We start from the raw sequence: 43,384 nt of genomic DNA, 5'->3' as shown, positions 1-43,384 counted from the left end.
ACCCTGTTTGAGGAAAATGATAACTATAATTTCCAGCCTGAATTCCTGCAGTCGTCTTCCGGCATAAAGTTCTATTTAGGAGGTTGGCATTCCGAAAAATATTTCAGGGATATAAAAGACAGGGTCCAGCAAGCATTTCAGTTTGATTCCTCTAAGATCGGAAATGCCAATCTGGAGGTCTTAAATAAAATAAAGGCCTGCACTAGCGTATCCATACATGTCAGACGAGGTGACTTTCTCGATGCTAATAACTATCAGAAATTCGGTTCAGTATGTACGCTTAATTATTTTTTATGTGCGATCCAAAAAATGAAATCATTAGTTGATCACCCCTATTTCTTTTTCTTTACAAATGACTATTCCTGGGTAAAAGATAATTTCATCGATGAGGACTTCACTATTATAAATATCAACTCTGGTGCTGATAGCTGGAAGGATATGTTACTGATCTCCAATTGCAAACACAATATAAGCTCAAATGGCTCTTTTAGCTGGTGGTCTTCCTATTTGAATAAGAATGAAAACAAGATTGTCATTGTCCCTAAATATTTTACGGCAAATCAATATTTTGAAGATATTTACCCCGAAAACTGGATACAGTTGTCGGATTATTAGATGAACCATTTGGTTATCTTAATGATTTTAAACCCGGACGCCTCACCTACAAATAATAAATTTTTGGAAGAGTTTATATATCAACCCGAGTTCCGGGGAATTGTAATCGAATTTCCTGCGGGAAGTGCAGGTATTCCAGGAATTTATCCAGCCCCTTTCGTTTGGCTTCATTCAGATCATAATCCAGGTAACGGGTAAAATAAGCTTGCAGATCGAAGGCATCGTAAGGATTTTCAGCCACTACTTCATTGATATGTAATAAACCCTGGCGGTTGGCTTCGTCAAAGTCCTTAATAAAGGCAGGGTCCATAGGTTTATTACTGATCCAGGCAGCAAATACAAAAGACAGGCCTGTAAAATCCTTCCAGGCTCCGGCAAGATCATATATGAAGGAAGATTGTTTACGTTGTTCGAGCGCCCGGTCGCCAATAACGACACCTGCTGTAGTTCCATTAATATGATCCCGAAAATCCTGTCCGCCATCGATAAGCTCAGGGTCTATTTTCCAGTATTGACTTAGTAGGACCCTGGCTAGTTGCACGGATGTCCGGCTTTGGTAGTCCAATAAAACTTTTTTGATCTTTTCAACCGGAACTTCGCTGAAAAGGCATACAGAGGCCACATCACCTTTACTGCCAATACAATAGTCCCCGTTGATGTAATATTCCGGCATCTGGGGAATAATGGCCACCGGAACCAGTCCCATATCGATTTCATCTCTTAGGAGCATGGCTGCAATCCGGGAAGGATAATCGATGACCAGGTCGATTTCCCTTATTATGGCAGCTCTTTCGATGCCATAAAGCAAGGGTTTGGTGTTCAGATAACTTACAGCTCCTACTCGTATTTTTCTGTCCAATTCCTTTACGTTAATTTTGGCTGCAAAAGTACGGCGCCAAAAATTAACTGCGCAAATTATCCTGGGCCGCCTGTGACGCATACAAAAATTACTCTTTATGGAATTAAATTCTCTGACAGCCATTTCCCCTCTTGATGGACGTTATCGTCATCAAGTCCAGAACCTGAGCGACTATTTTTCAGAATATGCGCTGATTCGGTACAGGGTGCTGGTGGAAGTGGAATATTTTCTTTTTTTAGCCAAAAAGAAATTATTCCCTATGCCGGCCTCTGTTCGCAAACATCTGCAATCTGTTATTGAGAATTTCAGCCAGGAAGATGCCCAGTTGATAAAAAAGACGGAAAAAATCACCAATCACGACGTAAAGGCCGTGGAATACTTCCTAAAGACAAAATTGAGCGAAATTGAGGACGGTGCCGGTGAAATACAGGAATGGGTCCATTTTGGCCTTACTTCACAGGATATTAATAATACCGCGATCCCCTTATCCTGGAAACATGCTATGGAATTCGAATATCTTCCGGGACTGCTCAATCTGAAAAGACAATTAGAGGTTCTGGCCCGCGACTGGAATGAAACACCCATGCTGGCTAGGACACATGGCCAGCCTGCCAGTCCTACCCGGCTGGGCAAAGAGATCATGGTATTTATAGAGCGCATAGAGAACCAGGTAGAATTATTGATTCAGGTTCCCTTCTCTGCCAAGTTCGGTGGAGCTACGGGTAACTTCAACGCTCATTTTGTTGCCTTTCCTAAGAAAGACTGGGTAAAAATGGGGAATGAATTCGTAGAAAGAGTGCTGGGCCTGCAACGCCAGCAATTTACCACCCAGATCGAACATTATGACAATCTAGCTGCCCATTTTGACGGGATCAAACGTCTTAATACGATCCTGATGGATTTTTGCCGGGATATCTGGACCTATGTTTCGATGGATTACTTCAAACAAAAGACTAAAAAAGGTGAAATAGGCTCTTCGGCCATGCCACATAAGGTAAATCCCATTGATTTTGAAAATGCAGAGGGTAACCTGGGAGTTGCAAATGCCTTATTCGAACACTTTTCGGCCAAATTGCCCATATCCCGTTTACAAAGGGATTTAACGGATTCTACCGTGTTACGTAATATCGGCGTACCTTTTTCCCATACGATGATAGCCCTGAAGTCCATTGAAAAAGGGCTGGAAAAACTAGTGCTCAACCGCCCCAAATTACACCAGGACCTGGAAAACAATTGGGCTGTCGTAGCCGAAGCCATCCAAACCGTCCTGCGAAGAGAAAAATACCCAAAACCCTACGAGGCCTTGAAGGACTTGACCAGGGGGAAGGAAGGAATCACGAAGGAATCCATGCACAATTTTATCGACGGCCTGAAAATTACAGCCACATTAAAGAAAGAATTAAAAAAGATAACCCCGCATAATTATACCGGAGTTTCAGCATGATAAGAATTTCGCCCTGATAAATGAGCCGGAGGAAAGTCCAGTTGGCTTAATGGATCATTTATGGATCTCCGATGTAAAATGAAACTCGATCTCCGGATTATTCGTTCTTTCTGTATTCAGGAACCATTCGCTCTGGGCCAGATAAACCAGGTATCCATCTTTATCTTCGGCTATATTCGCATGTTTGAAGCGGGTGAAATCTTCCAGTTTTCCTGGGTCTTTACTGGTTATCCAGCAGGCTTTATAAAAAGGCATGGCATTGAATTGCACTGAAGCACCGTATTCATGCAAGAGCCGGTATTGAATGACCTCAAATTGTAATTCTCCCACACAACCGATGATCTTTTTGTTTCCACCATATTGTGTGAACAATTGCGCCACGCCCTCGTCGGTCAATTGTAAAAGCCCTTTTTCTAACTGCTTAGTTTTCATAGGATCTCTATTCACAACCTCTTTAAAGATCTCAGGAGAAAATGAAGGTATACCCGTAAAATAGAAATCTTCACCTTCGGTAAGGGTGTCGCCAATCTTAAAATTCCCCGTATCGAATAACCCAACGACGTCACCGGGAAAAGCCGTTTCGATAACGTCTTTATCCCTGGCCAGAAAGGTATATGGATTACTGAAACGGACTTCCTTATCCAGCCTCACGTGATGGAAATACTTATTACGTTCAAATTTGCCGCTGCAGACTCTAAGAAAGGCGATCCGGTCCCTGTGTTTAGGGTCGAGATTGGCATGTATTTTAAAGATAAAACCACTGAATTTGTCCTCATTTACATCCAGGTGACGGGTAGAAGTCTCCCTGCTCCGGGGCCCGGGAGCTATCCGGATAAAGTTATCCAGCATTTCCCGTACGCCGAAATTATTGATTGCACTGCCAAAAAAAACAGGCGCCACCTTCCCTTCCAGGTAATCAGCTACATTCAGGGCACCATGTACTCCATCGACCAGTTCTACGTCTTCCCGCAAGGTAGAAGCGTCTTTTTCGCCCAGTTTGTCATCCAGTAAGGAAGTATCCAGCTTTTCTATCTTGACCATATCCTCATCCGTTGCCTTGGTATTGGCCGTGAAAAGAACCAGGTTCTTGTCATACAAATTGTAAACGCCTTTGAAGTCTTTACCGCTGTTGATTGGCCAGGACATGGGGTGTAATTGGATATTCAACTCTTTTTCTATCTCTTCCAAAAGATCGAAACGATTTTTCCCATCCCGGTCCATTTTATTGATGAATACGATGACCGGCGTGTTCCGCATGCGGCACACTTCCATCAATCTTCGCGTTTGTGCCTCAACCCCGTTCACGCTATCAATTACTAGTATTACGCTATCCACAGCGGTAAGGGTTCTATAGGTGTCCTCGGCAAAGTCTTTGTGTCCGGGAGTATCCAGCAGGTTCACCAGCATGCCTTTATATTCGAAGCTCATAACGGAGGTCGCCACGGAGATACCACGTTGTCTTTCGATCTCCATGAAATCGCTGGTTGCGTGTTTTTTGATTTTGTTGCTTTTTACCGCGCCGGCCGTTTGTATGGCACCGCCGAAAAGAAGGAATTTTTCCGTCAGGGTCGTTTTACCGGCATCCGGATGGGATATAATGGCAAATGTCTTACGCTTGTTGATCTCGTTAATATATTTCATAAATCATACATATTGCCCGGATAGCTTATTAGCCGAAGCCCCTGAAAGGGCCGCAAAGGTACGATAACCAATATAAAAAAAATACCCTTACCGTTTTTAGTCGGTACGGGCAGCATAAGTTGACAAAGGAGGACCAATTGCAAACGGCCAACTAATTGCTAACGACCATTTTCTTTGTATCTACGACTTTTCCGTTAACGATCAAGGAATAAATATACATTCCGGATGTAAGTTTTCCAGTGCTCAGCTGAACCTGGCCTTTCCCGGCAGCGGGACTCAGGCTAACCGTATTTATCAATTTACCGTCCAAGCTATAAACCTGGCAGGTGGCGGCATTCACATCGCCAGGCAATGAATATTCGATCGTAGTGGAATTTGTTGAGGGGTTGGGCCTATTGTTCCCCAGCCAGGTCGCATTCGCCGATTTCAAGGCATTTGTTTGTAAATTGGAAAGCGGTTGCCTGTTCAGGATCATAGTACGCAGTTCCTGGACCTGATTTTTCAAGGTTTCCACCTGGTTCTGCAACTCGACGGTCAATGGATCCTGTTTGATAATACTACTGCCGGCCCCAGAGGTGGTCCTGTATACGTAGCCGTTACTATCGATCACCAGGTATGCACCGGCTCCTTTTTGAAGGTTCTCGAACCGTATGTTGGAAGGATTGGTTTTTCCTGATACGGCAACACAATTAACATGGAGTTTGGCAGTGGGTGAAGGTGCAGCCACCCCGACATAACCAAAGGGATTGATACGCATTCTTTCAATACCATTACCGTTGAAACGGTTTGTGCCGAAAATCAGGCTGCTTGCCATGTCCATGTTTTCCAGGACAAAATCGTTTGGCTACACTGCCCTGAACATAATAATTCGAACCGGTAGCAAGCCCTATTATCCCGCAATTTAATATACCCGTAGTGATGGACCCATTCACCCATTGCATACTCGGACCATTACCAGCCACACGAAAATGGTTGTTGGGTGAGTTGCTGTAAATTCCCAGGAGAGTTCCGGGGTTGATAGTCCCGATTCCTACATTCCCATTCTGCAAAATGGTCATTTTTTCCGTATTATTGGTCCGGAAAACTAATCTTTGCGTATCCGTAGTCCGGTAATGATTAGAAAGATTTAAATTTAATCTGATCAATCAGGTTAGAAATAGTGATTCTTACCCTATAGGGTAAAACAGGCAGGTTGTATATAGGTAACCATTTAGTGGTTCCCTTATCTATCGGTTAAGAATAGGTTATTATACTTTCTACGTATGATCATATTGTTATGTTAAGGAAAAAAACGGCATGAAAAGGATACTTGTTTTATTATCAGTAACGGTCCTCGTCCTTCATCTTCAGGCGCAACCGAAAAAGAAAAAAGTAGTATTTATCATAGCCGACGGCATTCCGGCGGATGTATTGGAAAAAACCCGTAAGCCGTCCCTGGATCAGATTTCCAAAACCTTTGGATACAAACGGGCCTTTGTAGGAGGAGAAAAAGGAGGTTATTCGCAAACGCCAACTATTTCCGCTGTAGGCTATAATAGTCTTCTTACCGGCACCTGGGTTAATAAACACAATGTCTGGGGAAACGATATTAAGGAGCCTAATTACCACTACCCTACTATTTTCAGGATTTTGAAACAAGCTGATTCCACCAAAAAAACGGCGATCTTCTCTACCTGGCAGGATAACCGGACCAAACTGGCGGGGGAATCATTGCCACAAACGAAAAACCTGAAGGTGGATTATTACCTGGACGGTCTCGAACTCGATACCGTCAATTATCCTCATGACAATCAGAGCCGGTATATTCATAACATCGATGAGAAGGTTACCGAGGCTGCAGAAAATTGTATAAAAGAAAAAGGGCCGGATCTGACCTGGCTCTACCTGGAATATTCGGATGATATGGGACACCGCTACGGTGATGGGCCTGAAATGAAAACGGCGATCGGTTATGTCGATCAGCAGGTAGGTAGGATCTGGAATGCCATCCAATACAGGCGGGAGAAATTCCAGGAAGACTGGGCCATTTTTATTACCACTGACCATGGACGGGATTCCATAAATGGTAAAAATCATGGAGGGCAGTCAGAACGGGAACGTACAACCTGGATGGTAACGAATGCAAAGGACCTCAACCATTATTACCGGGATTTTACTCCGGGGATCGTTGACCTGATGCCCACCATAGCCAGGTTCCTGGAGGTTCCCATCCCGAGAGAATTCGGAATGGAGATCGATGGAACACCCCTTATCGGAAAATTATCGGTGTATGCTCCAGTAATAAAATACGAGGATAACAAACTGGATATTCATTGGAAAACCCAGGATAAAGATGGATCTGTAAAGATATGGATGACTACCACCAACAATTTTAAGGATGGCGGAAAGGACGACTATAAGTTATTGGCGGAGGTACCCGTTTCTCAGCAATCAGCCAAACTTGGAATTGGATCAAATCCATCCTCCTTTTATAAGATCGTGCTGGAAGGTCCCTACAATACGGTCAACAAGTGGATAGTCATTAAATAACACCAAAAAAAATTAAAACCCCGAAGGCATCAACGTACTCAGATCCTGTTTGGATTCATAATGAAATGGCCTGTTGATTGGGATCATCCCTCTTTTTAACTTCACTTTTCCATCAAGGGTGATGGTCACCTGTTTTTCCATTAATAGTTGAAGAGCATTACTGAAAAGGTGCTGCAAATCTACCTGAAGAGAAACAGGCACAAAAAAAGTATCTTTTTTTGGAATCAGGATCGTAGAATCCAGGATGGAATGGCCGGCAGGTCTCCCATTCACGGAGACATCCACTTCCGCTTTTTTCAATTGCAAACTGAAAGAATTGGGATTATAAAACTTTATGATTGCCGAAAGGGTAGTCTGGGAACCGGTCATACTGCCAACACGAATATCCTGCAATCCATAATATTCCGGAGCATCCGGTTTATTACAACCTGTCAACCATAGTAGCAGGCAGAGAAGTCCCGCCTGAAACGGATAGCTTTTAGCTTTTTTAATTGGGTCCATACCACAAGATAAGTGGCATTTACGAATTCCCTTAATATTAAGTACCTTTCTGAAAAGAAACGATCGTGCCAACAATAGCTGAACGTATTCAACAATTCAACAGCGGCAGGTTGCCCTTCTATACCGCGTTGAAATACGGAATGATGGCAGAAAATCCTTTCCGTTTTCTCAGGGGCACCTGCCATCTGTTCTACGAAGACCTCAGACAAAAAAATCCACTTCCTGAATACCCGCTTAGCTGGGTGTGCGGAGATCTCCATCTGGAGAATTTTGGAACCTATAAAGGCGACAACAGACTGGTTTATTTCGATCTTAATGATTATGATGAGGCTTTACTGGCCCCGGTTACCTGGGAATTGGCAAGAATGGTCACCAGTATTTTTACCGGGTTTGAATCTTTGGGGATCAACAAAAAAGAAACGACAAAGGCTGCAAAGCTCTTTCTGGAAACCTATTCTGCTACCCTTGCCCGGGGGAGAGCGAGATACCTCGAACCCCAGACGGCTAATGGGATCGTACGTTTATTTATGGAAAAAATTTGCGAGCGCAAACAAAAAGAACTAATCCGGGAGCGAACCGTTAAGAATGATGACAAACTAAATCTGCGGATTGATGAGATCAGGTTTTTTTCCCTTGATAAATCACTAAAAAAGGAAGTTTCCGACCATATTACCCAATGGATCGGTAAAGAACCTCAACTGCAAAACAGATACCGGGTAATAGATGCCGCGTTCAGGGTAGCGGGGACCGGCAGCCTTGGGGTAAAAAGGTATGTTTTCCTGCTTAAAAACAAACAGGATCTCAAAAAGCATTTGTTGATCGATATGAAGCAGACCCTTCCCTCCTCGCTTCAGCCCTGGGTTAACACCACCCAACCATCCTGGACTAACGAAGCGGAACGGGTAATAGCCGTCCAGAATAGAATGCAGAACATCCCCCCTGCCCTTCTCAGCCCAACCCTGTTCAAGGGAGATCCGTTTGTAGTGAAAGAATTGCAGCCAACGGCTGATAGGATCGACTTTCTGGTCATGAAGGACCGGCCAAAAGATATCGAATGTGTGATTGTAGATATGGCGCTGCTCACGGCTTCCGCAGAGTTACGCAGTGCCGGCAGACAGGGATCTGCTCTTGCGGATGAATTGATTGCCTTCGGAAAGGATCAACATTGGCAGCAGGGCTTGTTGGACTATGCCAAAGAATATGCTGTGCAGGTTAAAAAAGACTACCAATCTTATTTTAAAGATTATAAAGCCGGCTTTTTTACACCAACTGCCAGAAAAATTTATAACTAAATCCCACCAATAACAACTAACCCATTATGCCATTGACAGAGGATATTATCCGGAAACTGATCCTTGCTGTTATAATCGGCGGCCTGATCGGGGCAGAACGGGAATACCGGAGTAAATCGGCCGGATTCCGGACCCTCACGCTGATCTGCCTGGGGGCTACCCTTTTTACCATACTGTCCGAATTGATCGGCAGCGGGGGAGCCCCGGAAAGAATAGCTTCCAATGTGGTGGTTGGAATTGGATTCGTAGGAGCCGGAGTAATTTTTAAAAGCGATTCCACGCATAGTAAGGTAAACGGAATTACTACTGCGGCCATGATTTGGGTCACAGCCGCGTTGGGAATGTGTATTGGTGCCGGATATTCTCTTCTCGCCATTACCGCCTGTGCGCTCATACTGATCGTATTATTCCTGTTTAGCCTGGTGGAAGGCTGGATTGACCGGGTCAACCAGATCAGGAATTATTCGATCGTCTGCGATTTCGAAAATGAGACCGCTCACCGGTTTGAGGATCTTTTCCGCCAACATAAACTAAAATTCAAGCGCATCAAACAATCAAAATCGATATCCAACGTAATAACCGGGGAATGGGTCGTACAGGGATCGGAAGCCAATCACCGGCATTGCATCCACGAGATCCTCAGAGATACCAATGTAAAGGCTTTTGAGTTCTAGATTCGCTTCCGGCAATTTTAAAAGAAGCTCACTGTCCAGTCCCTTTCAAATTCTTCTTTTGGTCCCAGCTTATTGATGCCTTCTTTGGCGGTAAATTGCTGATCGGTATCGACACTATCGGCAATACCGCACCATGGCTCGATACATACAAAATCAGCATTTTGTGCAGCCCAGATACCCAGATAGGGAAAGCCGGTAAAGTCAAAGCTCAGACCATGCTTGGTTTTTGCTGATTTCAGAGAAACCTCAGTAGAAGAGAGGCCTTTGAAAACCAGGGCGTCCTTCGCAAAAAGGTCTTTTGTTAAGGGTAATTTTGAGGTATCCTTCAAAAAAGGCAAAGAAGTTTTTTCAATCAATCCATCGTTGGAAATAGGCCAGCGGGATGCGTTTTCTTTTTCATCAAATTCCAGGAAATAGTCATTGTATGACGTCCCCTCCACCAGGGGAACCTTGAATGCCGGATGGCCTCCGATAGAAAAATAAAGATCATTATCTGAAGGATTCTTTACGCTGTAAATTACCTGTAATCCATTGGGTGCCAGCCGGTAAGTCACTCTCAGGTCAAAATTGAAAGGAAAGACCTCCCGGGTTGTTGAATTGCTTTGCAACAAAAAGGTAATGGATTCGGGCTCCTGTTTTTCAACGGCAAATACCTTTTCCCTGGCAAAACCATGCCGGCCCAATGTATAATTCTTCCCTTCATAACTATAGGCATCATCTTTTAATGTCCCGACAACAGGGAAAAGTAAGGGTGAATGTTTGCCCCAAAAAGCAGGATCGCCGTTCCAGAGGTATTCCAACCGGTGTTCTTTATGAAAAATACTTTGCAATTCCGCCCCTTTGGGGTTGATTCCTATTTTCAAACGCTTATTTTCAATACTGAGCATGGAAAATTATTTTGGATGCAATATTACTCATTTGACCTCAAACCTTATTTGTATAATATATGATTTACGATAACAGTTTTCCCCACTGACCACCGTTTAACCAAAGCATAACGCCTTTAATGTATTTTGGGTTGCCGGTTGGAGACGATTGCTTACATTCACGGCATGTTTCGTCATCTGGAAATCGTCTGGACCAGCTTTAAAATGGCCTTGCAGGAGTTCAGGTCCAATAAACTCCGCACTTTTCTATCTCTTTTAGGAATTACCTTCGGCATCTTCTGTATTATCAGCGTTCTTTCCACCATCAGCAGCATGCAATTAGCGGTGAATAATGACATAAAATCCATGGGCAATAAAACGATCTATATTGACAAATGGCAGTATGGTGGCGGACCGGATTATCCCTGGTGGAAATATGTCAAAAGGCCGGTTCCAAAGGTAGAGGAGATGAGATTAATTCGTTTAAAAGTTCCTGACGCACCACATATTTCTTTTGGGATGAATACCTCTTCCAATGTGGATTTCGGAGAAACGTCCCTCACTGGTGTCAATTATTATGGAAATACGGAAGATTTTGACAAGATCCAGCAAATAAAAATCGGGGTTGGCCGGTATTTTCAACAATCGGAATTTGACCGGGGTACTCCTCTTATAGTCATGGGGTATACTATCGCCGAGAAATTGTTCGATAAACCGGAAAAGGCCGTCGGGAGCCAGGTTAAATTAAAGAACGGAAGATCCGCCCTGGTTATCGGTCTCATCCAGAAACAGGGCCAAAGTCTTCTGGGGGGATGGGATTATGACAATAGTATCCTGCTGACCTATAACTTTATTAAACAAATAGTGAGGGAAGAAAATGGAAATCCCAGCATCCTGGTACAGGCTGCACCTAATATATCGATGGAAGCGTTGAAGGATGAACTGAAGGGGGCAATGCGGTCGATCCGGAAGCTGAGCCCGACACAGGAAGATAATTTCGCGCTGAATGATATTGATACGCTGAGTAAATTCTTTGACCCGATCTTTAGCGGAATGAATATAGGCGGTTGGGCCATTGCTGCTTTATCTCTTATCGTAGGTATGTTCGGGGTGGCAAACATTATGTTCGTTACCGTCCGGGAAAGAACCAGTCAGATAGGCCTCAAGAAAGCCATTGGGGCCAAACGGGGGGTAATCATGACGGAATTTTTGCTGGAATCGGCCTTCCTTTGCATTATCGGCGGGATGATAGGCTTATTGGCGGTATTCATCCTTACCCTGGTTTTTTCATCTATCTTAAGTTTTAAAGTCTTTATCCCGCTGAATATTATCCTCATGGCAGTTGGTATTTGCCTGTTCACCGGCGTTTCGGCTGGAATAATTCCAGCCTTTATAGCGGCCCGGATGGACCCGGTCGTTGCGATCCGGTCAAAGTAATTAAATTTGCACCATGGATAAGATCGATTTCCCGGTGCCCGTTACCATTCTCGCTATAGAATCTTCCTGCGATGAAACCAGTTGTGCTATTTCCCGGGATGGGGTCATTCTTTCGAATATTATTGCCGGACAGGCAGTACATGCGCAATATGGGGGAGTTGTACCGGAATTGGCCAGCCGGGCTCATATGCAAAATATCGTACCCGTTGTGGACTCCGCGCTCAAAAAAGCAGGATGCACAATAAGCGACCTCCAGGCGATTGCCTTTACCCGGTCTCCGGGTCTGATTGGATCCCTGCTCGTGGGCTCCCAGTTCGCCAAATCATTAGCTCTTAGCCTGAATATACCTTTATTGCCAGTTCACCATATGCAGGCCCATGTACTGGCAAATCTGATACCATCCGCATCCGATGAGCGGCCCCGTTTTCCTTTCCTTTGCCTTACCGTCAGCGGGGGCCATACTCAAATCGTATTATGTGAATCGCCGCTGAAAATGAGCGTGATCGGGGAAACTTTAGATGATGCAGCCGGTGAGGCCTTCGATAAATCGGCTAAATTGATGGGACTCCCCTATCCCGGAGGTCCCCTGATAGATAAATATGCCAGGGAAGGCAATCCAGCCCGGTTCTCCTTTCCGGAACCCAGGATACCGGAGTTAAACTTTAGTTTCAGCGGCCTTAAAACCGCCATTCTCTATTTTCTGCAGGAAAATACGGCCAAAGATCATGCCTTTATCGAAAAGAACAGGGCCGATATCTGTGCTTCTATCCAGGACCGGATCGTGTCCATTCTGCTTAACAAACTAAAAAAGGCAGCCTTGCAGACCGGTATCCGCGATCTTTGTCTGGCTGGGGGTGTATCTGCCAACAGCGGTCTTCGAAAAGCCTTCCGGGAAATGGGGGCACGCCATAACTGGGATACCTTTATACCCCCCTTTGAGTATTGTACGGACAATGCGGCGATGATCGCCATTACCGGCCATTATAAATACCTGGCCGGCGATTTTGCCCCCTTGTCCGTAAGCGCCAGTGCCCGTGCCGAATGGTAACGCATGTACCTGTCAAAATAGAAACAAGAAAAGCCTCTGCCGAAAAATGCCCAATCCTTTTTTTACATTCAAACAATTTACCATCTATCAGGACGCCTGTGCCATGAAAGTATGCACAGATGCCTGTCTGTTTGGTGCCTGGTTCGCCGGAAACATTTCTGTTCCGGGCAAAGTACTGGATATCGGGAGCGGGACAGGGCTGTTAATGCTGATGCTTGCCCAGAAACAGACTCAGGAGATCCATGGCATTGAATTGGATCCTGCAGCATCCGGTCAGTCGGAAGAAAATATCTGCGGTAGTCCGTGGAAAGACCGGCTAAGGGTGATAAACGGGGATGCACGAAACTTTTCTTTTCCCGGCAAATATGATTTTGTATTGACAAATCCGCCTTTTTATGAGGGTGATCTTCTTTCCGGAACCAGGGCGAAAGACCTGGCCAAACATAGCCAGGAATTAACCCTGTCAGCCTTAATAAACGTCATCGATACCAACCTTAGTCCCGAAGGGAAATTTGGCATCCTTCTACCCTATCACCGGATGGACTATTTTAAAGGATTGGCGGAAGAAAAGAAATTCTTTTTACAGGAGTCGGTATCCATAAGACAAACACCTCGTCATGATTTCTTCAGGGTGATTCTCTATTTTTCGAGAAAAGAAGCAGCTCCTTCCGGGGAAAAAGAACTAATCATTAAAAATGAACAAGGGCTTTACAGCGATGCATTTGTAGCCTTACTGAAGGATTATTATTTGTATTTATAGTGCTCTCCTGCTCAACATAATTCCGAATCATAATTGTATTTCCATTCAAAACTTTGCCTCAAAGACCGGCATATTCTTTCAGATAATCATAGGTTAGGGTGAGTTGTCCATTTCTTACCATGGTTGCCCTGTCTATGATCACGGACTGGCCTTTCACCAGATCTTCCAATATGTATTTGATCAATTGTTCTCCAAAATAACGGGAGGCATCGCGTGGTAATTCATTCGGAAGATTTCCTACGGCCATAATATCAACCGATCCCGGTTGGTAAGGAGCCGTTCTTTGCCTGGTACTTCCATGGACGCCATAGACCGGTTCTTCAATAGGTGCATCTCCCAGGTTACAGGGGATCGATCCTCCTTTATCATCCGTTATATCGGCAATTGTTTTTATCCGGAAACCGGGAGTGGTCATATCTTCCCATTCAAATAACCTGGGCATTTCTTTATCCCAGTAAATGCCATTCATCAGTACATCGGCAGCCTTGGCATAGGGCAGGAACTTACATCGGTAATTATCGGGATGGTGGTGAAAATCCTCCCGGTTATAGGTACCCTTTTTTCTATGTTCGTAAAGTGCAGCCCCTTTGAGCTGTGTAAATACGGGATAAGCAAATTCTCTTTCCAGAAATTCATCCGGCTCCACTTCGACCATTTCCAGCAGGTTCATGACCTCGAGTACCCCATGTGCTACCCTTCCGGATCCCGTGACGACTACCTTTACATTGGGTAATTTTAGCCCGAAATAGGTGTGGATGAGCTCACGGAAACTTTTTTGTTCATGCACCCTGCCAAGGGAATAAAGACCGGTGCGACGCCCATAAGCCATAATACCATTATGAGCCCCTACTACTCCGGCAAAAAAACCAAAACCCAGGATCCGCTGTCCATCATCATGTTCCAGGCATTCGTAGTCTATAAGGGTGATCTTTTTTTCCAGGATGGTACGGAACATCGCCTGGTTGTATAATTGTTTCTTTTTGGTATGAGAGAAAAAAAGATAGGTTTTCCCGGCAATCAGTTCCTGAGTGGGAACCTCCTTAATTCCAAACAGGATATCGCAATCCGAGATATCCTGTTTGACTTCAATACCGGCAGCGGTATATTCCTTATCCGAATAACAGCGTCCGGGAGAAGCTTGGGCGATTATTCTGACCTTGTCCGAATTCTTATGTATCCACTTGCATTGAGCCGGTGTCAGGGCCACCCGGTTATCCACCGGCGCTTTGCCTTCCCTTAATAAGCCTATTTTTATCATCCTTAACTGGTTTATCTACAATCGAATAGGGATAAAGATAGAAATTTAAATCTTTTTCAGCGCCTTCTGTAGGTAATACCGGTTTAAAATGGGTTTTGAACAAATTCTTTCCTTCCTTTTTTGGCCATGATCGCTCAAATCAGTAATATTGCGTCCCGAATTTGAATGCCGTTTTTTTAACGGCCAGGCCCGGATGGCGGAATTGGTAGACGCGCTAGACTCAAAATCTGGTTATCGCAAGGTAGTGCAGGTTCGATTCCTGTTCCGGGCACAAATGCCTTTCCAACGAAGTTGGAGAGGCATTTTCATTTGTGAACGGTGCGGACTGGTTCGCAAAAGTGAACGAATGAAAATGCCTGGCTACGCTGAAAGCGGGGCGAAGGCTTTGGGTAAGACCCTCGCGGAAGTAAAGGGAACACTGAAGGGCAGAGCCCGGAAGTAATCCTGTTCCCGGCACCACATAAGTAAACATTACTCTACGACCTTTGGTCGCCGATTGCCTATATTAGTTGCTTGTTCAAAGGCATATCCCATTTGCAATACACTGAGGTCGGCATTGTGCCTGCCTACTATCTGAAGACCAATTGGCAAACCATTTTTTGAAAAGGCACAAGGCACAGACAATGCTGGGTTACCGACCACCGAAATGTAATAGGCTGATCTCATCCAGTCAAGGTAAGTTAGCATTTGTACGCCTTCAATTTGTGTTGGATAATGCGTGGTTACATCAAAGGGAAAGACCTGGCTAACTGGCATGATAAGGAATTCATATTGCTCTAAGAATTGTTGCATGCGTCTATATAAAGCAGACCGTTTAATTTCAAGCCGGGAAAGATAAGGGCCAGTCAATTTTATGCCTTCTGCTATATGCCATTTAGTATACTCATTCATTTTGTCACTGTTTGCGGCAAGCAAATCGCCATACTGGGATTCATACTGCCAGTGACGACAGGTGACAAAGCACTCATTGGCATCAGTCATGTCGGGTTCGTTTTCTTCTACTATACAACCCAACGATTCAAACACTTTTCGCTGTGAATGAATAGCATCTTTAACTGCGCTTTCCCAAGGCAGGCCAAGGTCTTTTATAAAGGCAACTTTCACGCCTTTAAAATCACGGGCAAGCGGTTTTAAGAATTGCTGAGGACTATCCATAACAGATATGGGCGATCGGTTATCGGGACCTGCTTGCACACTGAGTAAAAAGGCGCAATCAGAAACTGTACGTGCCATGGGTCCTTGAACACTTAATCCCTGCCATGCAAGTTTAGAAGCCACAAGCGGTACTCTTCCGGGCGAAGGCCGTAATCCAACTACATTACAGAAACTTCCCGGGTTGCGCAAAGACCCGCCCATGTCGCTGCCATCGGCAAGAGGTGTCATACCGCATGCCAATGCCACCGCGCCGCCGCCCGTACTACCACCGCACGTTTTTGAAATATCGTAAGGATTAAGGGTTGGACCAAATAATGGATTAAAAGTCTGCGAACCCATTCCCAACTCCGGCACATTAGTTTTCCCTATAACGATAGCACCCGCCCTTTTTTGACGTTCCACCAGGAATGCATCTTGTGGCGGAATAAAATCTTTCCATATTGGTGAGCCGTAAGTGGTCCTGATTCCTTTTGTCTCTACAAGATCTTTGACAGCTATTGGTAACCCGTGCAATGTACCGGTTAAATTTCCTTTCGCCAGCGATTCGTCGGCTGCCAGTGCTTGCGCCATAAGTTGATCTTCGGGCACAAGGGTAACAATAGCATTGACCTTTGAATTTACTTTGGCAATTTGTTTCAGATGTGCCTGCATTACTTCACGTGCGGATATTTTCTTAGTTCTTAATAAGGCCGCCATTTCAACAGCTTTCATATAGCAGACATCACTATCTGAATCAGGAATTTTAAAGTTGTATTTTTCAGAAGTAGAAAAGGAAGTTTTAGCAGTAACCAGTGAAGGTGAAACCAGGGTCGAAAGAGCAGTAATGGAACCGATTTTAATCATCCGTCTACGATTGATATTATTTTCTTTCATAAAAGAATTTGAACATTTAAGGAAGAGCGTTTCGTTATTAAAAAGATTCTATTCACTTTTATCTCCGACTTTTTAAATTTATTTGTTACTGTCACCGTCACGTTTGGCCATTGTTGCTAACATTATATTTCCGCTATTATGCGCTATTCTTAGCGGAAAACAATTTTCCTAATTTATTCATTTATTAGCTGCTTAGCAAAAAAAGCGCGGGAAGACCACCGGAAAGAGGTTCAAAACCAATCTTCAAATAGGTGGTTGGGTGCCTCCTAGCCTGTTATCCCGGCAAATCGTTAAATGCCTGTAAATCAATAATCACTTGGTCAGATATTCTTCCTATTAGGGGCACGAAGCCCCGACGAAAGTCGGTTTTTTTTGCGTTTAGGAGTGTTGCGAGCTTATTCGCATAAACGGATAAATGCAAAACCCTATGCGCCGAAGGCCGGGTGCCGTTGGGTAAGTCCCTCGTGGATAAAGGAGCGAAGCGAACTTTACGAACGTACCCTCGGGTACGACCGAGGAGTAACGAGGGACGATGTTCCGACGAAGGCCTGAGCGAGGAACGAAGCTCTGCTGTTCCGCCCGTTAAGCAACCCCTTGAAGGAAATTTGATAGGCGTAATTCTCATTGATTGTAAAACCCTTTCCAGATGGAAAGATTCTTAAATCCTACCTATTGGTGAATTTAACCGTTATCCACTAAATGAAATAAGGGAATTGCTCAATTGCAAGACGAGTTTTCAATGGATGCTTTAAATTGTAAAATAATTTTTTTTATGAAAAAAATGCTGTTGATCACACTGATTAGCGTGGCTGAATGGACCGGAATACCGGCAGTCGCGCAAGAAAAAATATCCGCATCCAAACAAGTAGACACCGTCTCGGGACAGAACATTTCGAGAAAGAACGATATCATGAAACAGCTGCTTGCGTTTTCGGCGCCAGGGAAGCAACACATGCTATTGGCCGATCTCGTAGGAAGCTGGATTTTTCAGGACCAGAAGCTCGCCTTTGTAAAAGGGAAGGTAATCAGGAAGCAAGTCTATGACGGGCGTTTTTTTACCGTTGAGATCACCGGTGGCAAGTTGCAGATCCCTGTGGCGGCCGGAATGATGAAAGAGGAGAATTATCAAAGCATGCAGATTGAAGGGTATGACAATCCAAGGGCAGCGTTTGTGACGATCTCGATCAATAACCATATCGGTAGCGATATAGAAATGCAAACCGGTACCTATGACATTAACACAAAAGTCATTACTTATGACTGGGACAGCGAGCTGATCCCAGGCGTAAGGACAAAGAACAGGCGGCTCCTCAGAATAGCAGATAAGGATCATTATATAGAGGAGTTTTTCGAGCTCAGGAACAATGTGCCTGTAAAGGTCCGGGAATTGGATTATACTCGGGTGAATGGGGGCTAAGGAACAGTGCGGAAAGCTCCGGCAAACCGTCGCAGCCAGTGGGGGAAAGATTTGGGCAGAAAATTTATTTGGAATCAAAAGCATTACTGAGTCTTCGAACGATCCGAACTCCAGCAAGCTTGTCTATCGTTTCAACAGTCTCACTGCGGCGCCGGCTAACCCAAATCCCACTCCTGCTAACTGACCAGGCCCGATGATCCGTCAAAAGCTTATTTTCAGCTAATGAGACGCAGTTCATTCCTCAAGCTCGCGATGTGCGCTGCCGCCGGCCTCATCGTACCCTTTGCTTCCCTTGCCAGGCTCCGGCCCAAAAACAAGGCAGTAAGGGTCGACAAAGGTTTTTTCGTGCCCGCCGGCAAAGGCCGTTTGGACAAAAGTATCAGCCTTTTCGAAGGAGATACCTTTTTTACAAAGATCGGCACCGACGACACCAATGGTGATGTATATGTCTACGAGTCTACCCGGGTCAAAGAAGGTGGCCCACCATTGCATGTACACTACGACCAGGACGAATGGTGGTATGTACTACAGGGACAGTTCATGATAAAGGTGGGTGACCAGGTTTACCATGTAAAAGCAGGCGACAGCGTATTTGGCCCACGAAGGGTACCCCACGCCTTTGCCAAGGTTGGAGAGGGAGAAGGCAAAATGCTGATGTTATTCCAGCCGGCCGGAAAGATGGAAGCCTTTTTTACCGCTATGAGCCAGGGCGCCACGAAAGATATGACCCCCGAGCAAAATAAGGAATTCCGAAAAGCGCACGAATTTGAAGTCGTTGGCCCCGCCTTGACCCATATTAAGCAATAATGTCTCGCTTTCTTAGGGTCGGCTAATACCGAGCTATGTCTTGTAAAACATCTTTTAAGATTTTGTCGAGAGAGTTCTTGGCTGTAATAGCCCACCAGATGATGGCGGTAAGATAGGTGGTCAGCACCCATGCAATCATTGCTGACTTCTTTTTATCCAATGGCAACAGGCTACCCGTCTCTTCATGCAGCTTCCCATTTTCAATAGTCTGATTACCCGGCGTATTTGCGCGGGCAGTACGTTGAGATGGACTTACACTGGCACACCACCCGTGAACGGATAAAATAAGGGCGCAAAAAAGAAGGGCTAATTTCATGATACAGGATTTTAAAGATCTGGAATCGCAACAGGACGATAAAAATCTATAAAATAAATGCCATTTGCAAGGTAAAACTGTTAAAGTTTTTGCATAATTAAATTCCTTACTAATATCCACAAATTCAGGAAGTTACCCCTTATGTTATTACCCAGAAAGGGTGAATAACTTTGTAAAATCGCCTCCACGACTGGTTTAATTTTTCGCTTTTGATGTAATTTAGAAAAGAATTATCCGGACAGGCATTCATATAACAGCGTTAACAACGTTTCAGCACCACATACTTACAAATGATGGAAAACACATTTACAATAACGATACATATGGTTTCAAGTCTCGATGGAATTATTGCCAAAAAAGACAATAGTGTTTCCTGGTTTGATACATCTGACTACTACGAGAAGGGAGTTACTTTACAAAACACAGAGGAATTTCTCAAAACAATAGATTGTTATGTCATGGGTTCCCGGACTTACGAACACGCCTTGGAACTTTCAACATCTTATGGGTGGGCTTATGGAGACAAGCCGACAATTGTTCTTACACACAGAAACCTGCCAATTGAAAGACAGAATATCACAATTTATTCTGGCGACCTGAACAAATTGGTGAATGAACGACTGAAACCAAATTACAAAAATGTCTGGCTCGTAGGAGGACCAATGCTTGCCAAAGATTTCATTCGTTTAAAACTGGCGGACGAAATAAGGTTGTCAGTCATGCCTATTATTTTGGGCGACGGGACACTGTTTTTTGATCAAATAGGGCTGGAACAAGCATTACACCTGGAAGATGTAACAGCCTACAAAAGCGGAATAGTCGAGCTGCGTTACACCATAAGGAAACAGTAGAATGCTTCATTGAACCTAATGCCACCGTCCGGAGACCTATGGATGTCAAAACTTAATCAACAGCTTTTCAGCCATTAACTTGCCATCCTTGTAATATTCAAAGACCCAACTGTCATCTCTTTTGAAAACGATCCCATTCGAAGATCCATTATCCGCAATAAAATAATCGGCCACGGAGATTTTGAACATACGTAAAATCGTCTTTGGTGTAGTATCGATCAGTTGATATCCATTGGCAATTGGCTGCGCGTATAAGGTGCCCGCAGTTGGGGGTGCAACAGTTACAGTAATTTTCTCTGCAGGCGCGGAATTGGAAACGGCGGTCGGGGCCAATGTCTGGTTATTTACTTCCGGCGCCGGCTGATAAACATACTTAGCATCCTTCAGGGTGGTAAAGGCATCCTTTAAAGCAAGCGTATAGGAAAGCCCATATTCTTTCTCCCGGCTATTTCCTTCTTTGCTTTTAAAAATTATATTTCCCTTACAGTCTTTTAAGTAGACGGTAAGTTTGGTAGTAAACATTGATTTTTTCTCTACTACTTCAGCATGGAGTGCGTTACATTTATTATTAGCGAGTTCAGTAGGTAGTTCAGAATTGTCAAAATAGGTCGTAAAACCGGTTTCTTCCAGAGAGGATTTAGTGAGGGTATTTAATCCATATTGGTCATTTTGCTTAAGGAAATTAAAGGTTTCAGGCACCAGAACATATTTGTAGTTGTTGAGGGAGGTCTGCGAATGGCCTGAAAAACAACTTAGTAATAGGAAAAATAAAACATATGATTTCATAATTACCGTGAATTTTGTTCTTATTTGAAATTTAATTTTTCATTTAGCAGTAAGACCGTCTTCATTTCCAATATTGATAAAGATACGAAATCGACCACGGTGTAATAGAAAAAAATGGCAACATTAATCTGGCCCTTCCCGGGCCTTTTTAATAAAAAAACAACCCTGGCCTACAGTTACGTAAACCAGGGCTGTTTTTGCCTGTAAGACCAACTTATATAATTCTTCTCCTAATACCCATCGTTTTGTTTAAGATAACCCGGCAGGTTAGATGCCGCATCAATGGCAGTTTGCGGAATGGGAAAGATCCTTTTCATCTTATCCGAATTGTTTTTTTCCGTCCAGCTGCCTTCATATTTACCAAAACGGATCATATCGGTACGCCTTACCATTTCCCAATAAAATTCAAAGCCCCTTTCCCTGAACAAAAGGTCCAAACTCAAGGATGTTAATGGAGCTGCAGGGGTGGCCGCTGTACGGGCCGTTCTGACAAGATTTACGTCTGTCAGGGCTCCGGCTTCGTCATTTGCACCCCGAAGCTTTGCTTCGGCCCTCATTAAATAAATGTCGGCAAGACGGAGAATAACTATATCGGCTTCGCCTTTGTTTCTTCCCGTGTTCGAGCTTTTGCTGAACTCATATTTTTCCACCCGGTATCCTGTATTGTAATTACTTCCTGCAGTGGTGTAATCTATCTGCTCGGTAAATTCCACGGGTAGCGTTGGCTTGCTTCTTGTCACATTGTACAATTTGCTGATCTGCAGTTTTCCGTCAGGGCATTTCACAAAGGCGCCGCTGGCATCCTTGGTCAGCCCATATTGTTGTCCTCTCAGAATACCGCGGTTGATGTTGAATGCCGCAGCGTCCACACAGCCGTCAGCCTGGGGAAGATTCTCCTTATAAAACCTGGGGTCGGCAGTGGCAGGATCAGTCGGTGAATTGGCATTTACCCAGGTTTCATAAAAGTCAGGCGTAATGGCCGGGCCATCCGTGCCATTGGCGCTCGGAAAGGCCGGCAAGGGGAATTGATCCCCGGATATGGAGAAATAGGCCATCCTGTTGTGACTGTTGCTAAGATCTGGACGCTGATCAATTGCAAAGATCAGCTCCTTATTAGTATGATTGTCGTTGCTGAATATGGAGAAATATTCAGGAGCCAGGGTATAGTCACCAGAGGCGATGATCTTATTACAATAATCGATCACCTTGGCCATATCATCATTCTGGAAAGAAAAGGAAGCAGCATACCGATCTTTATAAACTGCCGCATTCAAATACAGACGGGCTAATAAGCCCCAGACAGTTGCTTTTGTAATGCGCCCCGGGCCAGTGGTATTCTCTAAAACCGGTTCGATAGCCAGCAGCTCTGATTTAATATATTCAATCGCTTCATCGCCCCTTACCACTTTAGACGTTGAATTCGGGTCCTCCTTGATGAATACTAACCCGAAAAGATCCAGTGTCATCATAGAATAGTAAGCCCTCATGCCCCTTGCTTCCGCCAAAAATAATTTGGCGCCGGGATCCTTATTGGTCTTAAGAGAATTGATGGCGGTAACTGATCTGGACAAGCCCGTCACGATGGAGGTCCAGGTATTTTGTACGTTAGGGTCGGTGCTGACGGTTTCATGCTTATGCATGGAAAGATAAATACCGTTGTCCCCCCAATCCGTACCGCCCCTGTAAGGTAAGATCGCTTCGTCGGTGGAGATTTCCTGCAGCGTAAAATACCGGGTATGCAGAAAAATATCAGGCAAAACATTATATACCGGTACGATAATGCCTTCTGCCAACTGCTTGTCGGTAAGCCCGGAAACGGAGGACTCATCCAAAACCTGTTCATTTAATTTCGTACAGCCGAATAGGGAAAGACTTACCAGGCAGATTAAATATTTAATTGAATTATTTGTCATTTTCTGTTCTTTTAGAATGATACATTAATGCCAAAAAGGAAGGTCCTTGCTTTGGGATAGCTATTATAATCGATGCCAAAGGAAGAGACACCGTCATCACTTCTGTCTGTGTTGACCTCGGGATCATATCCGTCATAATGGGTTATGACAAGCAAATTTTGTCCCGTCACCGAAACCCGGATGGATTTTGCCCATTTATCAATGCCCAGCCCTCTTGTATTGATATCATACCCCAGGGAGAGGTTATTTAAACGCAGATAGCTGCCACTTTTAAGATACCTGCTACTGACAGAGGCCGCATTATTGATACTTTCCTTCGGCTCGGCAGCAGCCGCAGGCGTAGTGTTTACGCTCTTGGCCAGTCTTGCTTTGTAAAAATTAGTGTTGGCAGTATTGTCGTAGAGCTTATTGCCCGACACCCCGTTGAAATTCGCCTGGAAACTAAATCCTTTGAAACCGAAATTACCGTAAAACCCATATAATAAGTTGGGCAACGCCGTTCCTAATACCTGCCGGTCCTTATCGGAAATTATATTGTCTTTGTCACGATCTTCATACTTGCTCAGACCATCGTCGCCTATCCCCTGGTATTTGAGTAAATAGAACGAACCAATTGGATTGCCATTCACATATCCGTTGATCGTGGCGGAGGTCAGCCCTGATCCCTGTGCAGACCCTGTCGTAATGACGGTATAGGGCGAATGTTTCACTTCATTTTTGATGCTGGTTAAATTGCCCCCCACCGAGAAATTCATATCCTTGCTGATTTTTTTCGCAAAGTTCAATTCCACTTCCAGACCATTATTGTCAATGGTCATATCTTTTATGTTCGACCAGTACTCCTGTGCCGGTTGCACCGGGTCGGCTGGATAACCCTTCAGCAGGATATGACTGGAGCTTTTCCTGAAATAATCGACGGTTCCCGTCAGCGCTCCCTGCAACAAACCAAATTCCAGACCCACATCCGTCTGGTTGGAGACTTCCCATTGAAGGTCCGGGTTGGCAGGCCTTACATAGGTATAGCTTGCCGGATAATTCCCTGAGGGGTAAAGTGGGTAACTGCCCCCTGATGAGACAAACAAAGGCTGTGTTTTCTTCGAGGGGATTTCCTGGTTACCTGTTCTCCCCCATCCTGCCCTCAATTTTAAATTGCTGAACAGATTGGCATTCTTCATAAAATCTTCCTCCGTGATGATCCATCCCAGGGAGAAGGAGGGGAAATAGCCATACTTATTGTTACTACCGAATTTGGTGGATCCATCGGCCCTGAAATTCGCGGTAGCCAGATATTTATTAGCATATTGATAATTCACCCGCCCGAAGAACGATTGCTGTTCGTTGACGGTGGCTGACCCCTTTGCGGTGTTGTTGTTTGTAGCCGCTGGCTGCCCGGTACTCGGATCATAAATAGGTTGAATATTGCCTACCGGATAGTTCACCGTCAGGTAGTCCCTCGTCTGATTAAAGAATTTTTGATAGGAATAACCGCCGAGCACGGAGAGGTTATGCTCCGCCTTGACCATTGAATAGGTCAGGTAATTCTCAATCAGCGTATTCCTGTTGGTGGTATAAAAGGTCTCCAGGATTCCCGGGCGTGAAGGCGTTGCACTGGCAAGGCTCTGGTAATTCCTGGTCCCCGTCGAGTTATCGATACCGAAGTTGAGCTTGTAGACCAGGCCTTTTAGGATCTTAAAGGAGGGTGAAAGATTACCTATGAAGCGGTTGATGGTAGAAATATCCTGGTCCAGGTTAAAATAAATCAGCGGATTGCTGATGTTCAGATAGACAGCAGGTTTGCCAACCGAGTCATATGCAGGATAGGTGGGATTATTGGTCAATGCTTCCCCAATGCCGAACGGAGGACGGACATTTTTCGTACTTGAATAATTCAGGACGGCATCGATGATCAGCCTGTCATCCAGGAATTTCTGGGTAGCATTAAACCTGCCCGTATACCTGTCAAATGAATTCTTTTTGATAACGCCTTCCTGTTTTTGTGCGCTGAATGAAGCGTAGTAGGTCAATTTATCGGCGCCGCCGCTAAGTCCCATATTGTAATTCTGGGTGAGGGCAGTTCTGGTTATCAATTTTTGCCAATCGGTATTACCACCTTTATCGTCGAGTGTGCCGCCGATCTCGGGAACGATCTTCCGGAATTCGGAGGCGCTATAAACGGGCAGCGCCCTGGCCAGCTTTGAAACGCCCAGGCTGGCAGCCAGCGAAAGCACAGAAGACCCGGCCTTCCCTTTTTTTGTCGTAATGATGACCACACCATTAGCCCCGCGGGAGCCATAAATGGCGGTGGCGGAGGCATCCTTTAATACGTCTATGGATACGATGTCTGCTGCATTTATGAAGTTCAGTGGATCACCCCCGCCCGTGGTAGAGTTGTCCAAAGGCAAGCCATCCACCACAAATAGCGGGGTATTGCCCGTTCGTATGCCGCCCGGACCCCTTATGGAAATACCCAGGGATGCCCCGGGCTCTCCGCTGGAAGAAGTGACATTCACCCCGGCTGCCTTGCCCTGGATCAACTGCGCCGGTGACGTAACCACCCCGCGGTTAAAATCATCGGCTTTTAATGATTTTACGGCTCCGGTGACATCTCTTTTCGTTTGTGTGCCATAACCCATGACCACCACATTCGCAAGTTCACCGGATGCCGGTTGCAGAGTTATTTCAATTTGCGTCCTGCCGCTAACCGGAAGTTCCCGGGTGGCAAAACCTACATATGAAATCACCAGCATTGCATTTCCATCGGGGACAGTTATAATATAATTACCATCCTTGTCGGTGGTGACCGACTGCTGACTGCCCTTGACCGAAACGGTAGCCCCCGCCAAGGCCCCGCCGTCAACCTGGGTAACCTTTCCCGTTATCCTTAATATTGACTGAAATGGAGAAAATCCCGTTTTGAATTTTTCCGTGTTTGGAGAACCATAAGCTGAATGTAATGCAAGAAGTGGGATCAAAAGGAGCCATTTGGCTGAAACTGTCGCGGATTTCCGTTCTGACATGTGTTTTGGTTTTTGAGATACAAAATTGGTTAGGTGCGCGAAGATATTTAGTACTGCCGTTAATTTTTGCATTAACAACTAAATAACAAAGGGATAATGATACTAAAATAATTTGATAACACTCCAAAACACCGGGAAATCCTTCGATAGCTTATTTTCCACCCCTCCTAACCATCTCAATAAAAAAATCCCTTCAACACATTGATTATCAACACTAAATACAGGGGCCCCCTCATCGAAAGCCGTGGGGCTTTTTGCATTCACTTATTCGTTACCTTAGTATTCTACAAATTTCTGCGATGTCAACGGTTAAATTCACCTATGCTTTAAGAAGGTTTTTTCCCGGGTTGAAGAATATGCCGGCAAAGGGAAGTACACTGACAGAAATACTCGATGAGATGGAAGCCTGTTATCCGGGAGTCCGGAGCTATTTGCTGGATGAACAGGGCGGATTGCGTCAGCATGTCAACATTTTCATTGATAATACACTAATTAAGGACAGGACTGCATTAAGCGATTCATTGTCTGCAAACTCCGAAATCTATATAATGCAGGCTTTATCCGGAGGATAATTCAAACCCAGCGTTTATGAAACCAACACTTCTTCTAGGCACCCGAAAAGGACTCGTTGCCTACCATTTGAAAAACGGGAAATGGCAAATGGAAAACCTTTCCTTTGAAGGTGTGCCGGTTTCCATCGCTTATGCGGACTCCCGTAATGGTACCTGGTGGGCTTGTCTCGACCACGGGCATTGGGGCGTTAAACTGCACTGCTCAAAAGACAGGGGCAAAACCTGGGAGGAAGTTGCTGCTCCTGCCTATCCGGCAGGGGAAGAAGTTAAAGACGGTGTTCCGGCCACTACCCGCTATATCTGGTCTATGACACACGGTGGTAAAAATTTCCAACCCAGGTTGTGGGTCGGCACGGATCCCGGAGGTTTGTTTGTGAGTGAGAATGGAGGAAACAGTTTTTCATTGGTCGAATCATTGTGGAAACATCCATCCCGGAAAATTGGCTGGGTTGGTGGTGGACGTGACCAGCCGGGCATTCACTCTATCGTAGTAGATCCCCGGGATGAAAATCACATACACATAGGCATTAGTTGTGCGGGGGTGTTTGAGACTGTTGATGGCGGCAAGACCTGGGATGTGCGCAATAAAGGATTAAGAGCTGATTTCCTGCCGGATCCCTATTCAGAGATAGGTCACGATCCGCATATTCTTGTTGCGGCGCCAACTAATCCGGATAGCCTATGGCAACAGAATCACTGTGGCATCTTTCGTTCGACTGACGGCGCAAAAAACTGGCAGGACGTAGGCCAGGAGGATGGCCCTGCCCGATTCGGGTTTGCAATTGCTGTTGCAGACGACAACCCTGAACAGGCATGGGTGGCACCGGCAAACAGTGATATGACACGCACTGCCATTAAAGGCGCCCTTTGTATTTGTCGTACGGATGATGGCGGTAAAAACTGGAAAGATCTCAGGAAAGGATTGCCGCAGGAAAATTGTTTCGATATTGTTTACCGCCACGCACTGGTAAGCTCCGGTGATGGATTGGCATTTGGTACCACTACCGGCAATTTGTTTTTTTCACCGGACAGGGGTGAAAATTGGCAGACGCTGAATAACTATTTGCCCATGCTCTACTCGGTTCAATTTGCGGATTGAAAATTTTTGACACGAATAAATCTTACATTGGCTTTTTACCTATCATAACGATAAACCATATGTGATAATTTGTTATATTCCTGCCATAAACCCGGTAGGATGGCTACAGGTTGTCCAAATTTATCTCCTAAAACAGACGACTTTAAACTTAAAACTATACAATATCAATTAGGTTCGATTCCAAATAAAGATACCGTTTCTTTCATAATATTCTGAAGCAACAATAAGGGTGGCGCCTGCATCCAGGCAGATTGCCAGTCTTTTCTGTTCTGCCAGGGTGTTGCCAGGTTGCCCAAAACAATATCGATACGACCGTCTCCGTTCACATCTGCTGCATCCATAGCGACCCATCTTCCGGCAGGCAGATCCCTGATCGTATGGGGAGAAAAATGAAGCCCTCTGAAATGCAGCGAGTCGGTATTTTCCAGATAGACAAAGGACTCTTCAGGCTGATGGTCATAATCTGCGAAATAGGAAATGCAGGCAATATCCAGGTCTCCGTCCTTGTCGAAATCTTTCACCATGGCCTTATAACAGCCATGGATCGGAAAAAAATATTCCTGTCGGAATGTAAAATCCCCCCGGTTGATAAAAATATAAACCCCATGATAATTTTTAAGGATCGGCGAATAATCAGCATTATCTCCGCAGGTATATACGATGTCCATTTTCCCATCCTTATTCATATCGGCAAATTCAAAATAACTGGATCCATAAACCGGTGGGAAAGTCAATATTGGTTTTTCTTCAAACATGCCCCCTCCTTTATTCAGAAACAAAGAAATACCTTCCCTCGCCTGCCCAAATAAAACCCAGATATCCGGTTTTCCATCCTGATTGACATCTTCGATATAGGCTTTGATCGCTCCGGGTGTGGCTTTTAACATCTTTTTCCTGTATCCGCCCTGCCCGTCATTTTGATACCAGCAAAAATCGCCCTTCAGAAATCCAAACTCACAAACCAGCAGGTCTTTTTTCCCATCGTTGTCCAGGTCAGCTTCTATACTTTCAACCGAACGGTCAAGCTTATCCAAAACCACTGCAGGAACCGGCGAAAGAGCACCTTTATCAGGATGAAGGATCATGACATTACCGGTAAGCTTGCCGGGATTAGGTTTGAATTCCCCGATATTGGTGATATACAGATTTGCTTTCCCCAGTTTCAAATCCGTTCCAATATTGTTGGTCTTGATCTGACCGAGGAATTTGAGTTCCTTATCAAAAAGGTTTATCGCTCTTTTACCGGCATCGGCCTGATAAATCCGGCCCCGATCCTTATCAATGGCAATTGCCGTGGTAAAAGGACCTCCGGGATTATTACCGGGCAGGACGATCTTAAAAAGGTCCGAAGCAGGCGGAATGGAGACAGGCCGGTTTTGAGCAGACAGCGAGTCCGGAGCATGATCTATATAATAAGACTCAATTGCCCGGAAATCCTCCGGAGAAACAGTAAGTGTGGGGGGTAAAAAGGCGGAATCTGTCGCCCGTAAAGAAGGCGGCAAGGCTTCAATACGATCACCCGAATACCGGAGATTCATAAAATTAGCCATGACGGGGAACACGCCGGTTTTCCAGGTTTGTTTATCCAAAAGTTCGGGTGAAGGAAAATTATGACAGGAACCGCAGTACACCCTGGCCAGCAACTCCTCCTTACTTTCGTTCTTATTATCGTTCTTACGTTCCATTTTACTCTCCTTCTTACTTTCCCGTACTTCCTCCGATCCCCTGCCGCAGGCTTGAACAAAAAAGATCAAAAGGATTAGATGGAAGGTAATGATCAAAAAATATTTCATGGAGAGGTCTTTTGAAGATGAAAGATGTTTGTTTGGAAAAAGTACCGGCTTTACTGGCCGATACTTTTTCGTTATAAGCTTTCATCGTTATTTATTGTTCGAGCAGTATTCCAGGCTGTTCTGCAACGCATAAAGTATTGAAATCGCAGGACGACACATTACAACCGGAAGCCCTGCGGTTTTAATAGCCCAAATTCTGCTTCACCACCCCGTTCGTTTCGGTAATCACCTTTACAGGCAGTGGATACAAGGTATCATTGTCGTTGGCAAAAGGAGAACCCATGTTTGCCGCATACTGAATAAAAGTTCCCCAGCGGATCATGTCTTCCCTTCTGTGTCCTTCACACCATAGTTCAAACAAACGTTCATCCATGAGTTTATTTTTGAACTGGGCCTGTGTCAGGCTGCCATCTGCATAAGAGCTAAGACCTGCCCGGCTCCGGACATCGTTGATCAGGGAATAGGCTTCCGTGCTGGGACCGCTTATTTCGTTGATGGCCTCAGCCAGTATTAATTCGACATCCGCATAACGCCAGACGATGATATCCGTTCCGGATTCCGCACCCGTGGAGGTCGGATCCGCGCCATATTTTTTGGGAATGGCGCCGATAAAAGGGGCATAAAAGGAGCCATTGATCGTACCGCCCGTCTTTGCATCGAAAAGGGTGCCATTTTTATCAACCGGGTAAGTTCTTAACAGAACGGAAAGCCGCTTGTCGGTGGGATCGAATTTATCATAAGTCGACCAGGGCATTTTATACCCTCCCCATGCCTGCAGATTCATGCCGGAAGGATCTACGTATCCGGGATTTGGGGGCAAAACATCGGACAACCAGTTGTTGTAGTTCTTACTGGCACTGGCATTACAGGGAATGGCCAGGATAATTTCTGTGTTCCCTCCTTTGTTGGCATAACTAAAATTATCAGCATAATTCGTGATCAGATGCAGGCCAAGACCTTTGATCTGTTCGCCAATGGTTATTGCATCCTGCCAGCGTCTTTCTTTCATATATAACTTCATCAGTCCTGTCAGGCAGGCCGTGCTGCTGAAACGGCCATAATCGCTACCCGAAAAAGAAACGGGCAATACCGAAACCGCAGCCTTATAGTCACTTTCGATATACCCGACCATTGCCTCATGGGAAGGTCTTGGAATAGGGACGGCATTGGGGTCATCAGCCACCTTTGGATCGATACGGATTGGGACAGGGCCGTAAAGATTGAATAATAGCTGTGAATAATGGGCCCGTAAAGCTTGCAGCTCGCCAATGTATTGTTTTTTTAGCCCGGCATCCATATTTATCGCCGAAATTTTATCCATATCGATGGTGATCTGGGAAATAATTGGCATTAACTGGTTATAGATGCCTACAATCACCCCATCATCCGTTGAGAATTGCAGCTGATTCATTCTCTTCCATCCCGGCCATCCCCAGGAGCAAATGGTCTCATCCGTCTCCATACTGGATTGTATGACCCAACCATTGTTCGATCCGCCCCACCCTGCCTCATAGGTATCTTTGTTTCCCAGCATTCCGGTGTACATAGCCGTTACGGCTGCACTCGCATCACTGGCGTTCTGAAAAAAGGTAGAGGAGGAAAAAGAGCTGTAAACAACGGGTTTCAGGCTCTTTTCACAGGAAGAGAACAAGGTTCCCATCAGAGCAAATGGTATCAGCCTTCTGGTATATTTATATTTATTGGTCAGGAATTTCATGATTTTACTTTTTTAGGTTAAAAACTAACATTAAGGCCAATTACCACTGAACGGGTCAGGGGATATGCAACAAAACTCTGCAGTTCCGGGTCCAATCCTTTATAGCTGGTAATGGTGAACAGGTTTTGTACATCGATCGATGCCCTCACCCCGGTAAAAAAATGCTGGATCTGAAGGAGCTTTGCAGGGAAAGTATATCCCAGGGTAATATCCCGGCAACGGATAAAATCGGCTTTTTCATACCAGAAACTGGAACTGCTGGTATAGGCTTCATATCCGGTATTCAAACCGTTTGGCCATTTACCATTGGGGTTTGTGGACGACCAGTCCTGTTTGGTGACCGTTAATGTATTCCATCCGAATTGCCCAAGATTGGATTGCAATTGGAAGGCATAATTGTAGTCGGAATTGTATTTTAGAGCGCCGGTTGAACCATACAGATAGATCGAAAGATCCAGATTACGGTACCGGAAAGTATTATTAAATCCAAAACTGAGTTTGGGAAGGGTACTCCCTATATATTTTTCATCGGCCGAGGACAGTTTTCCATCTGCTTTCCCGGTGAGATTGCCCGTAGCGTCATACCCGTTATAATCATGTACGATAATTCCCCCCTGGATCAAACCAGGCATTTGCGCCGGTGCTGTTGTTTTGCCATTGTAGATACCATCGCTCACATAAGCATAGATGGCTCCTACATTATTTCCATCGCCATCCGTAGTTTGGAACTGCCCCTTAGGGTTCTTATATTTTTCCAGTGTTTTGAGAGCGGAAGGAGAACGATCGACCCAGGAACTGAAAAAATGATAAAGGGTCAAGGCGGTATTCCATTCAAAACCGCCATATTCTTTGCTTACGATATTTTTGGACTGCAGACCTATCTCCCATCCTTTGGATCTTGTCCTTCCTGCATTATCCGCCACCGAAGAAACGGGAAAATCGGATGTTAGCGGAACAAAACTCAGCAAATTAGAGATGGTTTTATTAAAATAATCAAAAGTACCGCTAATACGCCCCTTCAGCACCTGGTAATCCAGGCCTAAATTGATTTCCCGGGCAGTTTCCCAGGTTAGATTGGGGTTACTGATCTGGCTAAGGGCAACACCTGTATTCTGGGTATTATTGAACACATAATTATAACCGGTATTGTAATAGGCAAAAGCATTCCTGCCGATATTACTATTGCCGGTCGAACCATAACTTCCCCTGACCTTCAGGTAATTTACAACAGGCAGGATCCGTTTGAAAAAAGATTCTCCGGAAGCGATCCACCCGGCTGAAAAAGAAGGAAAATAACCATACTTTTTATTTTCTGCAAAAATGGATGAGCCATCTCTTCTGACGGATACGGTAAGGAAATATTTATCGTCCAGGGAATATATGGCCCTGGCGAAGTAGGAAGCCCAGGTCTGTTGACTCGCATAAGAACCTACCTTAGGCCGGGGAGCGGTTCCGGCGCTGATATTATTATACAGGAACTGGTCTGTAAGGAAGTTATTATTGCCTGCATTGAAGCCGTCATAATTTGTGATCTGGTAGGAATAACCTCCGACCGCGTTGATCTTTTGGTTCAAACCGATATCATGCGAATAGGCCAGCGTGTATTCCAGCAACTTATTATTGCTGTTGGCCTCTCCAATGGCAGCAACGCCATTACCATTCGTTCCGAAAAGAAAGGACTTGGGTTCATATACCGAACGTTTTTCTGTTGTCTGATCATAACTGAAATTGGCCTTGGCTTTTAAACTGGTAATGATCTCCCATTCGGCAAAACCATTGGTCATCAGACGGCTGCTCTTGGTCTGATCGGTAACCGTCAGGTAAGACAAGGGGTTGGGTATGGCCGGATAATCAGGGCTCAATGGGTAATTTCCATTCGCATCCTTAAGCGGAAGATTGGCCGGATAATAAAAGGCAGACAGAATGATACCCCCCTGTTCATTGCCCGACGATTGAATCGCCTGGTTAGCGGCGGTGGCATTGGAGGTACTGATATTCACTCCTATCTTGATATTGTTGCTGATGGTCTGATCCAGATTGACGCGTCCGTTGTAGCGGGTATAACCCGAACCCTGGATCACCCCTTTCTGATCGAGATAATTTCCGGAGGCGAAATATCTTGTTTTCCCGTTTCCTCCGGTAAGGGAAAGGTTATGCTGCTGTACAAACCCATTCTGCGAAATGGCCTTTATGGCACTTGGTTGTTCGGGCGTGGTGTCGATCTGCTGCTGGGTATATTTTGGAACAAAAGGAGTAAGCGTACCCGGATCGGTATTGCCGTAAGGCGCTACTCCATTGTTGTTTAACCAGGCTTCGTGTAGGATCCCGTTGCGCTGGATCATATAATCCTTCGTATTTAGCAGATCGAAGAATTTTGCCTGTTTCTGAAATGCCTGACTAAATCCGTATTCCATACGGGCCTTATCTCCCTTTCCGCGTTTGGTGGTAATGAGTACAACCCCTGCTCCAGCCTGTGCTCCATAAATGGAGGCAGCACTGGCATCTTTCAAAATCTCAATTGACTCTATATCGTTCGGGTTGATGAAGTTCAGCGGAGAGCGGTTGATTCCACCGGCCCCGTATTGGGGATTGGTCCCCGGATCACCAGCCGAATTATTGATGGGCACTCCATCGAGGACATAAAGAACGCCGGCAGAAGCAAAGGAGGGATTGTCGCGGATCTGCAGATTTACACTGGCCCCGGGTTGACCAGTGGTTTGGGTGGCCAGCAAACCCGGCGCACGGCCCGCCAGGGCCTGTGCGAAATTGGTATTGGTTTGCATATTCAGGTCCGAAGCTTTTACGGTGGAAACGGCCCCATTCAGTTCCTTTCTTTTTACGGTACCGTAGCCAATAACTACCACATCGTCCAATGACCTTGGCTGTAGTTTTAATACAATAGATAAATTCGTAATTCCGGCGATAGTTACTTCCTGTGTCTCCATTCCGACAAAGGAAAAAATGAGTGTTTTAGCCTTCCCTGCCGCCTGAATGGAAAATGAACCATCGGCAGCAGTCAATGCCGTGATCCTGGTTCCTTTAATCTGGATCGTAACTCCGGATAAAGGTTCTCCTTTTTCATTCACGACCGATCCGTGGATTTCGACCGGCGGCAAGGGCTCAATTTGGCCGGATCCATCCGGATTATGGGATAATTCTTTCCGGAAGATGTAAATAGTCTTGTTTTCGATGGAATAGTCCAGTCCTTGTTTGTCCAGGCATGTTTTTAAGGCGATTTCCAGGGAAGCGTCCTTAAGATCCACGGAAACCGGTGCGGCATTACGCAATAAGCCGGATTCATAAAAGAATACATACCCCGTCTGATTCTTTATGGTCTTAAAAACTTTAATCAGGGACACCTCCTTCCCTGTAAAACTGATTTTTTGCGAATAACTTCTGGCGCTTACCTGCAGGCAAAACGCCAGACAAATCATAGCGGTAAGTTTCATGATCAACAGTGTTTTGGTTAACATCTTTTGCTGGATTCCTGCCGCAACAGGAATGTTACAAAGAGCTTTTAAATACATAACTTTGTTTTTACCCCGCTATAGCTTCGGCTACAACGGATGTTTGGGTTAATAAATAAGCAGTCTGACAACGATTGTGTATTTGGGTTAATCCAGATCATTAGCCGCCTTGTCTGAATCACAGGGCGGTTTTTTTATTGGATTTTCCACTATTTTTGGCCAGGAGGCATGACAATAAGTTTTTTATGATCGAGGAGACAATGCACCCGGTATTTTTCCAAAATTTTCATTACCTGTTGTAAAGACAGATCCATCTGGATCTCCCCTTCGAACTCCAATACAGGCGGGCTGATTCCGTAAACAATTTCCACATCATACCATCTGGCCAATTGACGCATCAATACCTGAAGGCTGACATGACTAAAAAGGAAATGGCCGTTCTTCCAGGCAATTGTTTCGTCCGTATTGATATCACTGACGACAATAGTCTTACCTTCTTTATTGGATTGGGCCTGCTCACCAGGTCTTAAAGGGATGACGGTCTGGCGGCGGATTATATTCACTGCTCCTTCCAGCAATGTGGTTTTTACGGAGGTTTCATCGGTATAGGCGTTGATATTAAAATGTGTGCCTAAAACCTGCACACTCAACGGTGAAGCGACAGAATCGCGTTCCGGTAAGGTTGAGGCTAATGAGGACACAACACGTACACGGAAAGGAACCGAAGGATTTTTTTCGATCTCAAAATAGGCCTCCCCGGAAATCTCTACCAGCCGTTCATTTCCGGTAAAAGCTGTAGGATAACGAATGGCGGATGCTGCGTTCAGCCAAACCTGGCTGCCATCCGGCAGGATAAGCCGGTATTGACCCCCACGTGGCGTGGACAGGGTATTATAGCCGGTAGTGGCAGGTTCCGTTCTCAATTGGTCATAAATCAGCTGCCCGTCATTCAATTTCCTGATCCTGGTATTGCCTTGTTGCGTAAGCGTGCCATTTTGTGCATCGTCCAGGTTGATGACAGATCCGTTGGACAAGGTGAGAAGAGCTTTGGAGCTTCCGGGAGGAATGTCTTTTACAGGAGAATGTTGGGAAATGTACGGTTGAATCGTGCTTCGCCGGGGATGATAGAAAAAAAGTAAATACATCCCTGAAGCGACGAATACCAGCAGACTGGCTGCTACAAGCCATGCCTGGCGCCTCCATTTCCCCGTTTTGAGTTCATGAACCTTCCCAACTGAGACCACCTCCTCTTGAAGTATGGTTGCCCGGATGAGCGCAAACTGTTTTTTAAGCCTTTCCTCCAACAAAGGATCCATACTTCCGGAAAGTTCAACATCCCCGGGAATATGCTCCAGGTATCTCCGGAGCATAGCCTCTTTTAGGGGATGATCCTGATTCCCTTCCAGGAAGGCCCATACCTGTCTTATTTCTTCCGGAGTACATCGGTTATCCAGGTAACGCAGGAATAATTGTTCTATCCGTTCGGACATTTGCAATAGATTGGTTAAGGCTAAGACGGACGGGGAGAAAAAAACCTCTGCCGGGGAGGAAAATATTTTTTTAGCTGATTACATTTATTCAAACCATTACAGGCTGGCGATGGATAGGCAGACAACCAGGCTTAGTGCCAGTTCTTCGTTCTTTTCGAAGAATTCACGGAGGGATTTGGTAGCCTTCACCATATGATCGCTGATGGTGGAAGGAGAGATTTGCAATTCACGGCTTACTTCTTCATAACTCCTGCCCTCGAGTTTGCAAAGGCAGAATATTTCCCGGCGCCTTGGCGGCAAACTATCCAGGGCAAGTGATAAAATGCCGGCGGCTTCTTTTTTGAATACCGCCTCTTCGACATGCGTGTATTTCTCAGTGGCGATGCGAATGATATGATTGTGGAGATCCCGGTCAAGTTTTACTTTCCTGAAAAAATCATGTACCCTGTTTTCCATGATCCGGAAAAGGTAAGAACGGAAAGAGCTGTGGATTTCGATGATCTCCCGTTTCTCCCAGAGTTTCACGAAGATATCCTGCATTAACTCCCCTGCCAGATCTTCAGATTTTACAAGTCTGAGGAGATTCAGATAGATCCGTGCGCTATAGATCCGGTATAATTGTTCAAAAGCGTTGCTATCGCCGGTTCTTAACAGCAAAAGTAATTCCCTTTCATCATGTGATAGTAATGCAGGCACAGCAAATTATTTAAGCAGTTCGTTCAGGCAACTGGTCAGGATCTCATAGCAAGGTTTCATCTATGAACTAAATGTATCACAAAAATTCAATTTCTGCCGACACAAACGTTTGTGTAAAATTCTCCCTTATTCTCCATGACGCCTATCCTGTTTCCTGCCAGGCAGCAAGAACCTGCCGGGTTAAAGGAAAAAATTGCCATAATCAGGATTAAATATTAAATTTATAAGAAGAAAGCTCCTTAAGGGGCCCACTGGTCCGGCTTTGGTAATTTAGGCAGCATCAAAAAACCAGATACCTATGCCAGAGAAAATAGCAGTTCCATCGCCTCAACAGACTACTCCTGCCGCTTCCGTTGCTAATGCCACATCCCTTTCCGACCAATTATACCAATCGCAAAATGAAATACCTTCTCCCCTGCTGTATTTCCCCATTCAACGAAAATTGTCGGTAGGCGCTGCAGACGACCCAATGGAACGGGAGGCGGATGCCCTTGCCGATAAAGTCATCCAACAACCCTTCACCACGATGGTTCAACGGAAATGCAGCGATTGTGAGGAAAAGGAAAAAGGTACGAACCTTCAGTCCTCCTCTCTTGTTCAGCGTTCAGAAATACCCGGGAATTCATTGGGTACGGAAGGGGATTCGGTTTCTGCCCCGTTTGCCAACCGGGTCAACTCTCTAAATGGCAACGGAGACACACTTCCACCGGCTACCAGGTCCTTTATGGAAAACGGGTTCGGGGCGGATTTTTCAACCGTAAAGATCCATACCGGCCAGGAAGCCGCACAATTATCCGACTCCATCAATGCCCAGGCATTCACCATCGGCAATGATATCTATTTCAATAAAGATAAATTCTCGCCGGCCTCGGTATCCGGCCGTCATTTATTAGCACATGAGCTGACCCATACCTTGCAGCAATCGCAGCAATCTTTTATTAGCCATAAAGCAGGTGATGGTGAGATCCGGAGACAACCTCGACTCATTCCGCAGCCCCCCACACAACAACAACTCAACGCGCTTTGTTATACGCCGGGATCTGCGGTCAGCCCAACGGCTGCGCAACCGGAATTGCATCCAACTTATGAAAGATGGCTGAGCTCTTTTACCGGTCTGTCAACCTTCTCCACCAATGATACTGTGCCCGGCCAGCGGGCAAGGAACTCTTTTTCCGCACTGGGTACCCGCGCTACACGCTATGGTGCTTCTTCAACACCAGATCCGGTTACCGACCCTGTGGCAACACAGCACCCACCATCCTCCGGGGAAGAATTCATCGACCATCCTACCAATGCCTGGGTTCAGAATTGCCTTCCGGCCAATTTGCGGGTCACGGCTTACCAGTTGCCCGCCGATTGCGCAGACATAGCCGTGATCCTGCGGCATGTTTGGCTATCCGCCCATCACCGAACGGAATCTTATAATGGCTGGACGGTGGGCGATAACGCAGGAGCGGCTAACCCTTCCCGGGCGCTTGGGTTGATACAAGGTGTCTTCAGCGGCAATGTTTCAGCCATGGTACAACCCTACAGCGATGATCATGGTCACCGGCTACATGATTTTAATACGATCAGCCCGATGCTGCATCCGGGGGATATATTGGTATGGGAGCATCGCAAAAGGTTAGGTACGACCCCTCATTTCTCTTTCAGACGTACCGGAGGACATACCCAGACCATCAATAACATTATACGGGTTAATGGGCAGATTACTGCCATAACTGTTTTACAGGGAAATCAGCCGATTTTTTCGGATGCGGCCAGGGCTATCCTGCAGTCTCAGCATGCTTCCAGCACCGATCCTGATAGCGGGCCAGGTCACCGGCTAAGGGACTTGCCTGGAAGACGCATCGAATCCGACACCGCCATCAGCATTTCAAATTTTCCCGATCCGGTTACGGGTCAGGACGTTTGGGGCAGGCCCGACGGTGGGGATGATTATTCCGTATTGGTCAGCGCAGGTCCGCCGGCGGCGGCTCCCAGGCCTTCCGCAACTGCCCGTGGAGGAGTCCGCAGCATTACCGACTGGACCAGGGGCATTTCCTCCGCTACCCGCAGCAGCCTTACCGGTGTATTGGAATCGCTTCTGCAGGAAGCCAGGAGCGCGGCGGAAGGGGGACATGCTCCTGCAGATGGAGATATGACCAGTCTTGGCCAGGCCTTTGGAGGAAGATTGAGAACACTCGATCCGGGCGATCCCGATCGCCTGATGCACGATACAGGTAATGCACTGGAGATCCTTCATACGTTGCGCAATGATTCCAATAATGTGGCAGCCGTCACTTCGCCATTCAATAGTTTTGAAACAGCCTTTAACCTCGCTGTGGTTCCCTCCGGAACCACCCCGGAAGAACAAAGGGCTTTCACCGGGTATAGTTCGGTCAGTCAGTTCTTTGCTCCCTTCGCCTCCCTGGTCACCGCATTGGTGAGGGGGCTTGCCGCCACAGGGAATATAAGGAACGCACAGGCAACGGTAACCCGTTCAGGCCTTGCTCTTTGGCAGGCAGCAACCGCCCGTGCACAGGCCGCAACAGGAGCGGACACAGATGATAGGCCTTTGTATTGGACCCGTATACAAATGATCACAGCCATCCGCCAGTTCTCCGGACATTTCCGGGTAACGGCCGTACAAAGGGACCAATTGATAAGCACCCTGGAAAGCAGTTCACGCGGGCAAACCACCATCGATTTTTCCGCTGCTGCGGCAGGGCAGAAAAAAGTATTGATCAGCGGTTTTGATCCATTCGGATTAAATGGAGGCGCTCCTTCCGGAGGGCAAACAAATATGACCATCCAGGATTCCAACCCATCCGGAGCTGCCGTTCTGGCTCTGGACGGGCAACAGGTTAACGGCACCGGCAATCTTTCTGCTTATATTCAGGGAGTTATTTTCCCGGTACGTTTTCATGATTTCGATCAGGGCACCATCGAAAATCTTTTTACCCCTTTCCTGAATGGTACCCAGCCCGTTTCCATGATCATGACCATCAGTCAGGGGGGCGGAACTTTTGATATTGAAAATAAGGCGGGCAGAAGAAGATCAGCGGATCCTTTTGAGGATAATGCCGGTATACAGGGCGGCGGTACTTCCTCCCGTCCCATCGAACCGCCCGGAATAGCGCCGGGCGCCGAATTCCTGGGCACCCAATTACCGCACCAGGTAATGAGCCAGGTTCCCAATACCCGCCTCCATACGACCGGCGCTTCGCAACTTCCAAACGGACAGTCAGTAACAGGTACAGGAGGCGGCTTTCTCTCCAATGAAATATTTTACCGGGTACGGTTGTTACAAACCAATATCGGAGGGACTATGAAGAGTTTGCCGGTTGGTCATCTCCATGTGCCTTCGGAGGACGTTATGAGCCGGGATGTCATTGTTGCCCGGGTTAAAAGTATTATTGCAGCAGCCTTGCCCGCGATTTAGCACCAGGATATAATTCGGGATGCAAAAACCTCGTAACCCGGATGCAATAAGATGCAATCCGGAATGTGTTTCAGGAAAACCTGCTTTTTCGGGATCAGGGTAATATGTCAAACTCGTTCAACAACTCCATTTCTCCGTCGAAAACTATGATCGTCTTCCGGGTTCTGGTTCCTTCCATGTCGATCCTGTATTGAATTTTTTCTGAAGCCATAATTTCTTCCACGGTAAGTATCCTGTCATCATAATAATGAGATTTAACCATAGCCCGGATATCAGCAGGCAATTTTCTTTCGTCGTAATATTTCACGGTCAGCAACAAATTCCCTTTTTTATTATAAAAGGCACGCCAGACTATGCTGTCTACCATAAACCGTTTCATGGCACCGTCCCCGGAATCAGACCATTGTTGCCCGGAAGCCTCCGGAATTACAGGATGCGGGGGGAGAACTTTAGCGTTGACCACTTTATCTATTTGCCGGTTAAAGGAAAGACCTTCCCCTGCCTGGGCGGATACCTGCGTGTAAGCCATTCCTGCTATCGAGGTTATCATTACGGAAAACAAAATCTTGTTCATATGTTTAATTTTTAATTGACGATAAGGAGAGGCTCCTGGAAAAGAGCCTCTGTTTTGCTTTATGACCATCCTGAAGATGGATCAGGATTTAAAATTAAACAGGGATTGTAGAAATAGATTTCATATTCGGCAGGCAGCACGGGCTGAACGATAATCAAACCTTTTCCGGACTTTTTATGCATCTGCCGTCGACAAGTGGCATTCGTCGAAAAAGGAGGTTTTCTATGTTTCTATAATTATCTTTAAGGGATAAACAGATAATGGAAAACAGTCTTATTTATGCCGGATCTACTTTTTGGTTGAATCAGCCAAACCACAGATTGACGAAGCATATCCTCTTCTGGCTGGCCTTTTCCGTCTATTTCACCGTTCAAAGTTATTATCCCTCCGGAATATCGGGAATGGTTGACGCGCATTTTATTAAATCCGCCTTTCTTAGCACCATTTTATATGTCCCTTTCTGCATTATATCAGCTTATGCATTCCTGTATTATCTAAGCCCCCGTTTTCTTCAAACAAACAAATTCCCTGGGTTCATTTTTCATTTCCTGATACTGTTCATGATTGGGTTGGGTATAAATTATTTCATGAGTATCTTTTTTTTCAGATATAGTACACATAGCCCAACTGGGCCTATCCGGATATTTCTTTTGGGTCTGCACAATGCCGTGATTGCCGTTCTCCTTAGCGTTTTTCTGGTTGGCATTCAGCTTGCCAAAATCGGGTATCGGCAACAAAAGGCAAATCTTGAATTGGCCAGGCAGAAAACAAAGGCCGAGATGCAATTATTAAAAACCCGCATCGATCCGCAGTTCCTTTTCCGTTCCCTGGATATTCTTCAGGCAAAAATCAAAAAGGAGGAGCAGGATTCCCCCGACGGCATACTGGAATTATCGGATATACTGAGTTATACGCTGTATGAATGCGGGGAGGAGTTGGTATCCCTGGAAAAAGAAATGGCCGCATTACATGCATTTCTTTCATTAGAAAAAACAGGATTTGGCAAACAAACCATCATCAACACCCGGATAACGGGTAATATGGAAAAAAAATACATCATTCCCTTAACGCTTCTTTTTTTACTACAACATTTTTTTCATTACGTACACGCCTCGATAAAAGAGTTTGACTGGATCAATATAGGAATCGGGGTCGACCAGGAAAAAAAACTGCAATTCACCGTGCTGTTGGAAGGCGGGCATCCCTACCCATCTTTAACTGGTTCCGGGGATTGGGAGGAGAAGATCCGGTTAATCCGCAACAGGCTGGATGTAACGTACCGGGAAGCTTATCTGCTGGAATGGGAGAAAAACAAGAATTCACTGAACCTGAAGCTGGAGGTCTGTTTATGAATAAAAATGTATTTTTATTTTCAAAAATGAAACCGGTTCGTATTGCCAGGCACGCCGCTTTCTGGGCAGCAAGATTTTTTTACCTGATTTACCTGGGAAACATGCGCAGTCACCTGTTCAATGAATCCTTCTGGAATAACAGGATGAATTCATTATTGGTATCTCTGATTGAATTAGGGGTAGAAATGACCCTTACCTATCTGATCGTTTATTGGTTGATCCCTTTCCGTCTCCATCAAAAAAAATACTTCTCCTTTACCTGGATAACGGCAGTTCTTATAAGCATTTGTTTTACCATTATTTTCTACCAGCAGGTCTGGACAATGGGCCCCGGAGCTCCCCGAAATCCTGTTTTAATAGCCTGGGTAAGTATATTGTTCTTTACCGGTTTTACGCTTTCTCCCTGTATTTTAATAATAGTCATCCGGATCCTTAAAGCCCACTATGAAAAATTGAAAGTTTATGAAATGCTGAACAGGGAAAAGGCGAATGCCGAATCTCAATTTTTAAAAGCGCAGGTTCATCCTCATTTTTTATTCAATACCCTGAATAATATCTATTCATTTTCCCTGAATAAGTCCTCAAAGGCCGGGGAATTGCTGGCACAGCTTTCGGATTTGATGCATTATATGATTTACGATTGCGAGGATAACTTAATGTCCCTGAAAAGGGAACTAAAAATGTTAAGCGATTATATTGGACTGGAAAAGGTCCGGTATGGTGACCGGATAGATATTCAGATGGAGACAGAAGGTGATTGCGACAACAGGAAGATCGTCCCCTTATTAATGATCTCCCTTGTAGAAAACAGTTTCAAACATGGCGCCAGCCAGGTTCTGGGCCAACCGTGGATAAAGATCCGGATCGTTGCGGAAAATAACCGGCTGGATTTCAGGATAAGCAATAACAAGCCATTTACGGGGAACACCGCAAATGGGAAAAACGGGATCGGCCTTAGAAACATCAGGAAAAGATTGGAATTATTATATCCGGGATGCCATGACCTGAAGATCGATCCGGGTCCGGATGCTTTTTATGTGCATTTACAAATACCATTGGAAAATTAAAAAAACGAATACCATGTCTTCGGAAAAAAAAATAATCTGCCTGGCCGTCGATGATGAACCCCCGGCACTGGAAG

General features: G+C 45.4%; 35 protein-coding genes and 1 tRNA gene (1 of these 36 cut by a window edge). 18 read left to right on the top strand and 18 right to left on the bottom strand.

Annotated elements, in window-relative coordinates; all coding sequences use genetic code 11:
* A partial coding sequence (locus tag ACX0G9_RS06910) for an alpha-1,2-fucosyltransferase (protein ID WP_459064139.1) occupies nucleotides 1-615 on the top strand: 615 nt, incomplete at its 5' end.
* A 73-nt stretch (nucleotides 616-688) separates the two neighbouring features.
* On the opposite strand, the gene ACX0G9_RS06905 is transcribed toward ACX0G9_RS06910, so the two are convergent.
* Entirely contained in the window at nucleotides 689-1,474 is a 786-nt protein-coding gene (locus ACX0G9_RS06905) for a menaquinone biosynthetic enzyme MqnA/MqnD family protein (RefSeq protein ID WP_459064138.1), read from the bottom strand.
* A gap of 97 nt (nucleotides 1,475-1,571) precedes the next feature.
* On the opposite strand from ACX0G9_RS06905, the gene purB reads away from it, so the two are divergent.
* A complete protein-coding gene (purB, locus tag ACX0G9_RS06900) occupies nucleotides 1,572-2,918 on the top strand; it encodes an adenylosuccinate lyase (protein WP_459064137.1) in 1,347 nt (448 codons plus the stop codon).
* A gap of 54 nt (nucleotides 2,919-2,972) precedes the next feature.
* Here the strand turns inward: purB and ACX0G9_RS06895 are convergent, their stop codons facing one another.
* The 3 genes from ACX0G9_RS06895 to ACX0G9_RS06885 all read right to left on the bottom strand — a co-directional run bounded on the left by ACX0G9_RS06895 (nucleotide 2,973) and on the right by ACX0G9_RS06885 (nucleotide 5,617).
* On the bottom strand, nucleotides 2,973-4,559 hold the full coding sequence (locus ACX0G9_RS06895; RefSeq protein ID WP_459064136.1) for a peptide chain release factor 3: 1,587 nt from the start codon (nucleotides 4,557-4,559) through the stop codon (nucleotides 2,973-2,975).
* 151 nt (nucleotides 4,560-4,710) lie between these two features.
* Nucleotides 4,711-5,373: a T9SS type A sorting domain-containing protein gene (locus tag ACX0G9_RS06890; protein ID WP_459064135.1), complete on the bottom strand. Its 663-nt coding sequence runs from the start codon at nucleotides 5,371-5,373 to the stop codon at nucleotides 4,711-4,713.
* A complete protein-coding gene (locus tag ACX0G9_RS06885) occupies nucleotides 5,330-5,617 on the bottom strand; it encodes a hypothetical protein (protein WP_459064134.1) in 288 nt (95 codons plus the stop codon). Before ACX0G9_RS06885 ends, ACX0G9_RS06890 begins: the two co-directional genes overlap by 44 nt.
* A gap of 238 nt (nucleotides 5,618-5,855) precedes the next feature.
* On the opposite strand from ACX0G9_RS06885, the gene ACX0G9_RS06880 reads away from it, so the two are divergent.
* Nucleotides 5,856-7,088 carry an alkaline phosphatase family protein gene (locus ACX0G9_RS06880; RefSeq protein ID WP_459064133.1) on the top strand — a complete coding sequence of 411 codons (1,233 nt, stop codon included), beginning with the start codon at nucleotides 5,856-5,858 and terminating at the stop codon, nucleotides 7,086-7,088.
* 12 nt (nucleotides 7,089-7,100) lie between these two features.
* Here ACX0G9_RS06880 and ACX0G9_RS06875 read toward each other — a convergent pair whose 3' ends face one another.
* Entirely contained in the window at nucleotides 7,101-7,589 is a 489-nt protein-coding gene (locus ACX0G9_RS06875) for an LEA/WHy family protein (protein WP_459064132.1), read from the bottom strand.
* 65 nt (nucleotides 7,590-7,654) lie between these two features.
* Here ACX0G9_RS06875 and ACX0G9_RS06870 point away from each other — a divergent pair, with 65 nt between their 5' ends.
* Both ACX0G9_RS06870 and ACX0G9_RS06865 read left to right on the top strand, forming a co-directional pair.
* Complete coding sequence (locus ACX0G9_RS06870; protein ID WP_459064131.1) at nucleotides 7,655-8,881, top strand: DUF2252 domain-containing protein; 1,227 nt, start codon at nucleotides 7,655-7,657, stop codon at nucleotides 8,879-8,881.
* A gap of 26 nt (nucleotides 8,882-8,907) precedes the next feature.
* Nucleotides 8,908-9,555, top strand: a complete 648-nt coding sequence (locus tag ACX0G9_RS06865; protein WP_459064130.1) for an MgtC/SapB family protein — start codon at nucleotides 8,908-8,910, stop codon at nucleotides 9,553-9,555.
* A 17-nt stretch (nucleotides 9,556-9,572) separates the two neighbouring features.
* Here ACX0G9_RS06865 and ACX0G9_RS06860 read toward each other — a convergent pair whose 3' ends face one another.
* Entirely contained in the window at nucleotides 9,573-10,442 is an 870-nt protein-coding gene (locus ACX0G9_RS06860) for an aldose 1-epimerase family protein (RefSeq protein WP_459064129.1), read from the bottom strand.
* Nucleotides 10,443-10,607: 165 nt separating this feature from the next.
* Here ACX0G9_RS06860 and ACX0G9_RS06855 point away from each other — a divergent pair, with 165 nt between their 5' ends.
* Genes ACX0G9_RS06855 through ACX0G9_RS06845 form a run of 3 tightly spaced genes read left to right on the top strand, consistent with a single transcriptional unit; the run spans nucleotide 10,608 to nucleotide 13,666 of the window.
* Nucleotides 10,608-11,858, top strand: a complete 1,251-nt coding sequence (locus ACX0G9_RS06855) for an ABC transporter permease (protein ID WP_459064128.1) — start codon at nucleotides 10,608-10,610, stop codon at nucleotides 11,856-11,858.
* A gap of 13 nt (nucleotides 11,859-11,871) precedes the next feature.
* Complete coding sequence (gene tsaD, locus ACX0G9_RS06850; protein ID WP_459064127.1) at nucleotides 11,872-12,906, top strand: tRNA (adenosine(37)-N6)-threonylcarbamoyltransferase complex transferase subunit TsaD; 1,035 nt, start codon at nucleotides 11,872-11,874, stop codon at nucleotides 12,904-12,906.
* A gap of 46 nt (nucleotides 12,907-12,952) precedes the next feature.
* On the top strand, nucleotides 12,953-13,666 hold the full coding sequence (locus ACX0G9_RS06845; protein ID WP_459064126.1) for a tRNA1(Val) (adenine(37)-N6)-methyltransferase: 714 nt from the start codon (nucleotides 12,953-12,955) through the stop codon (nucleotides 13,664-13,666).
* Between the two features lie 58 nt (nucleotides 13,667-13,724).
* Here the strand turns inward: ACX0G9_RS06845 and ACX0G9_RS06840 are convergent, their stop codons facing one another.
* Nucleotides 13,725-14,924 (bottom strand): NAD(P)-dependent oxidoreductase, encoded by a 1,200-nt coding sequence (locus ACX0G9_RS06840; RefSeq protein ID WP_459064125.1) that lies wholly within the window; start codon nucleotides 14,922-14,924, stop codon nucleotides 13,725-13,727.
* Nucleotides 14,925-15,111: 187 nt separating this feature from the next.
* Here ACX0G9_RS06840 and ACX0G9_RS06835 point away from each other — a divergent pair.
* A tRNA-Leu gene (locus tag ACX0G9_RS06835) sits at nucleotides 15,112-15,195 on the top strand.
* Between the two features lie 200 nt (nucleotides 15,196-15,395).
* On the opposite strand, the gene ACX0G9_RS06830 is transcribed toward ACX0G9_RS06835, so the two are convergent.
* A complete protein-coding gene (locus ACX0G9_RS06830) occupies nucleotides 15,396-16,952 on the bottom strand; it encodes an amidase (RefSeq protein ID WP_459064124.1) in 1,557 nt (518 codons plus the stop codon).
* 772 nt (nucleotides 16,953-17,724) lie between these two features.
* Here ACX0G9_RS06830 and ACX0G9_RS06825 point away from each other — a divergent pair.
* Entirely contained in the window at nucleotides 17,725-18,369 is a 645-nt protein-coding gene (locus tag ACX0G9_RS06825) for a DUF1579 family protein (protein WP_459064123.1), read from the top strand.
* A gap of 222 nt (nucleotides 18,370-18,591) precedes the next feature.
* Nucleotides 18,592-19,176: a cupin domain-containing protein gene (locus tag ACX0G9_RS06820; protein ID WP_459064122.1), complete on the top strand. Its 585-nt coding sequence runs from the start codon at nucleotides 18,592-18,594 to the stop codon at nucleotides 19,174-19,176.
* A 22-nt stretch (nucleotides 19,177-19,198) separates the two neighbouring features.
* Here the strand turns inward: ACX0G9_RS06820 and ACX0G9_RS06815 are convergent, their stop codons facing one another.
* Nucleotides 19,199-19,492 (bottom strand): hypothetical protein, encoded by a 294-nt coding sequence (locus ACX0G9_RS06815; RefSeq protein ID WP_459064121.1) that lies wholly within the window; start codon nucleotides 19,490-19,492, stop codon nucleotides 19,199-19,201.
* 290 nt (nucleotides 19,493-19,782) lie between these two features.
* On the opposite strand from ACX0G9_RS06815, the gene ACX0G9_RS06810 reads away from it, so the two are divergent.
* On the top strand, nucleotides 19,783-20,343 hold the full coding sequence (locus tag ACX0G9_RS06810; protein WP_459064120.1) for a dihydrofolate reductase family protein: 561 nt from the start codon (nucleotides 19,783-19,785) through the stop codon (nucleotides 20,341-20,343).
* A 45-nt stretch (nucleotides 20,344-20,388) separates the two neighbouring features.
* Here the strand turns inward: ACX0G9_RS06810 and ACX0G9_RS06805 are convergent, their stop codons facing one another.
* The 3 genes from ACX0G9_RS06805 to ACX0G9_RS06795 form a co-directional block, all read right to left on the bottom strand.
* Entirely contained in the window at nucleotides 20,389-21,129 is a 741-nt protein-coding gene (locus tag ACX0G9_RS06805) for a hypothetical protein (protein ID WP_459064119.1), read from the bottom strand.
* Nucleotides 21,130-21,359: 230 nt separating this feature from the next.
* Complete coding sequence (locus ACX0G9_RS06800; RefSeq protein WP_459064118.1) at nucleotides 21,360-23,042, bottom strand: RagB/SusD family nutrient uptake outer membrane protein; 1,683 nt, start codon at nucleotides 23,040-23,042, stop codon at nucleotides 21,360-21,362.
* An 11-nt stretch (nucleotides 23,043-23,053) separates the two neighbouring features.
* On the bottom strand, nucleotides 23,054-26,059 hold the full coding sequence (locus tag ACX0G9_RS06795) for a SusC/RagA family TonB-linked outer membrane protein (RefSeq protein ID WP_459064117.1): 3,006 nt from the start codon (nucleotides 26,057-26,059) through the stop codon (nucleotides 23,054-23,056).
* Nucleotides 26,060-26,358: 299 nt separating this feature from the next.
* Here ACX0G9_RS06795 and ACX0G9_RS06790 point away from each other — a divergent pair, with 299 nt between their 5' ends.
* Together ACX0G9_RS06790 and ACX0G9_RS06785 are read left to right on the top strand one after the other, a co-directional pair.
* On the top strand, nucleotides 26,359-26,631 hold the full coding sequence (locus ACX0G9_RS06790) for a MoaD/ThiS family protein (RefSeq protein ID WP_459064116.1): 273 nt from the start codon (nucleotides 26,359-26,361) through the stop codon (nucleotides 26,629-26,631).
* A gap of 16 nt (nucleotides 26,632-26,647) precedes the next feature.
* Nucleotides 26,648-27,730 (top strand): WD40/YVTN/BNR-like repeat-containing protein, encoded by a 1,083-nt coding sequence (locus ACX0G9_RS06785; RefSeq protein ID WP_459064115.1) that lies wholly within the window; start codon nucleotides 26,648-26,650, stop codon nucleotides 27,728-27,730.
* 164 nt (nucleotides 27,731-27,894) lie between these two features.
* On the opposite strand, the gene ACX0G9_RS06780 is transcribed toward ACX0G9_RS06785, so the two are convergent.
* From ACX0G9_RS06780 to ACX0G9_RS06760, 5 genes are all read right to left on the bottom strand, one after another.
* Nucleotides 27,895-29,523, bottom strand: a complete 1,629-nt coding sequence (locus ACX0G9_RS06780; protein WP_459064114.1) for an FG-GAP repeat domain-containing protein — start codon at nucleotides 29,521-29,523, stop codon at nucleotides 27,895-27,897.
* 181 nt (nucleotides 29,524-29,704) lie between these two features.
* Complete coding sequence (locus ACX0G9_RS06775; protein ID WP_459064113.1) at nucleotides 29,705-31,240, bottom strand: RagB/SusD family nutrient uptake outer membrane protein; 1,536 nt, start codon at nucleotides 31,238-31,240, stop codon at nucleotides 29,705-29,707.
* A gap of 17 nt (nucleotides 31,241-31,257) precedes the next feature.
* Nucleotides 31,258-34,767: a TonB-dependent receptor gene (locus tag ACX0G9_RS06770; RefSeq protein WP_459064112.1), complete on the bottom strand. Its 3,510-nt coding sequence runs from the start codon at nucleotides 34,765-34,767 to the stop codon at nucleotides 31,258-31,260.
* A gap of 149 nt (nucleotides 34,768-34,916) precedes the next feature.
* Nucleotides 34,917-36,197: a FecR family protein gene (locus ACX0G9_RS06765; protein ID WP_459064111.1), complete on the bottom strand. Its 1,281-nt coding sequence runs from the start codon at nucleotides 36,195-36,197 to the stop codon at nucleotides 34,917-34,919.
* Nucleotides 36,198-36,293: 96 nt separating this feature from the next.
* Nucleotides 36,294-36,893 (bottom strand): RNA polymerase sigma-70 factor, encoded by a 600-nt coding sequence (locus tag ACX0G9_RS06760; RefSeq protein WP_459064110.1) that lies wholly within the window; start codon nucleotides 36,891-36,893, stop codon nucleotides 36,294-36,296.
* A 298-nt stretch (nucleotides 36,894-37,191) separates the two neighbouring features.
* On the opposite strand from ACX0G9_RS06760, the gene ACX0G9_RS06755 reads away from it, so the two are divergent.
* Nucleotides 37,192-40,317, top strand: coding sequence for an eCIS core domain-containing protein (locus ACX0G9_RS06755; protein ID WP_459064109.1), 3,126 nt, complete (start codon nucleotides 37,192-37,194; stop codon nucleotides 40,315-40,317).
* A 94-nt stretch (nucleotides 40,318-40,411) separates the two neighbouring features.
* Here ACX0G9_RS06755 and ACX0G9_RS06750 read toward each other — a convergent pair whose 3' ends face one another.
* Nucleotides 40,412-40,891, bottom strand: coding sequence for a hypothetical protein (locus ACX0G9_RS06750; protein WP_459064108.1), 480 nt, complete (start codon nucleotides 40,889-40,891; stop codon nucleotides 40,412-40,414).
* 587 nt (nucleotides 40,892-41,478) lie between these two features.
* Here ACX0G9_RS06750 and ACX0G9_RS06745 point away from each other — a divergent pair.
* The 3 genes in view from ACX0G9_RS06745 to ACX0G9_RS06735 are tightly spaced (at most 26 nt apart) and all read left to right on the top strand, a layout consistent with a single transcriptional unit that may run on beyond the window.
* Nucleotides 41,479-42,243 (top strand): histidine kinase, encoded by a 765-nt coding sequence (locus ACX0G9_RS06745; RefSeq protein ID WP_459064107.1) that lies wholly within the window; start codon nucleotides 41,479-41,481, stop codon nucleotides 42,241-42,243.
* Between the two features lie 26 nt (nucleotides 42,244-42,269).
* Nucleotides 42,270-43,310 (top strand): sensor histidine kinase, encoded by a 1,041-nt coding sequence (locus ACX0G9_RS06740; RefSeq protein WP_459064106.1) that lies wholly within the window; start codon nucleotides 42,270-42,272, stop codon nucleotides 43,308-43,310.
* 13 nt (nucleotides 43,311-43,323) lie between these two features.
* On the top strand, nucleotides 43,324-43,384 hold the 5' portion of the coding sequence (locus tag ACX0G9_RS06735) for a LytR/AlgR family response regulator transcription factor (protein ID WP_459064105.1). 659 nt of this gene lie beyond the right edge of the window; the window shows 61 of its 720 coding nt (coding positions 1-61); the start codon lies at nucleotides 43,324-43,326; its stop codon lies off the right edge, out of view.

Source organism: Flavitalea flava, from assembly GCF_054461575.1.
Note: the sequence above shows the minus strand (reverse complement) of the source record. Positions and strands in the feature narration are given on the sequence as shown.

Coding starts and splice junctions, on each gene's coding strand:
- ACX0G9_RS06805 (WP_459064119.1), bottom strand. CDS start 21,129: ATGAAATCATATGTTTTATTTTTCCTATTACTAAGTTGTTTTTCAGGC.
- ACX0G9_RS06880 (WP_459064133.1), top strand. CDS start 5,856: ATGAAAAGGATACTTGTTTTATTATCAGTAACGGTCCTCGTCCTTCAT.
- ACX0G9_RS06755 (WP_459064109.1), top strand. CDS start 37,192: ATGCCAGAGAAAATAGCAGTTCCATCGCCTCAACAGACTACTCCTGCC.
- ACX0G9_RS06785 (WP_459064115.1), top strand. CDS start 26,648: ATGAAACCAACACTTCTTCTAGGCACCCGAAAAGGACTCGTTGCCTAC.
- ACX0G9_RS06865 (WP_459064130.1), top strand. CDS start 8,908: ATGCCATTGACAGAGGATATTATCCGGAAACTGATCCTTGCTGTTATA.
- ACX0G9_RS06860 (WP_459064129.1), bottom strand. CDS start 10,442: ATGCTCAGTATTGAAAATAAGCGTTTGAAAATAGGAATCAACCCCAAA.
- ACX0G9_RS06770 (WP_459064112.1), bottom strand. CDS start 34,767: ATGTATTTAAAAGCTCTTTGTAACATTCCTGTTGCGGCAGGAATCCAG.
- ACX0G9_RS06765 (WP_459064111.1), bottom strand. CDS start 36,197: ATGTCCGAACGGATAGAACAATTATTCCTGCGTTACCTGGATAACCGA.
- ACX0G9_RS06830 (WP_459064124.1), bottom strand. CDS start 16,952: ATGAAAGAAAATAATATCAATCGTAGACGGATGATTAAAATCGGTTCC.
- ACX0G9_RS06855 (WP_459064128.1), top strand. CDS start 10,608: ATGTTTCGTCATCTGGAAATCGTCTGGACCAGCTTTAAAATGGCCTTG.
- ACX0G9_RS06780 (WP_459064114.1), bottom strand. CDS start 29,523: ATGAAATATTTTTTGATCATTACCTTCCATCTAATCCTTTTGATCTTT.
- ACX0G9_RS06845 (WP_459064126.1), top strand. CDS start 12,953: ATGCCCAATCCTTTTTTTACATTCAAACAATTTACCATCTATCAGGAC.
- ACX0G9_RS06825 (WP_459064123.1), top strand. CDS start 17,725: ATGAAAAAAATGCTGTTGATCACACTGATTAGCGTGGCTGAATGGACC.
- ACX0G9_RS06800 (WP_459064118.1), bottom strand. CDS start 23,042: ATGACAAATAATTCAATTAAATATTTAATCTGCCTGGTAAGTCTTTCC.
- ACX0G9_RS06890 (WP_459064135.1), bottom strand. CDS start 5,373: ATGGCAAGCAGCCTGATTTTCGGCACAAACCGTTTCAACGGTAATGGT.
- ACX0G9_RS06875 (WP_459064132.1), bottom strand. CDS start 7,589: ATGGACCCAATTAAAAAAGCTAAAAGCTATCCGTTTCAGGCGGGACTT.
- ACX0G9_RS06745 (WP_459064107.1), top strand. CDS start 41,479: ATGAGTATCTTTTTTTTCAGATATAGTACACATAGCCCAACTGGGCCT.
- ACX0G9_RS06750 (WP_459064108.1), bottom strand. CDS start 40,891: ATGAACAAGATTTTGTTTTCCGTAATGATAACCTCGATAGCAGGAATG.
- ACX0G9_RS06740 (WP_459064106.1), top strand. CDS start 42,270: ATGAAACCGGTTCGTATTGCCAGGCACGCCGCTTTCTGGGCAGCAAGA.
- ACX0G9_RS06795 (WP_459064117.1), bottom strand. CDS start 26,059: ATGTCAGAACGGAAATCCGCGACAGTTTCAGCCAAATGGCTCCTTTTG.
- ACX0G9_RS06810 (WP_459064120.1), top strand. CDS start 19,783: ATGATGGAAAACACATTTACAATAACGATACATATGGTTTCAAGTCTC.
- ACX0G9_RS06885 (WP_459064134.1), bottom strand. CDS start 5,617: ATGACCATTTTGCAGAATGGGAATGTAGGAATCGGGACTATCAACCCC.
- ACX0G9_RS06895 (WP_459064136.1), bottom strand. CDS start 4,559: ATGAAATATATTAACGAGATCAACAAGCGTAAGACATTTGCCATTATA.
- ACX0G9_RS06820 (WP_459064122.1), top strand. CDS start 18,592: ATGAGACGCAGTTCATTCCTCAAGCTCGCGATGTGCGCTGCCGCCGGC.
- ACX0G9_RS06815 (WP_459064121.1), bottom strand. CDS start 19,492: ATGAAATTAGCCCTTCTTTTTTGCGCCCTTATTTTATCCGTTCACGGG.
- ACX0G9_RS06775 (WP_459064113.1), bottom strand. CDS start 31,240: ATGAAATTCCTGACCAATAAATATAAATATACCAGAAGGCTGATACCA.
- ACX0G9_RS06790 (WP_459064116.1), top strand. CDS start 26,359: ATGTCAACGGTTAAATTCACCTATGCTTTAAGAAGGTTTTTTCCCGGG.
- purB (WP_459064137.1), top strand. CDS start 1,572: ATGGAATTAAATTCTCTGACAGCCATTTCCCCTCTTGATGGACGTTAT.
- ACX0G9_RS06840 (WP_459064125.1), bottom strand. CDS start 14,924: ATGATAAAAATAGGCTTATTAAGGGAAGGCAAAGCGCCGGTGGATAAC.
- tsaD (WP_459064127.1), top strand. CDS start 11,872: ATGGATAAGATCGATTTCCCGGTGCCCGTTACCATTCTCGCTATAGAA.